At 41.3% G+C, this 57,671-nt stretch carries 46 protein-coding genes and 3 pseudogenes (1 of these 49 running past the window's edge); 21 read left to right on the plus strand and 28 right to left on the minus strand.

What is annotated here, in order from left to right; genetic code table 11:
- Window positions 1-192: 192 nt before the first annotated feature.
- Both ACM0OS_RS09715 and ACM0OS_RS09720 read right to left on the minus strand, forming a co-directional pair.
- A complete protein-coding gene (locus tag ACM0OS_RS09715; protein WP_414542977.1) occupies window positions 193-1,359 on the minus strand; it encodes a pyridoxal phosphate-dependent aminotransferase in 1,167 nt (388 codons plus the stop codon).
- 80 nt (window positions 1,360-1,439) lie between these two features.
- Window positions 1,440-2,522: a class I fructose-bisphosphate aldolase gene (locus ACM0OS_RS09720; protein WP_414542978.1), complete on the minus strand. Its 1,083-nt coding sequence runs from the start codon at window positions 2,520-2,522 to the stop codon at window positions 1,440-1,442.
- A 605-nt stretch (window positions 2,523-3,127) separates the two neighbouring features.
- On the opposite strand from ACM0OS_RS09720, the gene ACM0OS_RS09725 reads away from it, so the two are divergent.
- The gene (locus ACM0OS_RS09725) at window positions 3,128-3,913 is read left to right on the plus strand and encodes an ADP-ribosylglycohydrolase family protein (RefSeq protein ID WP_414542979.1); all 786 of its coding nucleotides are present in this window, start codon (window positions 3,128-3,130) and stop codon (window positions 3,911-3,913) included.
- A gap of 171 nt (window positions 3,914-4,084) precedes the next feature.
- On the opposite strand, the gene ACM0OS_RS09730 is transcribed toward ACM0OS_RS09725, so the two are convergent.
- From ACM0OS_RS09730 to carA, 5 genes are all read right to left on the minus strand, one after another.
- Window positions 4,085-4,387, minus strand: a complete 303-nt coding sequence (locus ACM0OS_RS09730; protein ID WP_414542980.1) for a DUF1816 domain-containing protein — start codon at window positions 4,385-4,387, stop codon at window positions 4,085-4,087.
- 99 nt (window positions 4,388-4,486) lie between these two features.
- On the minus strand, window positions 4,487-5,476 hold the full coding sequence (gene rlmB, locus ACM0OS_RS09735) for a 23S rRNA (guanosine(2251)-2'-O)-methyltransferase RlmB (RefSeq protein WP_414542981.1): 990 nt from the start codon (window positions 5,474-5,476) through the stop codon (window positions 4,487-4,489).
- Between the two features lie 94 nt (window positions 5,477-5,570).
- The gene (locus tag ACM0OS_RS09740) at window positions 5,571-6,053 is read right to left on the minus strand and encodes a Mini-ribonuclease 3 (RefSeq protein ID WP_414542982.1); all 483 of its coding nucleotides are present in this window, start codon (window positions 6,051-6,053) and stop codon (window positions 5,571-5,573) included.
- A gap of 320 nt (window positions 6,054-6,373) precedes the next feature.
- Entirely contained in the window at window positions 6,374-6,739 is a 366-nt protein-coding gene (locus ACM0OS_RS09745; protein WP_414543030.1) for an STAS domain-containing protein, read from the minus strand.
- Between the two features lie 187 nt (window positions 6,740-6,926).
- Window positions 6,927-8,084 carry a glutamine-hydrolyzing carbamoyl-phosphate synthase small subunit gene (gene carA / locus ACM0OS_RS09750; protein ID WP_414543031.1) on the minus strand — a complete coding sequence of 386 codons (1,158 nt, stop codon included), beginning with the start codon at window positions 8,082-8,084 and terminating at the stop codon, window positions 6,927-6,929.
- Between the two features lie 510 nt (window positions 8,085-8,594).
- Here carA and ACM0OS_RS09755 point away from each other — a divergent pair.
- Entirely contained in the window at window positions 8,595-9,638 is a 1,044-nt protein-coding gene (locus tag ACM0OS_RS09755; RefSeq protein ID WP_414542983.1) for a TIGR02281 family clan AA aspartic protease, read from the plus strand.
- On the opposite strand, the gene trpD is transcribed toward ACM0OS_RS09755, so the two are convergent.
- Together trpD and ACM0OS_RS09765 are read right to left on the minus strand one after the other, a co-directional pair.
- Complete coding sequence (gene trpD / locus ACM0OS_RS09760) at window positions 9,568-10,644, minus strand: anthranilate phosphoribosyltransferase (protein ID WP_414542984.1); 1,077 nt, start codon at window positions 10,642-10,644, stop codon at window positions 9,568-9,570. The two genes, ACM0OS_RS09755 and trpD, sit on opposite strands and share 71 nt — an antisense overlap.
- Before the next feature lie 111 nt (window positions 10,645-10,755).
- Window positions 10,756-11,517: a class I SAM-dependent methyltransferase gene (locus ACM0OS_RS09765; RefSeq protein ID WP_414542985.1), complete on the minus strand. Its 762-nt coding sequence runs from the start codon at window positions 11,515-11,517 to the stop codon at window positions 10,756-10,758.
- Between the two features lie 61 nt (window positions 11,518-11,578).
- Between ACM0OS_RS09765 and ACM0OS_RS09770 the strand changes: the two genes are divergently transcribed.
- The 3 genes from ACM0OS_RS09770 to ACM0OS_RS09780 all read left to right on the plus strand — a co-directional run bounded on the left by ACM0OS_RS09770 (window position 11,579) and on the right by ACM0OS_RS09780 (window position 15,008).
- Complete coding sequence (locus tag ACM0OS_RS09770; RefSeq protein ID WP_414542986.1) at window positions 11,579-12,919, plus strand: FAD-binding oxidoreductase; 1,341 nt, start codon at window positions 11,579-11,581, stop codon at window positions 12,917-12,919.
- Window positions 12,920-12,993: 74 nt separating this feature from the next.
- Window positions 12,994-14,349 carry a (Fe-S)-binding protein gene (locus ACM0OS_RS09775; RefSeq protein WP_414542987.1) on the plus strand — a complete coding sequence of 452 codons (1,356 nt, stop codon included), beginning with the start codon at window positions 12,994-12,996 and terminating at the stop codon, window positions 14,347-14,349.
- A gap of 185 nt (window positions 14,350-14,534) precedes the next feature.
- Window positions 14,535-15,008, plus strand: a complete 474-nt coding sequence (locus tag ACM0OS_RS09780; RefSeq protein WP_414542988.1) for a TspO/MBR family protein — start codon at window positions 14,535-14,537, stop codon at window positions 15,006-15,008.
- Here ACM0OS_RS09780 and ACM0OS_RS09785 read toward each other — a convergent pair.
- Both ACM0OS_RS09785 and ACM0OS_RS09790 read right to left on the minus strand, forming a co-directional pair.
- A complete protein-coding gene (locus ACM0OS_RS09785; RefSeq protein ID WP_414542989.1) occupies window positions 14,989-15,651 on the minus strand; it encodes a PAP/fibrillin family protein in 663 nt (220 codons plus the stop codon). The two genes, ACM0OS_RS09780 and ACM0OS_RS09785, sit on opposite strands and share 20 nt — an antisense overlap.
- A 148-nt stretch (window positions 15,652-15,799) precedes the next feature.
- Entirely contained in the window at window positions 15,800-17,245 is a 1,446-nt protein-coding gene (locus tag ACM0OS_RS09790; RefSeq protein WP_414542990.1) for an alkaline phosphatase PhoX, read from the minus strand.
- Window positions 17,246-17,703: 458 nt separating this feature from the next.
- Here ACM0OS_RS09790 and ACM0OS_RS09795 point away from each other — a divergent pair, with 458 nt between their 5' ends.
- A complete protein-coding gene (locus ACM0OS_RS09795) occupies window positions 17,704-20,478 on the plus strand; it encodes a TIGR02921 family PEP-CTERM protein (protein ID WP_414542991.1) in 2,775 nt (924 codons plus the stop codon).
- Window positions 20,479-20,485: 7 nt separating this feature from the next.
- Here the strand turns inward: ACM0OS_RS09795 and ACM0OS_RS09800 are convergent, their stop codons facing one another.
- On the minus strand, window positions 20,486-21,547 hold the full coding sequence (locus tag ACM0OS_RS09800; RefSeq protein ID WP_414542992.1) for a YheT family hydrolase: 1,062 nt from the start codon (window positions 21,545-21,547) through the stop codon (window positions 20,486-20,488).
- Window positions 21,548-21,702: 155 nt separating this feature from the next.
- Here ACM0OS_RS09800 and ACM0OS_RS09805 point away from each other — a divergent pair, with 155 nt between their 5' ends.
- The 3 genes and pseudogenes from ACM0OS_RS09805 to ACM0OS_RS09815 form a co-directional block, all read left to right on the plus strand.
- Window positions 21,703-22,446, plus strand: coding sequence for a response regulator transcription factor (locus ACM0OS_RS09805; protein WP_414542993.1), 744 nt, complete (start codon window positions 21,703-21,705; stop codon window positions 22,444-22,446).
- 490 nt (window positions 22,447-22,936) lie between these two features.
- Window positions 22,937-23,593, plus strand: a pseudogene (locus ACM0OS_RS09810) (IS701 family transposase); the annotation flags it as partial.
- Window positions 23,589-23,792: pseudogene (locus tag ACM0OS_RS09815) on the plus strand (IS630 family transposase); the annotation flags it as partial. The pseudogenes ACM0OS_RS09810 and ACM0OS_RS09815, both read left to right, overlap by 5 nt.
- Window positions 23,793-23,800: 8 nt before the next feature.
- On the opposite strand, the pseudogene ACM0OS_RS09820 reads toward ACM0OS_RS09815, so the two are convergent.
- The 8 genes and pseudogenes from ACM0OS_RS09820 to ACM0OS_RS09855 form a co-directional block, all read right to left on the minus strand.
- Window positions 23,801-24,160, minus strand: a pseudogene (locus ACM0OS_RS09820) (IS4 family transposase); the annotation flags it as partial.
- 133 nt (window positions 24,161-24,293) lie between these two features.
- Window positions 24,294-25,487, minus strand: a complete 1,194-nt coding sequence (locus ACM0OS_RS09825) for a glycosyltransferase family 4 protein (RefSeq protein ID WP_414542995.1) — start codon at window positions 25,485-25,487, stop codon at window positions 24,294-24,296.
- Window positions 25,484-26,575: a glycosyltransferase family 4 protein gene (locus tag ACM0OS_RS09830; RefSeq protein WP_414542996.1), complete on the minus strand. Its 1,092-nt coding sequence runs from the start codon at window positions 26,573-26,575 to the stop codon at window positions 25,484-25,486. The genes ACM0OS_RS09825 and ACM0OS_RS09830 overlap by 4 nt, the downstream gene beginning before the upstream one ends.
- Before the next feature lie 76 nt (window positions 26,576-26,651).
- Window positions 26,652-28,181 carry a methyltransferase domain-containing protein gene (locus ACM0OS_RS09835; RefSeq protein ID WP_414542997.1) on the minus strand — a complete coding sequence of 510 codons (1,530 nt, stop codon included), beginning with the start codon at window positions 28,179-28,181 and terminating at the stop codon, window positions 26,652-26,654.
- A gap of 34 nt (window positions 28,182-28,215) precedes the next feature.
- Window positions 28,216-29,514 (minus strand): ABC transporter ATP-binding protein, encoded by a 1,299-nt coding sequence (locus ACM0OS_RS09840; RefSeq protein ID WP_414542998.1) that lies wholly within the window; start codon window positions 29,512-29,514, stop codon window positions 28,216-28,218.
- Between the two features lie 94 nt (window positions 29,515-29,608).
- The gene (locus tag ACM0OS_RS09845) at window positions 29,609-30,454 is read right to left on the minus strand and encodes an ABC transporter permease (RefSeq protein ID WP_414543000.1); all 846 of its coding nucleotides are present in this window, start codon (window positions 30,452-30,454) and stop codon (window positions 29,609-29,611) included.
- Window positions 30,455-30,654: 200 nt separating this feature from the next.
- On the minus strand, window positions 30,655-31,371 hold the full coding sequence (locus ACM0OS_RS09850) for a Uma2 family endonuclease (protein ID WP_414543001.1): 717 nt from the start codon (window positions 31,369-31,371) through the stop codon (window positions 30,655-30,657).
- 96 nt (window positions 31,372-31,467) lie between these two features.
- Window positions 31,468-32,121: a Uma2 family endonuclease gene (locus ACM0OS_RS09855; protein ID WP_414543002.1), complete on the minus strand. Its 654-nt coding sequence runs from the start codon at window positions 32,119-32,121 to the stop codon at window positions 31,468-31,470.
- 156 nt (window positions 32,122-32,277) lie between these two features.
- On the opposite strand from ACM0OS_RS09855, the gene ACM0OS_RS09860 reads away from it, so the two are divergent.
- From ACM0OS_RS09860 to ACM0OS_RS09880, 5 genes are all read left to right on the plus strand, one after another.
- Entirely contained in the window at window positions 32,278-32,472 is a 195-nt protein-coding gene (locus ACM0OS_RS09860; RefSeq protein ID WP_414543003.1) for a DUF2862 domain-containing protein, read from the plus strand.
- A gap of 84 nt (window positions 32,473-32,556) precedes the next feature.
- Complete coding sequence (locus ACM0OS_RS09865) at window positions 32,557-33,657, plus strand: ArsA family ATPase (protein WP_414543004.1); 1,101 nt, start codon at window positions 32,557-32,559, stop codon at window positions 33,655-33,657.
- 121 nt (window positions 33,658-33,778) lie between these two features.
- Complete coding sequence (chlG, locus tag ACM0OS_RS09870; RefSeq protein WP_414543005.1) at window positions 33,779-34,819, plus strand: chlorophyll synthase ChlG; 1,041 nt, start codon at window positions 33,779-33,781, stop codon at window positions 34,817-34,819.
- Window positions 34,820-35,027: 208 nt separating this feature from the next.
- Entirely contained in the window at window positions 35,028-35,315 is a 288-nt protein-coding gene (locus ACM0OS_RS09875; RefSeq protein WP_414543006.1) for a hypothetical protein, read from the plus strand.
- Between the two features lie 37 nt (window positions 35,316-35,352).
- Window positions 35,353-35,712, plus strand: a complete 360-nt coding sequence (locus ACM0OS_RS09880; RefSeq protein WP_414543007.1) for a cupin domain-containing protein — start codon at window positions 35,353-35,355, stop codon at window positions 35,710-35,712.
- Between the two features lie 92 nt (window positions 35,713-35,804).
- Here ACM0OS_RS09880 and ACM0OS_RS09885 read toward each other — a convergent pair whose 3' ends face one another.
- The 3 genes from ACM0OS_RS09885 to ACM0OS_RS09895 all read right to left on the minus strand — a co-directional run bounded on the left by ACM0OS_RS09885 (window position 35,805) and on the right by ACM0OS_RS09895 (window position 38,888).
- A complete protein-coding gene (locus tag ACM0OS_RS09885; RefSeq protein WP_414543008.1) occupies window positions 35,805-36,350 on the minus strand; it encodes a hypothetical protein in 546 nt (181 codons plus the stop codon).
- An 80-nt stretch (window positions 36,351-36,430) separates the two neighbouring features.
- A complete protein-coding gene (locus ACM0OS_RS09890; protein WP_414543009.1) occupies window positions 36,431-37,237 on the minus strand; it encodes an inositol monophosphatase family protein in 807 nt (268 codons plus the stop codon).
- A 202-nt stretch (window positions 37,238-37,439) separates the two neighbouring features.
- Window positions 37,440-38,888 (minus strand): BCD family MFS transporter, encoded by a 1,449-nt coding sequence (locus ACM0OS_RS09895; protein WP_414543010.1) that lies wholly within the window; start codon window positions 38,886-38,888, stop codon window positions 37,440-37,442.
- A 239-nt stretch (window positions 38,889-39,127) separates the two neighbouring features.
- Here ACM0OS_RS09895 and ACM0OS_RS09900 point away from each other — a divergent pair, with 239 nt between their 5' ends.
- Window positions 39,128-40,078, plus strand: coding sequence for an aldo/keto reductase (locus tag ACM0OS_RS09900; RefSeq protein ID WP_414543011.1), 951 nt, complete (start codon window positions 39,128-39,130; stop codon window positions 40,076-40,078).
- Window positions 40,079-40,285: 207 nt separating this feature from the next.
- On the opposite strand, the gene ACM0OS_RS09905 is transcribed toward ACM0OS_RS09900, so the two are convergent.
- Together ACM0OS_RS09905 and rimO are read right to left on the minus strand one after the other, a co-directional pair.
- The gene (locus tag ACM0OS_RS09905; RefSeq protein WP_414543012.1) at window positions 40,286-41,821 is read right to left on the minus strand and encodes a DEAD/DEAH box helicase; all 1,536 of its coding nucleotides are present in this window, start codon (window positions 41,819-41,821) and stop codon (window positions 40,286-40,288) included.
- Between the two features lie 92 nt (window positions 41,822-41,913).
- Entirely contained in the window at window positions 41,914-43,239 is a 1,326-nt protein-coding gene (gene rimO / locus ACM0OS_RS09910; RefSeq protein WP_414543013.1) for a 30S ribosomal protein S12 methylthiotransferase RimO, read from the minus strand.
- A 723-nt stretch (window positions 43,240-43,962) separates the two neighbouring features.
- Here rimO and btpA point away from each other — a divergent pair.
- The 3 genes from btpA to ACM0OS_RS09925 all read left to right on the plus strand — a co-directional run bounded on the left by btpA (window position 43,963) and on the right by ACM0OS_RS09925 (window position 48,626).
- On the plus strand, window positions 43,963-44,814 hold the full coding sequence (btpA, locus tag ACM0OS_RS09915; protein WP_414543014.1) for a photosystem I biogenesis protein BtpA: 852 nt from the start codon (window positions 43,963-43,965) through the stop codon (window positions 44,812-44,814).
- Window positions 44,815-44,951: 137 nt separating this feature from the next.
- Window positions 44,952-45,941, plus strand: a complete 990-nt coding sequence (locus ACM0OS_RS09920) for a vitamin K epoxide reductase family protein (RefSeq protein ID WP_414543015.1) — start codon at window positions 44,952-44,954, stop codon at window positions 45,939-45,941.
- Between the two features lie 486 nt (window positions 45,942-46,427).
- A complete protein-coding gene (locus ACM0OS_RS09925; protein WP_414543016.1) occupies window positions 46,428-48,626 on the plus strand; it encodes a CHASE2 domain-containing protein in 2,199 nt (732 codons plus the stop codon).
- A gap of 991 nt (window positions 48,627-49,617) precedes the next feature.
- Here the strand turns inward: ACM0OS_RS09925 and nadB are convergent.
- From nadB to ACM0OS_RS09940, 3 genes are all read right to left on the minus strand, one after another.
- Window positions 49,618-51,288, minus strand: a complete 1,671-nt coding sequence (gene nadB, locus ACM0OS_RS09930) for an L-aspartate oxidase (RefSeq protein WP_414543017.1) — start codon at window positions 51,286-51,288, stop codon at window positions 49,618-49,620.
- Window positions 51,289-51,452: 164 nt separating this feature from the next.
- Entirely contained in the window at window positions 51,453-51,881 is a 429-nt protein-coding gene (gene psbU / locus ACM0OS_RS09935; protein ID WP_414543018.1) for a photosystem II complex extrinsic protein PsbU, read from the minus strand.
- Between the two features lie 388 nt (window positions 51,882-52,269).
- The gene (locus ACM0OS_RS09940) at window positions 52,270-53,049 is read right to left on the minus strand and encodes a DUF3120 domain-containing protein (RefSeq protein WP_414543019.1); all 780 of its coding nucleotides are present in this window, start codon (window positions 53,047-53,049) and stop codon (window positions 52,270-52,272) included.
- Window positions 53,050-53,451: 402 nt separating this feature from the next.
- On the opposite strand from ACM0OS_RS09940, the gene ACM0OS_RS09945 reads away from it, so the two are divergent.
- The 3 genes from ACM0OS_RS09945 to ACM0OS_RS09955 all read left to right on the plus strand — a co-directional run.
- A complete protein-coding gene (locus ACM0OS_RS09945) occupies window positions 53,452-54,417 on the plus strand; it encodes an undecaprenyl-diphosphate phosphatase (RefSeq protein WP_414543020.1) in 966 nt (321 codons plus the stop codon).
- Between the two features lie 153 nt (window positions 54,418-54,570).
- A complete protein-coding gene (locus ACM0OS_RS09950) occupies window positions 54,571-55,911 on the plus strand; it encodes a TIGR03279 family radical SAM protein (RefSeq protein ID WP_414543021.1) in 1,341 nt (446 codons plus the stop codon).
- A gap of 94 nt (window positions 55,912-56,005) precedes the next feature.
- Window positions 56,006-57,671: the 5' portion of a glycoside hydrolase family 10 protein gene (locus ACM0OS_RS09955; protein ID WP_414543022.1), read on the plus strand. The gene runs 977 nt beyond the window's last position; 1,666 of the gene's 2,643 nt are visible here — the first part of the coding sequence; it begins with the start codon at window positions 56,006-56,008; the stop codon falls past the right edge of the window.

A 57,671-nucleotide genomic window follows, 5' to 3' on the forward strand; every position in this document is an offset into this window, starting at 1 on the left:
CAGGCTCTATCCCTTATTAAACAAGCTGTTTAGCCTTCTTGTCACCCGTTAAGGCAACCGACAAAATACTGATACTGTTACAGTCGCTATCAAATAAACTTTATTTCTCTTGAAGCTGCTTTTTTGACAGATATAAAAAATCAGGGTCTGAATATCAGCCAGACCCTAAGATTATTGAGGATTGATAAATAGCTAAATCCGTGATTGTACGAATTTCTCTAATCGATCCATGCCTTTTTCAATGGTTGCCATGTCGGTAGCATAAGAAAGGCGAATGTTTTGATCAGCACCAAAGGCAATGCCGGGAATGACTGCCACTTGATGCTTTTCCAACAAGGCGTTACAAAATTCGAGGGATTTCAGACCTGTTTGACTGATATCAGGAAATAGATAAAAAGCCCCATTAGGTTTAGCACAACTCAATCCCGGAATAGCATTGAGTCTATCTAACATTACTTGTCGCCGTTTAGCGAAAGCTTGGCGCATTTCTTCTACACAATCTTGGGAACTTTCCAAAGCAGCGATCGCACCATATTGAGCAAAGGTACACACATTCGATGTACTATGCCCTTGAATGGTACTGGCAGCTTTAATAATTTCCACTGGCCCTGCTAAATAACCCAGTCGCCACCCCGTCATTGAGTAAGCTTTGGCAAACCCATTACTAATTAAGGTACGGTCAAAAATTTCCTTACCTACAGAACCAATGCTGATATGTTCAGCACCGTCGTAGAGAATCTTTTCGTAAATCTCATCAGAAACCACAAAGATATCTGCATCAACTACTACTTGCGCCAGCGCTTTAATTTCTTCTGGCGTGTACACCATTCCCGTAGGATTAGATGGAGAGTTGAGGATAAATAACTTTGTTCTGGGCGTAATTGCTTGACGTAGCTGTTCGGGAGTAATTTTATAATCCGTTGCCGCATCTGTGGTAATAATCACTGGTACGCCCCCTACCAAAGTCACCATTTCGGGATAACTTAACCAATAGGGTGCGGGGATAATCACCTCATCACCGGGATCAATCAGCGCTACCATCAAATTATACAGAGAATGCTTACCACCGTTAGTGACAATGACATTCTCTGACTTGTAATCAAGACCGTTATCAGTTTTCAGCTTGTGGGCGATCGCTTCCCTTAACTTTGGTTCTCCAGCTGCTGGGCCATATTTGGTTTTGCCTTCATCCAAAGCTTTCGCGGCTGCGGCTTTGATGTGGGCTGGAGTATCAAAATCTGGTTCTCCAGCGCTAAAACTACAAACGTCTATACCATCTGCCTTCATGGCCTTAGCTTTAGCTGCGATCGCTAAGGTTAAAGAAGGCGTGACTTTACTTACTCGTGCTGCCAGCTTCATTCTTAATTTATTTGGCAAATCTCTCACTTATCTAAGGATATCTTACATTCCTTAACTGGATTTGCCTTTTTATATTCCTTCTAGGCTATGGTGACATCTGGTGACAGGTAAACATCCTGAATGGCGTGAAATAGTTTCACACCTTCGTCAAAAGGACGTTGAAAGGTCTTGCGTCCCGAAATTAACCCTGTACCGCCAGCGCGTTTGTTAATCACAGCAGTGCGAATAGCTTCAGCAAAGTCATCTTTACCAGATGCACCACCAGAATTAATTAACCCAGCGCGTCCACAATAGCAATTCAGTACTTGATAACGAGTCAAATCAATTGGATGATCACTTGTTAAGTCTGTGTACACCCGTTCATCAGTTTTTCCGTAACTCTTACCAGTGGCTTTGGCTATAGCACCGTAACCATTATTGCATTCGGGTAATTTTTGTTTAATAATGTCAGCTTCAATGCTGACACCCAAATGATTTGCTTGTCCGGTGAGGTCAGCCGCAACGTGATAATCTTGGTCTTGTTTAAAAGCACTGTTACGCAGATAGCACCAAAGAATAGTCACCAAACCCAGTTCGTGGGCGTATTTGAAGGCTTGGCTTACTTCTTGAATTTGCCTTGCAGATTGCTCTGAACCAAAGTAAATTGTTGCACCTACTGCTACTGCACCTAAATTCCAAGCTTGTTCGACATCAGCAAACAAGAGTTGGTCATATTGATTGGGAAAAGTGAGTAGTTCGTTGTGATTGATTTTAGCAATAAAGGGAATTTTGTGGGCATATTTACGGGAAACGCTGCCCAATACACCTAAAGTTGTAGCGACAGCATTACAATCTCCAGCTATTGCCAGTCTGACGATATTTTCGGGATCAAAATAAATAGGATTAGGCGCAAACGAAGCACCAGCCGAATGTTCAATACCTTGGTCTACTGGTAATATGGACAAATAGCCTGTATTCGCCAGACGACCGGTAGAGTAAAGTTGCTGGAGATTACGCAATACTTGAGGATTGCGATCGCTATTTATCCAAACTCGATCTATAAAATCTGATCCTGGTAGATGTAGTAAATCTTGAGAAACTTTAGCCTTGTGGGTAAGTAGATGTTCTGCCTCTTTCCCCAACAATGACTCGATAGAATTAGCCTCTAAGAGTGTTGTAGTCATAGAATTTTCCCCTAACTTCAGCCAATTACCCTGGTTTTAAGATAGCACTTGAATGTTAATAACCTGCTTGTATCTTCAAGTTAGCAATTTGCAGTTCTAGACATTCTCGCAAGAAAACCACAGATAAACTGATGGGTATGTCATGTAGAAATACCTTCAGATACTTTTATCTGTGGTTAACAATAATAATTAGGATTCTTGCCATAGCTCCTATTTTAGATTTTCACCATCACCAGTCATATACCAAAAGGTACAAATTCTGGAACTCAAAGAGAAAGTAATTGAATATTTTTTGCTTTGGTAGTCCCTGATGCTATGTTTGCGCCCCAATAATAAATGCAATGTTCGCCAGCGCTTGTTCGGGTTGAATACTATGACAGATGCTTAATCCTGTATTGCTTAAATATATTTTTTTGTTGTCCAAGCAAATAAAATACAAGTATAGATTACACCTATTGACTCAGGGAATTTACAAGGATAGCAAACAAAAGGTAATCTAATAATAGATACAAGCAAACGATCGCTTGCAGGCGTACCAATTGATTGATCACATATTAGTATGCCTAGAAATTTAAACCTAAATATTACAACTAAAAAAGTTAAGTATGCTAGGAGCGATCGCAGGTGACATTATTGGTTCGGTATATGAGGGAAAAAATTTCAAAACGAAAGATTTTCCACTTTTTAACAGAGAATGCCGCTTTACTGACGATACAGTTTTGACTGTGGCAGTGGCAGATGTAATTCTCAATGCCGACCAATCCCCAGACAACAACCAATATATTGACCAATTAAAGTTATACTACCGTCGCTATCCCTATGCAGGTTACGGACGTAATTTTCGAGAGTGGGCTAACTCGAACAGTCGCCAACCATATAACAGTCTGGGTAACGGTGCAGCCATGCGAGTAAGTCCCATTGGATATGCTTTTAATGACTTAGATACTGTGTTACGGGAAGCCCAGCACAGTGCTGAAGTGACCCATAACCATCCAGAAGGGATCAAAGGCGCTCAAGCAACAGCTACGGCTATTTTTTTAGCACGTACAGGTCATGATAAAGCTCAGATTAAATCTTATATTCAAAATACTTTTGGCTATAACCTAGAGCTAACCCTAGAGCAAATTAGGCCGACTTATCAATACGATTCAACTTGTCCGGGTTCTGTACCCCAAGCAATTATAGCTTTTTTGGAATCCACTAGTTTTGAAGATGCTGTGAGAAATGCTGTATCAATTGGTGGTGACAGTGACACTGTAAGTTGTATTGCAGGTAGCATAGCCCAAGCATTTTATGGTGGCGTACCTCAGGCGATCGCTGAGTCCGCACTATCTCATTTGAATGAACATCTATATACTGTCACCGAAACTTTTATGTTCCAATATTGTTAGGCGGTCAAAATTAACTTTTGGTAAACAGCCAAAAAATTAACTACTAACCGCCGATGAAAGTTGATGCACGGAACTGATGTTAAAAGTAGATGGAAGAAAACCGGAGAATTTCAGATTTTGACCATAGTTCCTCAGCTGACCCTGGGAACTATGGGAGCCTAGTAATTGGGATTATATCTGACCGCCAAAGGCTGGCTTTACTTTGAGGTCAATCCTTTCCCCCAAGTCTTCAGCTATCGTTAAATTACCCGGTTTACAGCGCTTCACATTTACAACTATTCCTTGCGCCCCTTCGACTTCCAAATCTTCTACGTAGCCTTTTATCGCTACTTTGGCATCAGCAGAAGTGAAAAACGGCCCGAAGTAGTAAGTACAACGGGGATTTTGCGTCACGATTTCTACCCACCAAGCTAAACCTAGTTGGTGAAATGTGTTAATCAATGATTCCTTAAAGTTATCCCAAATCGTTTTCATAGTTGTCGCCGATTTATCAATGTGGTACTGAATGTTAAAGGAAAGGATATGGTGATATTTTTTCTTTTACATTTCTTTATACTCTTTTCCTCTTAATTTTTAAAGAGGTTTGTGTAATTTATCTAGATACAACGTGTTTACCGACCGTTGGCGATAAATTTCATAAAGTGCCATACCTGAGGCTACTGATGCATTGAGGCTGGGAGTTTTACCTAACAGGGGTATAGAGACTAAAACATCGCAAGAGCGCTGTGTTAACATACTTAGACCCTCACCTTCAGAGCCGACCACGAGAACGATAGGCCCACTAAAATTGACTGTATGCAGGGGTTCACTACCGCTGGCAGCCGTACCATAAATCCAAAAACCAGCTGCTTTCAATTCTTCTAGAGATCGGCTGAGATTAATCACCCTTGCGACAGGAAAGTTTTCTAAAGCACCTGCTGCCACTTTTACCACAGTAGAAGTAATACCAGATGCTCTGCGTTGAGGAATCACCAATCCTTGAGCGCCGATTGCTTCAGCTGTGCGAATAATTGCTCCTAAGTTGTGGGGATCTGTGATCCCATCAGCTACTACAATTACGGGATCAGCCACAGACTGCGCCTGTTCAATCAGATCTGGTAATTCGATATAGGTGTAGGGGGCAATTTGTGCGGCTATACCTTGATGATTCGCCCCATCAGTAATTTGGTCTAAACGCCTGGGTTCTACTTCATCAATAACTGTGCCATGTTCCTTAGCTTGCAGGATTAAATGGTGAAAGCGATGGTCATAACGCAGACGAGTAGTAATCCAAAGGCGGTTCAGTCCCCGTTGACTTTCCAAAGCACTTAAGACAGGATGACGACCATAGATGAGATCGCTATCTTCTGTTTGTTTAGGAGATGGAGCGGAAGGGGAAAAATTATGATGTGGACGGGAGTTACTGGATATCGGGTTGCTGTTGCTATCCCTGTCTCTGTCTCTGTCCCCATTTCGAGGACTACGAATAGATTTAGTAGTAATTACACGCTTGCCTTTGAGTTTCACAGGCTGCCCACGATTGGGTTCGCTAGGAGTCTGGATTTTCCTGGGTTTACTAGTCATTATGAGTTGTGGATATATTTTATGGGTGAAAATTTTGCTGCTTTGAATTTACCGAAACTAAAGCCCTGATATTCCTATCATGAGATTGAATTGCTTATGAGTTCTCTAGATGGAGTTTTTGCAATAATTCGGTCAAGCGTGGGTAATCAGTAAGATACAAGTAGCCAATTAAAGTCTCTAAACTCGTAGCCTGTTGGTAGATTTCGGGATCAACCCGCTTAGGACGCCCTGAGGCGGCGTTACGACCCCGCCGGACAATTTCTAATTCGGCAGTCCTCAGATGAGGAGTGAGCGATCGCAAATATAGCGCTTGTGTTTCGGCTCTTACCTGTGCCACTACCAAACGATGGTAAATTTTGGTTTGCTGCATTGGCAGCAGATAGAACATCCTAACATACAATTCATAAATTGCGTCGCCTAAATAAGCTAAAGCTGATGGAGAAAGCTGTTGTATTTGTGACGGAGAAATCTTTAAGGCCAATGGCCCTGCGGCTGCCAACAGTAATTGATTCCAAGATGAATCCGACGTATGACTTTCATCTTGCCCATCGAATAGCTCTTCCTCCTTGAATGTCACAAATTCATTATTCCTTAATGGGCTATGGTTGGCAGGCATCTAGTGAGAAATTTATTTTTCCTTGGGCAAGCCACGCTAGTATACCTAGCATAATCAAAATAGTTCAATATTGCTTACTAATTTTAACTTTTTAATTGCTGGTTGATATTGAAGAGTTATTGCTTATATTTGAGATTTTTTATTAATTACGGTTGAGAACTACTCAAATTTGTGAACCTCTCTCACAAGGAGAGAGGTTTTTTGTCAGCGTAACTAAAAATTAAGCTACCCAGATAACAAATCGGACAGCTGAGTGTATCTGTGTAATCAAGCGATCAAGACTACTTGATATTTTCTAGAGCCGCATCAACTGAGGTTTGTAGGGATAGAAACTTCTCTAAGCGAACAAGCTTGACCGTTTGAGTTACTCGAGCATTAGTGACTATTTGCAAGGTGCCGCCGGCAGTTTGCGCTTGTTTGGCTAGCTGCACCAGAGCGCCCAAGCCGGAGCTATCAACAAAGTCAATTTGTGAGAGATCCAGGATAATATGCTTTGGACCTTCATCAATTTTATTGCCAAGTACCTTGCGAAAGGTCGGCTCAGAAAATGCGTCTAACAAACCTGTGAGGCGGAATAGCTGACAGTTATCCCGGGCTTCACGAGTGCCTCTCAGGCTCACGGTTAGATTCAGTGGCTCAGCAATAATTCCCTCCTCATGGTTAAAGTGAACGCTCCAGTATAGATGGTTTTAGCACAATTTGTCTACAATCTACAGGGATGGGGAGACGAGAAGAAAGAGAAATTTTTATCCCCTACTCCCGTACCCTTCGGGAAGCTACACTAACGACTACGCTCACGGCGCAGCCTACTCCCAACTCCCAACTCCCAACTCCCTATTCCCCACTCCCTAACCTTGCCGTTCGCATGGCTTGGACGAATTGCTCAAATAGGTAATCAGCATCATGAGGGCCAGGGCTAGCTTCTGGGTGATACTGGACAGAGAAGATGGGCAACGATTTATGACGTACCCCAGCAACAGTGCGATCGTTGAGGTTGAGGTGGCTAATGTCTACAATTCCGTTAGGTAAGGAATCTGGGTCAATAGCAAAACTATGGTTTTGACTAGTGATTTCTATCCTTTGTTGTAGTCCGGCGGGCTGATTTAAACCACGATGACCAAATTTTAATTTATAGGTTTCTGCTCCCAGGGCGTGACCTAAAATTTGATGCCCCATACAAATACCAAACATGGGTTTTTGACTTGATAACAATGCTTTGGTAGTTTCAATACCTTCAGTAACTGCGGCGGGATCACCGGGCCCGTTAGAAAGAAAAATGCCGTCTGGGTTGTATTTGAGTATCTCTTCTGGTGGAGTATGGGCCGGTACAACCACCACGCGGCAACCGTAACTGGCTAAACGACGCAAGATATTGCGTTTTACACCAAAATCAAGGGCGACAACCGTGAAAGATTCTCCCTGATTTCCTATAGCTTCTGAGTTAAATTCCCAGGCGGGAATTGTCGGATCTGACCATTCATAAGCCTGAGAAGTGGTAACTCCCCGCACCAAATTGGCACCAGCCATGCTGGGAGCGGCTTGTACCTGCTCTAATAATTCTGCTTCATCCAGAATTTCTGTAGAAATGCCACCATTCATGGCTCCAAACATCCGAATTTTACGCGTGAGGGCGCGGGTATCGATGCCGTAAATACCTGGGATTTGGTGCTGGTTGAGGTAATCGGGTAAGGATTGTGTTGATCGCCAGTTACTTGGTCGGTGACAAATATTGCGGGCGATCGCTCCTTGCACTTGTGGTCGATCTGATTCCTCGTCTTCGGCGTTGATCCCAGTATTTCCCAATTCAGGATAAGTAAAAATGATAATTTGACCACGGTAACTAGGGTCAGTCAGAACTTCTTGATATCCAGTCATGCCAGTGTTGAATACCACTTCTCCGATGGTGGTTCCTGTGGCACCAAAAGACCAACCGCGATAAGTGGTTCCATCTGCCAAGACAAGTAAAGCAGGTGTTGTATCAGACAGGGGCATAAGTAATTCAAATAAAGGTTTAGGTACTGGGTACTGGGGATTGGGCATGGGTTAAGTTTCTTTGGCCCTACTCCTAGCCTTTTGCCATCACAATCACTAGTCAAAGGTTAACAGTGAGCAGTCTTTCATCCCCAGTTTAGTGAATACTGCGAGTGTTAAAGCAATTCGCAATTCGCAATTCGCAATTACGTGTTGTAACGTGGATTTAGACACCGCCACAACACTTGCGGCTTGATAGAAGCCGGGGACTTAAACCCCTACATTGTGTTAATTACTCCCAAAGAACGAAGTATCTGCCAACTGGTTAACAACGCAGTGATTGGTTTATTGCCATCGCCAATTTTATCATCTATGAGCAGTTTCCAAATTGTTGCCCATTTCCATAAGGAATTTTGTAGAGAAATTAATTAAAAATTAAAAATTAAAAATACAGCAGATACAATGTTAGAAGGGGAGCCAGTGGCCAAAGTAGCTTTCCAGTCCCTTAGGCAAGTTGAATTGAAGTTAATTATGCTTCAGTCTTTTTTATCTCGTGCAACCCTGATTTTTTTGTCCAGCACTCTTGCAGTTTTGGGTGCTGCTTGTAATGAAGAAAAACAAACGGCTGGGAACATTAGCAGTCAAAATTCTGTAGTAACTGACAACCTGGTAGTGTCGCCGACTATTGAAACAGCAACATCGCCAGCTATTCCAGCCGCCATAAAGCCTGTAGACTCAGAAATCAGTTCTTTTGAAATGGGGCTAGATAAAGCTGTAGGGGCTTGGAGAATCAGCCAATCTGCTCAATCGTCAGATGATTGGAATTTGGTGGCAGGTCAATTGCAAGAGGCGATCGCCTTCATGGAAAAAGTGCCGCAACAAAGTCCAGAGTTTGCTACTGCCCAAACCAAAATTTCCGAATACCGGGGCCAGATGCAAAATGCCCGGCAAAAAGCTACACCGCGCCCTGTATCGACACCCAAAGTAGATAATCAAAGTATCGTAGTTGCCGTTCCTCAACAACCTAAAAACAAGCCTCAGCCTTCCCTGACACCGCCCGCAGCTATCAAACAGCCAGAAGTAAAACCAGTTTTGCCAACATCCGCATTAATTGCCCCAGAAAAAAAAGTATTTATTGCTCCCATTAAACGGCGAATTGGTGGCACGCCCATTGTGGAAGTTACTTTCAACAATCAGCAGCAATTCGAGATGATTGTCGATACAGGAGCTAGTGGCACTGTGATCACCCAAAAAATGGCCAATGCCTTGGGAGTATCGCCAGTAGGGGTAGCCAAGGCCAATACTGCCAGTGCTAGGGCGGTGGAATTTCCCATTGGCTATGTTGATTCAATGGCAGTTGCTGGGGTGATGATTAACAGAGTAGCAGTAGCGATCGCTGGTGCGGAATTAGAAACTGGGCTGTTAGGACACGATTTCTTCGGCAACTACGATGTCACCATCAGACGCGATGTAGTAGAATTTCGTCCACAATCACACTCAGAAATTAATTCTGTAGGAACTGAACTAGCTGTTCCAGTTTTTCCCAGGGAGAACCACTATGAAGAATTTCCTTAGCCACACGGAAACCTTGGGCATGGTCTAATAATGGAATTGCACCTGCTACTTGTAGTGCCAAAGAAGCATTTATGGCTACTGCGTCTTGTTGTGCTTGAGTCCCCTTACCTTGCAGCACTGCTTGCAGAATCACGGCGTTTTCTTGGACATCTCCACCTTTAAGTGTGCCGATGGTAGCTGGTGTTGCACCTACTTCTTGGGGATTCACAGTAGTTAACTGCACTTCACCACCAGATAACACCGCCAAGTCAGTTAAATCTCCCAAACCAACTTCATCAAGTCTTTCTCGTCCATGTAAAACTATGGCTTTTTGTTTGCCTAAGTTGTTTAATGCTTGGGCCACAGTGGTTAAAAGTTGGGGTGTAAATAAACCAACAACTTGTCCAGTGGGATATAACGGGTTGACTAATGGCCCTAGTAAATTAAATACTGTTCGCACTTTCAACGTGCGTCGCAAAGGAGCCACAGCTTTCATCGCTGGATGCCAACCAGGGGCAAACAAGAAGGTAACACCGACTTCGTGTAATGCAGCTTGCACCTTTTCACTAGAAGCACCAAGATTTACTCCCAAGGCTTCCAATACATCGGCACTACCTGTCAGACTTGACGCCGAGCGATTACCATGCTTGGCAACAGGTATACCATAGGCTGCGGCCACAAAGGTAACAGCTGTAGAAATGTTAAAAGTTGATGACCCATCGCCGCCAGTACCACAGGTATCGATCACCACGGGAAGCGAGGTTTTGGTAGGTGCTTGCTCAGTCCCTAGTTTTGATTGGGATTGTAAAACTTCCGCCATCCCAGTCAATTCGTCAGCGGAAATACCTTTCAAGTTCAGCGCCGTCAAAATTGCGCCTGACAATTCTGGTGGAACCGCTTCAGTCAACCACCCTTGCATCAATTCAGCGGCTTGAGAGCGGGACAATGATTGACCATCCATTAATTGTTGCAGCAGGAGATGCCAGCTAACGGAGGATTCGGGAGCAGGAATTGAGGATGTTGTCATGGTCTTAGTTATTTGAGGATTTAGCTCAGTTGAGGCTATGGGAGCTATCCTACCGAAGAATGGGAGTAGGGAGTAGGGAATGGGGAGTGGTAAATAAGTAATCGGTATCAGCTAGGAAGCTGCCTGTTTTTGAACAATATAGAATACATAACTATAATATTCCGAGTATTTTCGATAAAGGTCAATTTCTTGTTGAACCATATTCAACACTTCAATAATTTCTAAATCGGCTTGGTAATGTTTCTGGAAAATCTGCAATTTTGCTTCTAAGGGTTGATAGTAGTGATTCCACCACGCCGACTCTGGGAGGATAAAATAGTCAATTATTTTGTAGCCACTATTTTGAATAATCTGGCAATTACCTGGAATATCTTGCATGGCTGGATAACCTGTATGCCAAAATTCTTGTAATTCTTTTGGTGCATTGGGTTTGAGCCATGTAATTTCGGAAGCAGCTAAGTATCCTCCTTGTTTAAGTAGAGGTTGCCACTGCTTTAGCCCATTTTCAAACCCGATAATATAGATTGAACCTTCCGACCAAATAACATCAAAAGTTGCATCAGGAAAATTCAGGCAAAACATATCAGCTTCTATAACTTCAATTTGTGCTGATAACCCTTGCTGAATAATTTTTTGTTTGAGTTCATTTATATACAAAAGATGATTATCTACAGCAATAATTGTGCCATTAGTCAAGCTGGCTAAATCTAAAGTTTGCAAACCAGGGCCACAACCGATATCGATAATTTTAGGGTGTGGTGGCAAATCAACCATCTTTAAAAAAGCATTTTTTGTGGATTCAAAATCGCCGGGGCCTTCTCTGGGTATTCCTTGATGAATTTGAAAAAATATATCCTTCTGTTTATTATTCATACATGAATTTTTGTCAATTATCCTCGTAAATTAAATATAGCGACTAAAAAAACAGAAACTGATGAACGCGATGTCTAACGACAAGCCGCCGAGCTTTTACACCTCTTGTCTTGCATCTATTATCGACGAAGAAAATGCTATCTATCCTTGGGAAAATCTCGAACTCAGCCAGCGACAACATATCCAACAAGCGATCGCGCAAAGCGCAGCACCGGAGGCGATCGCATCTGTAAATTCTCCCAGTTGTGTTGTCTATCCCCGTACCCAAGCACAACTAGCCGCAGTCATTGCCGAAGCGCATCGTCACAACTGGCGTGTTCTCCCCTGTGGTAAAACCAGTAAAATCAACTGGGGTGGTTTAGTCAAAGGCGTTGATATTGTAGTTAGCACAGAACGCATTAATCAATTAATTGAACACGCCGTTGGTGATTTAACTGTCACAGTCGAAGCCGGGATGCAGTTTTCTCATCTCCAGGCAATTTTGGCAAAATCGCGGCAATTTCTCGCCCTCGACCCTTGCAAGCCAAAATTAGCAACTATTGGCGGTATTGTCGCTACAGGTGATACCAATTCCCTCAGACAACGTTATGGTAGTGTACGTGACCAACTATTAGGTATGACTTTTGTCCGTGCTGATGGACAAATTGCCAAAGCTGGAGGACGCGTAGTTAAAAATGTTGCTGGATATGACTTGATGAAGTTATTTACTGGCTCTTACAGCACATTAGGAGTTATTAGTCAAGTAACTTTTCGCGTATATCCACTACCGGAAGCTTCTGGTACAGTAGTACTGACAGGTAAAGCAGAGGCTATCTCCCAAGTTGCGGCGACTCTGCGAAATTCGGCTTTAACACCAACTCAGGCTGATTTGCTATCCACTCAACTTGTTTCTCAGTTAGGTTTGAATACAGGATTGGGATTAATAGTACGTTTTCAAAGTATTAGTGAAAGTGTTAAGGAACAGTCAAATCGATTATTGGCAGTAGGCGAAAAGTTGGGTTTAGTGGGGACAATTTATCATGAAGAAGATGAAGGCTCTCTATGGCATGAATTGCGAGAATTAATGGATAATTCTGTTACAGAATCGGGAATTACCTGCAAAATAGGAGTATTACCGACTGCGGCTGTGGAGGTTTTGCATCAATCAGAAATGGGATTAATTCACAATGCGAGTGGTTTGGGATGGTTGCAGTGTGGGAGTTTGAGCCAGGTTTTAAAGATACGCGATCGCTTGCAAAATAATAAAGGTTTTTTGAGTGTTTTAACAGCACCAAATTCGGTTAAACAAGAGATTGATGTTTGGGGCTACACTGGTAATGCTTTGCAGGTGATGCGTCAAATTAAGGCGCAGTTTGATAGTAAAAATATTTTGAGTCCTGGTCGTTTTGTGGGTGGGATTTAGGAATTAAGAAAAAACGTAGACCGCAGGCTACCACAAAGGTACGAAGAACGCGAAGGAAGAAGGAAAAAGTTTATATGCAAGTTTCTGATAATTCTGTAAATAATACGGCTAGTATCAAAAATTTAAAGGGGTTTGATGTTAATCATCCGCCTGATCCGAAGTTGATTGATAGTTGTGTGCATTGTGGGTTTTGTCTTTCCACTTGTCCGAGTTATCGGGTAATTGGTAAAGAGATGGATTCGCCTAGAGGACGTATCTATTTGATGGATGCGATTAATGAGGGTGAGATTGCTTTGAATACGGCAACTGTAGAACATTTTGATTCTTGTTTGGGTTGTCTAGCTTGTGTGAGTACTTGCCCTTCTGGTGTGCAATATGACAAGTTAATTTCAGCTACTCGTCACCAAATTGAACGCAATTATCCCCGCAGTTTGCCAGATAAGCTAATTCGCCAACTGATATTTTCTTTGTTTCCTAATCCTGATTTATTACGATTTTTTCTGGTTCCTTTGTTGGTTTATCAAAAGTTAGGTTTACCAAAGTTAGTCCGGGCTACAGGGTTACTTAAAAAAGTATCTCCCCGATTGGCTGCAATGGAATCAATTCTACCCAATATTACTTTCAAATCTTTTCAAGATAATTTACCAGATGTAATTCCCCCCCAAGGTGAGAAGCGCTACCGCGTCGGGGTAATTTTAGGATGTGTGCAACGGTTATTTTTTTCGCCTATTAATGAAGCAACGGTGCGGGTATTAACGGCTAATGGTTGTGAAGTTGTAATTCCTAAATCTCAAGGTTGTTGTGCGGCGCTTCCAGAACACCAAGGACAAACGGAACAAGCCAAGGCTTTAGCTAGGCAAATGATTGATAGTTTTGCCAATACCGATGTTGATTTTGTGATTATCAATGCTGCTGGTTGTGGTCATACTTTAAAAGAATATGGTCACATCTTAGAAGATGACCCAGAATATCGAGAAAAAGCCCAAGCATTTGCCGCTAAAGTTAAAGACGCTCAAGAGTTTTTAGCAACAGTAGGATTAACAGCTAAACTATCACCATTAACAGATAAACCTTTAAATTTAGTTTATCAAGATGCTTGTCATTTATTACATGGACAAAAGATTAGTGTCCAACCACGTCAACTGTTACGGCAAATTCCTGGAGTAAAATTAAGCGAACCCATAGACGCAGCTTTATGTTGTGGTAGTGCGGGTGTTTATAATATGCTGCAACCGGAAGTGTCCGAAGAATTAGGTCGGCAAAAAGTCCAAAATTTATTAAACACTGGTGCAGAGTTAATTGCTTCTGCTAATCCCGGTTGTACATTGCAAATTACCAAACATTTACAATTGCAAGGTAAAACAATTGCCGTCATCCACCCAATGGAGTTGTTAGATTATGCAATTCGGGGTGAAAAATTAAAAAATTAATTTCCTTTTGCGCCTTTGCGCCTTTGGTCCTTTGCGCGAAACAAATCCAACCCACTCCCCCACAAGTAAGAATTAAACTACAGCAAACAGATTAGATTGTCTGATTTAAGATTCTGACTAGTGGATGATTCTAGCCACCGCCATCAATTGCCAAACTGACAGTAGTAATTGATCAAGAATGATTTATGATTTCATCTTGGATGGTGATTGGCGCTGTAACATTTTTAATAGCAATTGGTAGTTTTTTTATCACACCCCGTGATGTCAAATGGTTTGCACAATTAAGTCGTCCCCGATGGTTAATATTTGAACCATTGATTCCCCTTATTTGGACTGTGATTTTCATCTGTGGTGCAGCTTCAGCTTATATCGTCTGGGAAAAAAATCCTGGAAGTACAATTACCTGGTTAATCATGGGTTTGTACCTTTTACTGGAAATTATCACAGTTTCCTACATTCCTCTGATGCTGAGATTTCGCAGTCTCAAAACCGGAGAAATAATTGGGCTAACTGGTTTGATTGGGGGTATTGTCTTGGCAATCTGCGTTTTACCAATTTCCAAACTAGCGACACTTTTACTTCTCCCCTATCTGCTATGGAGTCCCATTGGTTCATACACCACCGATGAGTTAAGACAACTCAACCCAGAGGAGGCGTAACATTGCTACTAACGTCTTGAAAATTATCAGATTTACTCAAAATAAATAGACTGCGATCGCCTCCTCGTCCAATTCTTAAAGTTTCATCTAAATAAGTAATATCAAGAGTGGGGATTCTACCTTGAGGATTATTAGCTGTAACTACCTTAAAGGGATTAAATTGGGGAGTATCAATCCCCATAATTTGCTCAATTGCCAGATAGCGTTTGTCAAAATTGACATTGAGGCGTTTGTTGGGAAGCGGCGATGAATTATCAATAGCTGGTGCAAAGCTAGCTGTCACTTTCACATATCCTGACAGTAGCCCAAAATAATGTTTAACAAAAGCTAAATTAAAAAATCCTTTATTAGCAACATCAATGACTTGATAGACTTGAGCCAACTGTAATCCCAATGGTAGGGAATCTAAAGACCGAATTTCTCTAGCTGTAGAGTATTGCAGTTGCCAAGCGCCATCTAACATCGAAGTAGCGTAGAGCAAAGGCTTAGGGTGAGGATTTAGTTCTTCGAGTTCCGTTGTCAATTGCTCAATTTCTGCTGCTACAGCTTTATCTAGTTGCAAATCAGTCACAGGAGAACCATCGGTTCGTATCTCCTTCACCTTTGCTAGTAATTTTTCCTTTAGTAAAAGTCGATTATTCAAGGGATAGCTTTATAAGTTTGTAGTAAGGACTTTAGTCCTCTCTTTACTTGTAACAAAAAACCTGAGCCAAAAATCAGCTCAAGTTTTTGATAAAATATTTACTTTAAGTTGTCTTACTTCCAGGGTTTTATTTCAAACAACCCAGTTTTTATCTTCGACGATTCCAAGGGCCCCAAATAGCCAGTGTAATACCTGGAGACTGAATATTGACAAACAGTGTTCTACCGTCAGCGGAGAAACAAGCACCAGCAAACTCACTATTGTTATAGTTGTTAAAGGCAAACTGATATACTTCACCCTTTTGGTTAACACCTACAATATATTGTACTCCACCACCATCTTCGCACAGGAAGAGGTCACCCCAAGGAGCAACAGTAATATTATCTGGATCATCCAAAAATTGCCCAGTTGGAGAAGCTTCAACGACAAGGGTTAACTCTTCGGTAGCAGGATTATAAGCCCAAACCTGACCATGACCTCTACCATTGGTTTTATTAATACCTGGAGGGCCTGCTTGAGTCGCAACAAAGTATACCAAATTGTTACCATACCATGCACCTTCACCTCGTAAGAAGGTTGCTGCACCTTTACTTTGGGCTTCATAGCGCACACCAACACCTTCGCTGGCATTTTCTGCTTCTGGATCTGGATTATCAATTTTCACCCACTCTACAGGTAAGGTTTGACCAACTTTAATTGATCCTTCCTGCCCACCAAAATTAGAGTTATTGGTGGTATTCAAAGCAAAATTGTTCATACCTCTAACTTTTAAGGCGTAGAGACTACCACCTTTAGCCAAGTCACCTACTTTAGTAGGTCTAACGTTAGGTACAAACTTGTAGAAACAGCTATCAATACGGTCTTCGGTTTCGTAAACATAACCAGTTTTGGGATCTACAGCTACAGCTTCATGGCTAAAGCGTCCCATCTCAATTAGGGGAACTGGAGTCACCAAACCGCTATTGGGATCAGCTACAACTTCAAAGTTATAACCATGCTTCTTGTCTTCAAGAATACCAGCACTAGTCAAGTTAGTAGTTATGGAGAAGGTTTCCTCACAGGTAATCCATGACCGCCAAGGTGTAGGCCCTCCTGCACAGTTACGAATAGTTCCAGCTATGGAGTTAAAGTGCTTGATGAGTCTGCGGTTATTTCCAACTACTAGTGTGCTGGTTCCACCTTGAGCGCCTGTGGAGTATCTGATGTCGCCACTAACTGGATTTGCGGAAGTAGCTCCATTTTCATGGTTGCGAACCAAGATTGATGTATTATTAGCACCTGGAAAACAAGCCATACCATCATGGAGAGATGGCACAGTAAAGCCGTCATCCATTGGGTCACCAGTAATTGAGAACGCGGTGTAGTTAAAAGCACGAGGCAGTTTCAAAATAAATTGCCCATTTCTGCCACTGATATTAGCTGGAAGTTCACCAGCGTTTAGAGGTAGCTTATCTTCTAGCGGGCCGTAACCAGTACTATTAGGCATTTCACCACGGGCAACCTTGGCATAAAAGGCCTCTAGGGGTGAAACCATAGTCACTGTAGCGGCACTTGTGCCAGCCAGGGTTAAAAATTTACGTCGTGAAAATTGCATAAAGTTGATCTCTCTCTTGCGTAAATATTCGGCATTACGCTGAGAACTTATTAGACCAACATTAACTGTAGATAATGATAAGTTTAATACCTGGTTAGAGAAATCCCACAACTCGCCTATATGACTAATATCCAGCTAATTTGCGAGCAACTCAAAAAAGATACATAACTTCATGTTCTGATTTTCCAGGTGATCAATAATTTATTGTTAATGGTATAAGCACTTAGGTTTATCTATGTAACAACTCAACTTGAGATCATAAAATAATTATCATCTAATCTTCATCTTTCTAAGTGTCTTGTCTTGCCAACTTTAGCCAGTTTTTTGGGAATTATAAATTTATATGAGGGTTTTTAGGAAAATTGTAGTTTTTTGGTAACTTTTCTATGATTCATTGGGAATATACTATCTAAATTTTGTAGCAGCAGTAATGACTACTGGTAAGAGAGGATAAGGCTGTGAAATTTTTCTGGAATACTACTTTTTACGCTATATTTTGGCTGTGGAATTTAACATTTTTAATACTTGTCTATTTTGGAATATTACCTTGGCTAACCGTACCGCTATTCCAAAGCACCTTACAAGGTGATATCCCAGTCGAATTTTCTCTCACTTTAGTTGCTTTAATTGCTATACCAACAGTCTCTACAATTATTGGGGGTAAATTTTTCAGCAAACAACCCCTACAACTCATTCGTTTATTTTATGGCGTAGAAGCCCCACTATTTTTGTTGTGTTTGTTGCGTTTATTTGTAATTCGGGAATTAACACCCGCCAGTACCCAAATTATTGCCACAATGGGTATATGTATTGCGGCATTTTGTGGAGAATTATTTTTTGGCTATGCCTCTAGACAAAAACAAGCTCTGCAATGGGTACAAATGGTATTACACAGTTTAATGCTATTGTTCGGTATCTATGCAAGTGCGGTTTTAGTATTTTATATCTTGCCTTTAGCAGTATTTTTAGTTCAAGAGTTTCTGAAATTTGAGTGGCTAAAAAGTTTATTGTATTTATTGACTGATATTTCTTTAATTAGTAGTTTATGGTTTTTCGTTCTTTCGCTATTTCTATTTGTTTTTAGTGCTACTTTATTTATTTTGATGCCATCGTTATTATCGGCGATGTATATGCATTCGGGCGCTATAATTTTACAAGCTTTTGCTAGAGATCACGGAAGAAAAAAAACTTTAGCTGGCGCTAGTACTGTGTTTATCGCCTTTGCGATTAGCTTTATATCCCTACAACAACAGCCGCAAGTTTTAGCTTTTTCGCTGTTAGCTGATACTCCCAAAACTGAGCAAACCCGCCAAACTCTGCTCAATAAATCAAATATAATTCGTGATGGTTTAGTCAACGCTTATTTATCTTCCTATCGTTACCTTAGTAGCAGAGAAGAAAATAATCATATTAGTGCCATGTATCAGCAAATACTAGGCTTAGATAAATCTGTAGCGAATAACATTCAAAATGGCTACAACTTCTTGATGTCACCATTTTTATATCAAGGTTCAGGAAAAGATGATGACAAAGCCGAAAAACTTTATGCTGAATTTTTTGATACCCCCTTACAAAAAGCTGAAAAAGCAGCAGTAACTCATGCTGTACAATCTACTTTTAACCAGCAAGAAGTAAAAGCTGGTTTATTAAATATCAACGAAAAAAAGGTTTGGTTGGCATCACAACAAGTTACCGTCAAAGAACATGGTGATTGGGCTGATGTGGAATTATACGAAGTTTACAAAAACCAAACTCTCGAAGTTCAAGAAGTTTTTTACTCATTTTCTTTACCTGAAAGCGCTGTAATTACAGGTTTATGGTTAGGAGATAATAACCAACTATCCCAACGCTTTCCCTTTGTGGTTTCCCCTCGCGGTGCTGCCCAGAAAGTTTATAATTCTCAGGTGAGAAGGGAACGTCCTGTAGATCCAGCTTTACTAGAACAAGTAGGGCCAAGACATTATCGCCTACGGGCTTTTCCCATTCCTCCCAATAATGTGCAACAAATCCCAGGAGAAGCACCACGCCCCACAGAAATGCATCTATGGCTAACTTACCAGGTGATGGGTCAAGATACAGGTTGGGCGATGCCCGATTTAGGGGAAAAACGCAATATTTTCTGGACTAATGATACTAAACGTACCCGCAACGGTAAAGTTATCAACTTTAAACCAGATGCTTGGTTAGAAACATTTATCCCCGCCAGTGGTAAGATACAATCTGCATTACATAAAGTGAATTTAGAAAATGACGAAAGCATCGTCATTAAGCCTTTATCCCCAAAAGATTACGCATTACCTAAAAATCAACGTATCGCCTTAGTTTTGGATACTTCTCGCAGTATGAGTAACCATATTAAGGAATTATCGCAAACTGGGAATTGGTTGCAACAGCACGGTTTTGCAGACAAAGATTTAACTAATAATGATGCCGATTTATACATCAGTGTTACTAAAGGTGCAGCACCTCAACGACTAGATGATATCCAACAATTCAAAGCCGAAAAAACTATTTTTTACGGGACAATTCAACCCCAAGAAATGTTGGAACAGTTTAATCAACTGCGTGGTGATACAGCCTATGATGCAGTGTTACTAGTAAGTGATGAGGGAAGTTATGAGTTGTCACGCCGGAATAAAAATGTTGTGGTTTCACCTGCACCTTTATGGATGGTGCATTTAGGTGGTTTACCCGCAGCCTACAACGATGGAATCATCAAATCTATCCAAGATAGTGGCGGTGGAGTTTCAGAAGATATCGCCGAGGTATTACGCAGAATTGCCACAAAAACAGCATTAGGTGACTCTGTAGTGAGTGTGGCAGATGATTATGCTTGGTATCGGCAAAAAACCGCAGAAGTCAATAATCTTCAACAAACAGCCGATTTACAACCAATAGCCGCCCGTCAATTAATTTTAGGCTTGAGTAAACAAATCAGCTTAGACAACCTTAATAGCTTAGATGCAATTCACGCGATCGCCAAAAAATATGAGATCATTAGCCCTTATTCTTCCATGTTGGTCTTAGTCAACGATGAACAAAGACGCTTACTCCAAGAAGCCGAAGTCGCAAGCGATCGCTTTGACCGCAAAATAGAAGATGGTAAAGAAACCCTCACCAAACCCAATAATCCCTTAAAAACCAGCATCCCTGAACCTACCGGCGGCTGGATTTTAGGTGTGAGTGCAGCAGCATTATTCATCCTGATAAAACGTCAACACAGAAGAAACTAGACAGCCGTTATTGATGTCGCTGGTATTCTAACCACTGTAACGTCCGATTCCAAGCCCACCAGATATCAGGATCTTGTGCTTGAAGTTGACCTTCTTTGCTACTTAAATAACCAACATGACCTCCATACTTGGTAAGTAATAAATCTAGTGCTGGATTACTGGCGCAAGCTGCTTGTAACTCCGGGATGATATCTGGGTGAAACAAGGGGTCATCGGCAGCATATAAAATTAAAGTCGGTTTTGATATCTGGGGCAAAATTTGTAAGGCGCTGCTGGCTTCATAATATGCTTCCACAGAGGGAAAACCCAATCTGCTAATTACAAGTTCGTGGTCAAAAGCCCAGATACTGTTGGCTCGTTTAATTGCTTCTGGGTCAATTGTGCCAGGATGAGCATCGTGGATTCGCCATGCTAGTTGTTTTAATTTACGGGCGATCGCCTTTTCTAAGTATCTTCCCACAGGTTGTCTAACTAAATAAGCAAGCGATCGCATGGAATCCAAGCTTGGGCAAATGACTACGCCACCACCAATGTCACTATCTTTTATTCCTAAATTTTCCTGGCTTTTGGGTAAATCCGTAGCAGCTTTCAATCCCCATAACGCTAATTGTCCTCCTAAGGAAAACCCAGTAAACCAAAACTTACTTGGGCATCCCATAGCCGCCGCAGCCGCCGCAATCCGCACAAAATCTTCTCCTTCATACAAGCCATCGGAGGTCAAAGTAGGAGATAATTCAGCTGTTTTACCGTGGGCGCGCCAATCAAATAACACCACAGCGTATCCTTGGGCATAGGCTTTACGCCCTAAGAGTCGCAAAAACCATTCTTCTTCCAGATCACCTGTAATGCCATAAGTCCCGATAATTGTACTATGGGCATTTTCGGGGATGGCGACCCAGCTAAAAAGTGGCACACTCTGAGCGCCCATAAAAACTGTTTTATGGTATTGCGGTTCTGGATGTGGAGTTGTTGTTTGCCAATAACGACTTCCCCATAAAGAGGTGTAGACAGTCATTGCTATGCCATTTTTAAGAAAGCGAGCCGGATTGTAGGCGGAGTCACACAACATTTCTCGAATTTCGGGTAATTTAGTTCTGATTACACCATCCTTCAGTTTTAATGTTTATGTCAGGTTTCAAATCTTTTTTATAATCAAGACAGAAATCTTTGTATCTACCAAAGGTTCTTATTTATCCTTAATCAGTAGTAATATTTTTTTTAAGAATGCCAAGGATTCTTGTCATAGACGATGACCCAGCCATTTCAGAACTTGTTGCCGTCAACTTGGAAATGGCTGGCTACGATGTCAGCCAAGCGGAAGACGGTATCAAAGGTCAAGCGCTAGCTCTCCAGCTACAACCTGACTTGATCATGCTTGATCTGATGTTGCCCAGAGTAGACGGATTTACAGTTTGCCAACGCCTGCGCCGAGATGACCGCACAGCCGAGATTCCCGTGCTGATGCTGACTGCTCTTAGCCAAACACAGGATAAAGTAGAAGGCTTCAACGCTGGAGCCGATGACTATCTCACCAAGCCGTTTGAAGTAGAAGAGTTGCTGGCGCGGGTACGGGCATTATTACGGCGGACTGACCGTATTCCCCAAGCAGCAAAACATAGCGAAATTCTCAACTATGGGTCTTTAACTCTTGTCCCCGAAAGATTTGAGGCTATATGGTTCAATGAAACTGTGAAATTAACTCACTTAGAATTTGAGTTACTCCACTGTTTGCTGCAACGTCATGGTCAGACAGTTTCCCCCAGCGAAATTCTGCGAGAAGTATGGGGATATGATCCAGATGATGACATTGAAACCATTCGCGTGCATATCCGCCACTTAAGAACCAAACTAGAACCAGACCCTCGTCACCCGCGCTATATCAAAACAGTGTATGGTGCTGGATACTGTCTAGAATTGCCTAGCTTACCTCCATCAAATGAGGGGGCCTCAGCATCAGTGGTTGAGTGAAGTCTTAACTATACTGAACGTGAACGGAAATTGTGTAGCAAATCTATCAAATTACACTTTAACCCCACTGACTCTACTCCACGAAAAGCCACCATCAGCTCATCTACGCATCTGTACTTTGTTTCGCTACGTACCCTATGAGAAGGCCCCTACTCTACGAGAAGCCGCCCTCCAGAGGACACTGCGTTAAGAGCTACTGCGTTGCTAAGAGAAGTCGCAAGGAGGAATGAGCCAGCGCTGCTGTCAGACAGTCTTGTCTCCAGATTTGAGATTTGTTTTGTGAACATTCCAAACCCCAAATTGAATGGCCGGCGCTGGTTCGCCTCTAGGCGAACTTCTACAAAATCTACTGTCTCATCTGTGACTGATAAAGGGGTGTTGACACCCACTACTTAAATATGTATCTTCAAAATATAACCCTCTTCTGTCACTTCCCGAGTATTCTGAATAAAAGGATTAAAGGAAAAAACTCTGGAAGGTAAGCAGGACAATGGATGTAGAATTACAAATCCTAAAACATTTGGCAAGAGATGCCCAGCCAACAGTTGCGCTCGTAGATGAATATTGTGCAGAGTATAAAGACTTGTTCAAAGAAGTAAGAAATTATGAATGCTTCAAATATTTACATTTAGGGATAATTTCACCAATAAAAAGAAAATCATTACCAGAAATAGCCAAAGTAGTAAGTATAAACTCGGCACAGTCATTACATCATTTCATGGCCTATTCAGATTGGTCAGCGAATAAATTAAAGAGCCGAAGATTAAATAAATTGAAGAAAGCATTAAATGGTCAGGCGATAACCGTAGTAATAGATGAAACTGGAGATAGGAAAAAAGGTAAAAAGACAGATTATGTTGCCAGACAATATCTAGGGAGCGTAGGAAAAATAGATAATGGAATAGTGTCAGTCAATGCTTATGGAGTTTATGAAAATATAACATTTCCATTAAGTTTCAAAGTGTTTAAACCGAAGGGGAGGCTCAAATCAGGAGATAAATATAAAACGAAAATAGAGTTAGCATCAGAAATTATTACAGAATTAATAAATGAGGGGATTAATATTGAATTAATATTAGCAGATAGTTTATATGGTGAAAGTAGCGAATTTATTAAAAAACTGAATGAATATGAATTAGCTTTGGTTGAACATGGCTGAAATTGAGTTGAGTGTTTTAAACCGACAATGCCTTGACCGACGCATGGCTGAAAAAGAGGTTTTGAAACAGGAAATTGCTGCCTGGGAAAAACGCAGAAATGAACTCTCCTCTACCGTAGATTGGCAATTTACTACCGACGATGCCCGGATTAAACTGAAGCGCCTTTATCCGTCAATCAATTTTTGACAGACTACTAGAACCCATAGCAACTTGCTTGTTAATGTAATTACTGTTGAATCAATTGGACAAATTGCATATTTGTCATGTAATTTTTTCTGGACTTTTTTCTGGATTAATTGATTCAATTGATGATAAATATTTTGGAATATTTCTTGGTTTCTATGTGTGTTAGCCTTGGAAAATGTTGAAATACTTACATCAATTCCCGTATTGTTTAATCTTTTAAATAAGTCCCGCATACTTGTTAAGCTATTATCCAAGGCATATGCCAACCAACACTCAACATAAAGACGGCTGTTCAAAACTGGATAATCATTTTTTGGCAACGGTCTGAGGATGTCTTTGACAATATTGGGAAATGAATTTATAATCATTATCAATCAATTTATTTTAATCCTTCGCCCAGAACTTACCATATTTTGGGCTATTTTTATCACAGATTTCTTAACATTCAACACTTCTGATACAAAATATACAAAAATATTATATTTATTGCAGCAATATTCATTATTCATCAGAACAACAGTTAATCATTTCTATCAAATTATTCTTAATGCTATTAAAAGCATAATTAGAAACTACATACTTTCTGGCTGCATCTCCCATCGCTGTCATTTTATGATGATCTGTCATCATTTCTTGTATTGCTGTAGAGAATTCATCATAGTTATGATAAATCTTGCCCCCACTACTACGCTCTACATGTTCAACCAAAACTTGACAAAAACCATTAACTAATACTGGCGTGCATTGAGCCATAGCTTCCAAAGTTACTATACTGAAACTTTCATATGGTGATGGCATAACAAAAATAGATGCTCCTGCCATAAGTTGAAATTTTTCTTCTAATGAAACAAAACCTTTAAAATCAATATCTGGATGCTTTGGTATTTCTATTTCATTTTTTCCAGTTAAAATTAATTTTAAATTAGAAGACACATTTTTTTTAAACTCAATAAAGAAATCGATTAATTCATTACACCCCTTACTTGAATCAATACGACCACAGTAGAGAATATATAAATAATTAGCTTTAAAAGCACTATAAGGAGTTGTCTCTACACCCATAGATACAACTTTATTAGGCATTTCTCCCCATAATTTTTCTCCCAAAATTTTTTCTGCATTAGTCAACCAGACTAAAAAGCGTGCTTTGCGAGCCATATACTTGTACGCACTTAAATATGCAGTCGGTTCATCATGGAGAGTTGGTACTAGCAAAACTTTAGAAGCAGGAACTTGCAGCATTCCAAAGTAAGTAGTTGGATATAAGTAAGTAGCAAAAATAATACAGCAATAGTCACTCCATCGCTGCTTTAGAAAAGATAGTAAAGGTTGTGAGTAAGGGCCTTGACGGCGGATAAATTCTTCCTGAAGTGCGATACTCCAAGGAATAATTTGACTATTTGCTGTTTGTCTATATTGGGATTTTTGGAACTGTTTTACAAGTCTTTCATGAAGTTTATGCCAGTAGTCACTTCGACCTATAGTAACTGGAAAACGATGAATATTTATACTTTGCTTGGTTTCACAACCAGGAGGTAATTCGTTAGCCCATTTAGTATAATTTAATGCAGTTGTAGTAATTATATCGACCTTAAATTCATCACTGAGCAAGTTAGCATACTGCCATGCTAAAGCTTCTGAGCCTCCTACTATACTTTTATGACTTCTTTGAACAACGATCGCAACCTTTTTCATTCTATGTTCTCAATCGCTTTAATAAATTTAGCTTCAATTTGCTCATTGGTAAAAATTTCTTGATAGCGGCGCCATCCCATTTCACCGAGAGAGGCACTAATGGATTCGTCACTAGCTATACAGTTTATTGATCCAGCCAGTAAATTCGGATCTGGCTGTTCCCAAACCAAACCTGCTTTTCCGACGGTATAAGGAATAGCAGTTGAACCATAGGCGACAATTGGTATTTTCATAGCCATTGATTCAACTAATGGCACACAAAATCCTTCATGCTCACTGGTAATCATAAAAACATTAGCAGTAAGGTAGTAAGCTTTTAGAGTAGCAGCAGAAACTCCTCCTGTAAATAATACGGATTCTTGTAAACCTAAATATTTGACTTTTTCGTAAAGTCTTGTTGTGTAAATATTGAGGCGTTCATCTTGTTTACCAACAATGATAAGACGACTGTTTTTATTGTAATTTTTGTGGTAGACATCAAAAGCATCAATTAGAGCAGAGTGGCCCTTATTAGGAGCAACACGACCAACCATTAAAATATTTACTTTTGTATCTATATATTTATCTAAAATATTGGTGTCAGCATCAACATATTGCAGTTCATCAATATGGTGAAATGGCGGAATCACCAAACTATTTTCTGGAGAAACTCCCATAAAATGCAATTCATTAGCATTATATTGAGAATCAGATAAATAAAAAGTACCATGCAGATCAGCAATTGATTGTAGTTGTTTTCTTCCTGCTCGACACACGCTTGTATAATCGGCGTTAATACCATCGAAAAACTCAGGCGGCGTTACATTATGATATTTTACAATCTTAATGCAATTAATATCATTAATAATCTCAAGAGCCACATCCCAACCAACTGAGTAATGATAAATTAATATATCTTTTTTTTTTCTAATAAAAGATTTAATTTGATTTACATGCTTAATATTATTCTTATTTGAAGCGTGTATATTGTCTGTAAATATCTGTGCAGTATATCCATTTTTTTTCAAACAATTATACATTCCCATAACATCATTGCTGACTGCATCACCCTCGGCAAGACAAGGAGTTAAAATAGCAACATTTAACATTTATTATCTCCTAGTTAAAAACTCCTGTTTTAACAAAAACTAATTATAAAAACTGAAATTCAAAATTTGTCCTTATTCAAGGTTTATATCCTATAATTGCATAATCTTGATAATTCATTCTTTGGTCTTTAAAGATTCTTACTTGCTCTGGCAAAAGTGAAGAATAAACAACTTTAATTTTTTTGAATCCATGCCACTCCAGTAAAAATACTAACATTTCTGGGGGAATTGGTTTTATATGAGTCGGGTCTTGATAAAAATTCGATAAAGCATATAAACTGTGAGGATTTATTGTTTCTAACAAAATAACTCCGTTAGATACTAGTTTCTGAAATACAGCCGATAAAAATTCATTTAGATAATTAAAGTCTAAATGTTCAATAACTTGAAAACTAGAGACACCTGAATACTGTTGTTCATGACTATTTAAATACTGTAATATATCTGAACAAAAAACTGAAAAGTTTTTTTTTGCTAGTAAAGAAATTTCTAAATTATTAATGTCAACTCCAATAGAGTTAATATTGCTTTCTCTTAAGTTTTGCAGAAACTCTCCTCTACCACATCCAGCATCTAAAAAAGAATAAACTTCATTCAGAGTTTTATCTATGTATTGCAGGTAAATTTTTTGTTTTTCTTTTACTATTTCTGCATTATAGAAAACATTTTCAAATAAATAGTAAAATAGAGAATCTATATTATGTTTGTATCCGTCCTTGACAGGGATATTTGACTTTGATATTGCTTCAGAAATATAGCCAATTTGATTCATTTCAAGGCAGCTAGGCAATATTTTATTATTTTGGATATGATCCATAGCATCTAAACGCTGATTGATTTCTAAAATCAGACTATCTACATTACTTAAATGTTCATTGAGTTTCTGTATGCTAGTATCTGCAACACCCAGACGCTCATCCATCCTCAGAAAATTAATGTTGGCAGCATCTAAACTTTCATCCAATCCTTGACAGCGAGTATCTACAGCATTTAATCGTACATCCATTTCTAGAAAATGAATATCAACAGTACTTAAACGATTACTCAATCCTTGAGTATTATTATTGATATCAATTAACCAATTATTTAATTCTTGTTTTTGTTGCTCTAAATTACTTAATCGCTTATTTATATGATTTTCCAAATTGTCATTAATAACTTTTAATTCAGTTTCTAAGTTTTGGAAGCGATTATTTAAAGCATTAACTTGTACACTTACCTGCGTGTGTAAAATTTGATTATGCTGGATTAAAGAACGATTTAGATTAACAGACTCTTTGAGAGCAAGGATTATATTCAAGTTAACTTCCCTTTGATCTTTAAAAAAGAAGTTAATTATTTTTAAAATAAATTTCTGTAATTTTGAATTAATATTAAACGGAAATCGATTTAATTTATCAGGCCACTTTGTCCGGACATTTGCTCTAGATTCTGCATTAAATAGCAAAGACTCTATATAATTAAAATTATTGACCCAATTATTCTGGCTCACATTTTCAGTATTTACTGTGACTATCTGATTTTTTTCTAAACGATTCGCCACATCTTGACAAATCTTTTGCATTAATTCATCTACATCAATTTCTGGGTTATTGAATTCAATCATAATTTAATTAGTATCAATTTTTGAAGAAAAAAATTTATTTATTCAACTTAGAGGGTGTAACTGTTTGTTGTGTCAGATTAAATTTTATCTGAGATTTTAGATCTATCAAACCATCACATAAAATAGTGTTATTAACTTCAAAGACTACTAATTCATCTACCCAATCATAACTTAATCCTTCTTCAGAATGTATGCCTACAGTAATTGTGTAAACTCCCCTATTCATCAAACAAGGCATTTGAAATATAACTTGTAAGTCTTGATTTTTTTCCATTTCTAGTAATTTAACTTTTTGTAGGTGAGTATTAGTTCCGTAAATGACTAATCCCATTAAATTTCTTAAAGATATACCTACTACTAAATCTGAAATTTTTGCTTGCGCTTCTATTAATATAGAAATTTGAAATGCATTTCCTGTTTCTATTTTTGTTGTTTCTTTGCTTTGATGGTCATAAATATTGACTTTTTTAATAATCGCTAGCTTGTTACCATGTCTATGTAAAGATTCGTCATGATTATCTTGAACAAAATCATCTAATTCCTCAATTGACAATACTTTCGGTGAGTTTCTTTCTTCTATTTCGGCTTCATTATTATTATCTGAACTTAACAAAGCAATATAATGGTTTACTACATCTTTAGGATCGCCTATTTCTAACATTCTTCCATAATTCATCAATGCAGCGCTATTACATAACATTTTCACGCTACCAGAATCATGAGAAACAAATAATATAGTTACACCTTGCTCTTTAAGTTGACGAATTCGCTTCATACAGCGAGCTTGAAACTTGGCATCTCCTACAGCCAAGGCTTCATCTACTATTAAAATACTCGGTTCTGTATTAGCAACTACGGCAAAAGCCAGTCTGACTACCATCCCACTAGAATAAGTTTTTACGGGATGATCCATAAAATCCCCGATTTCGGCGAAACCAGCAATTTCATCAAATTTGGCTTCTATCTCTTCTCTGCTTAAGCCTAAAATTTGTCCATTAAAAAATACATTTTGTCGCCCGGTAAATTCAGGGTTAAACCCGCTACCTAGTTCTAATAAAGCTGAAACCCGCCCATTTACAAACACTTCACCTGTTGTTGGGGTCAAAGTTCCAGCAATAATTTGTAGTAGGGTACTTTTACCAGAGCCGTTTTGACCAATAATTCCTAAAGTTTCCCCCTTGGGAACGTCTAGACTAATATCTCTTAATGCCCAAAACTCTTGTGCGTAGTTTTTACCGGGTAGCAAAATTTCCTTGAGACGATCTACCGGACGAGCATAACGCTTGTAGCATTTCGAGATATTTTTCAGCGAAATTGCAATTTCTTCACCCATACCACCGTACACTCACAAACAGCACATTATGATACAGCGAGTATTTCACATTAGCATTGGACTGACTACAGAACCATTGCTCTGTGAAACCTGGCTACAATACATCAGCGAAAGCCGGACGCAAACGTTTATAAACCGTAAATCCAAAACAAAACATAGTTATTGAGATCGCACTAGCTACACCCCATTCACCCCAATGCGTTACCTCTCCCACTAAAATTAAATCACGATATACTTCTGCGATCGCAGTCATCGGATTTAACCAAAATACCCAACCCCGCCATTGTTCAGGAATTGCTGTGGCCGGATAAACAATTGGTGTCAAATATAACCACAGGTTTAAAATTACCACCAATGACTGCGGAATATCGCGCAAAAAAACAGTTAATCCCGCCGCAAGGTAACCCAAACCTGCCGTTAACAGTAATTGTGTTAGCCAGATTAAGGGTAACAGCGCCATCGTGCTATGTAAAGTATGGGTAGTGAGCGCCACAAAAAAAATCAACGCCATTAAGCCAAAAGAACTTTCAATAAACGTTGATAAAATTGGCACTAAGGGTAATAAAGCTAAAGGAAATACCACCTTCTTCACTAAATTTGGCTGTCCTACCACCGAACCAGCAGACTGCATTAGTCCACCTGAAAAAGCAATCCAGGGAAGCAACCCTGCAAATAGCCATAAACCAAAGGTGAAATTATTTTCTGGCAAACCTGTAAGAGTTAGCTTCACTCTTAACACAATGGAAAAGACATAAGTGTAAATCAGTAATTGGGATAGCTGATTAAGCAAAGGCCACAAATTGCCCAAAATAGAACCCTTATACCGCGCCTCTAAATCTCGACGCACTAGAGTTCTCAATAAATCCAATTTAGCCCATAACTGCTCATTTATTGGCAGTATACGCCTCAGTTTTCCCGCCCTACGTACAGCGCGTCTCATTATTCGCACCAATTCTTACTTCCTCACGTCACTACCCACACACTCAATTGCCATCAATGAATTTGACTATTTGATGAAAGTTCCCCGATGCTATTTTTGATATAAATTCTAATTATTTGCGTGATTATACAATGAATCAACAATACCTAAATATATTTTTACTATAAAACTAACTTGAAAGATTAAAAACGAGTTTTTGCTTAACTCACACTATCAGGATCTATTCCTTGCGATCGCAAATACTCAGCTAGTCGTTCAGCGCGTTGGTGTTCTTGTTCAGCTCGTTGGCGTTCCTGTTCAGCTCGTTGGCGTTCCTGTTCAACCCGTTGGCGTTCCTGTTCTAATTGTGCTGCTAACTCCGTAGGTATGAGTAATTTTTCACCAGTATCTAAGCGATAAAAACCTAATAACTCTCCCTCCACTGACACCCTTAATGCCAAAGGTTGACAAATTCCATCTTCAATTAATTGATAAGTTTCCCCATTTAATCTATATCCCCGCAAGTTTTCAGTAATCCATTCTCCTTTGGGGTCAAATAACCAATATTCTAAAATTCCTAATTGTTCATATAATAATTTCTTTTGTTCTTGATCCTGCTTTTGAGTGCCTTGACTGGTCATCTCAAATACAACCTGTGGTACTTGACCTTCTTCCCAGACTTTATAGTTATCCCTACCTCCAGGCGGCACATCAAAAATTACCATGACATCTGGAGCGACTCTCAATCTGGGAAACCCTTGAGCATAGTAGAGAAATTGATTAGCTAATACTGTTGCTTGCCTCCCTGCTAAATATTGTTTTATTACCTCCAGGGTAGTTAACATTGCGTAGAGATGGGTGTAGGTTTCTGCCAAAGGTTCACCGTCTGCACTAGGATATTCAATATGTGGATTGACTAATTTTATGGTGGTAGTCATAGCTACTTTATACTATGGTAAATTGTCTGGATCTATTCCTTGCGATCAGGTTGATACATGATTGCTACCTCAATTAATTAAAAAGAGAGTTTTTCCCTAACTTAAACTGTCTGGGTCAACACCTAATGAACGCAGATGTTTTGCCAATTTATCTGCCCGTTGTCGCTCTTGTTGAGCCAATTCAGCCAATTCTGTGGGTATGAGTAATTTAGCGCCTGTATCTACCCGATAAAATCGCAAAAGTTCTCCTTCGACTGCTACGCGCAACCCCAGAGGTTGACATAAACCATCAGTAATCGGTTGATAAATCTCATCTTGTAACCGATACCCCTCTAATTTTCCGTTAACCCATTCTCCTTTGGGGTCAAATAACCAATATTCTAAAATTCCTAATTGTTCATATAATAATTTCTTTTGTTCTTGATCCTGCTTTTGAGTGCCTTGACTGGTCATCTCAAATACAACCTGTGGTACTTGACCTTCTTCCCAGACTTTATAGTTATCCCTACCTCCAGGCGGCACATCAAAAATTACCATCACATCTGGAGCAACTCTTAATTTGGGAAACCCTTGAGCATAATAGAGAAATTGATTTGCCAATACCGTTGCTTGTTGTCCTGCTAGGTACTGCTTCAGAACTTCCAATGTTGTTAAAATGGCATACAGATGTAAATAAGTTTCTGCCACAGGCTCTCCATCAGAACTCGGATATTCAATGTTTGGATTTGCTAAATTGATGGCTGTAGTCATAGCTTTTCCCTATTCAAGCCAAGTATTGGGGATAACTTTTTAGAGATCGCATCATTTCCCAATCTCCCCCATCTCTTTTATTTTCCCCCAAATCCATGACCGATGCGGCCCCGATTCGGCTAAACTGAGACTTGGTTTATTGCATTGTGACTAGGCATGGAAATCGGACAAAAGGTTAAGGTTTATCGTTTGCGCGATCGCGTATCTGCTTCTATTGTGAAAAAACTCGGACAAGTAGGCATTATCCAAGGCTACAAAGTTACCGATGGTGCTGGAATTGGTGTGGTAGTACTGTTTGACGACAATTCTTCGACTTGGTTTTTTGAAGATGAAATCAAACTTGTGCAATAGAAACCACTTAAGGCGGAAGCTAAGAGTATTTGCCTAGTGCTAAGTTGGAGTTGAACAGAACAGCGGGAAAAAGAGAATCAAGTAATGTCCCTGATATTGACATTTTTGGGCCAAGGCGGTGTAGCTCGTACTAAAATTGCGATCGCCGCCGCCAAGTTATTGGCAAGCCAAGGTAAGCGTGTGCTTCTAGCAGGGTTGGCAGAACCAGTATTACCTATCCTACTGGATCACCCCCTGACTCCCGACCCCCAAGAAATTGCTCCTAATTTACAAGTCGTGCAGTTTCAATCATCTGTACTGCTAGAACGTAACTGGGAAGAAGTGAAAAAACTGGAGGCGCAATACCTCCGCACGCCCATCTTCAAAGATGTTTATGGTCAAGAACTGGTAGTATTACCGGGGATGGACAGCGCCCTGGCCTTAAATGCTATCCGCGAATATGATGCCAGCGGCAAATACGATGCGATTATCTATGATGGCACAGGTGATTCCTTGACTCTGCGGATGTTGGGAATGCCAGAATCTCTCAGTTGGTATGTACGGCGATTTCGGCAATTGTTTGTCAACTCTGATTTAGGGAAGACTATTGCGGAATCGCCCTTGATTCAGCCGCTAATTAGCAGCTTTTTTAATGTCAACTGGACGGCAGATAACTTTGCAGGGCCCACCAATCAAGTCAATAATTTTTTAGAACAAGGGAAAGCTGCCCTTGCAGATCCTAATCGCATTGCTGCTTTCTTGGTTAGTACGGCAGATCCCCTAGAAGTAGCAAGTTCCCGTTATTTGTGGGGAAGCGCCCAGCAAATCGGGTTAACTATTGGTGGTGTGATTTTGGTATCGCCTGAGCCAAACGTCAACCTTGTGGAAGAATTTACACCTCTTCCTGTAAGTGTTGTTCCCGATGCTCCCACAGGCCAATGGCAACCTTTGATAGATGCTTTACCCAATTTCGCAGAACAAGCACTACAAGCCCCTAAACCAATTGAAATCGATATCCACAACCGACAAGTACGCTTATTCTTGCCAGGATTTGATAAAAAACAAGTCAAACTGACCCAGTATGGCCCAGAAGTCACAGTAGAAGCGGGAGATCAACGGCGTAATCTCTTCCTACCCCCGGCACTAACTGGGAGACAGGTCACTGGAGCGAAGTTTCAGAATAATTATTTGATCATTTCTTTTTAAGTATTGAGGTTTGGAGAAGCAGGAGTGCAGGAGAGAAAGACTGTTGGCTAGTCAGAAAATCTGTCTTCCTCATCCTCCCCTACTCCCGACTCCCTATTCCCTACTCCCCACTTATAGTCTTATGCCAGAATCGACTCCTATTAACCCCAATTCCCAGCCTGCGGAGGCTATAGATTCAGTTAAACCCGATGAGGAAATTATTGCAGTTGCCGATCGCAGTGCGAAAACTCGGCAGTTATTAGGCATGAAAGGTGCTGCACCAGGGGAAAAATCCATCTGGAAAATCCGCTTGCAGCTGATGAAGCCTATCACCTGGATTCCTTTAATTTGGGGCGTAGTCTGTGGTGCTGCTTCTTCGGGTAACTATACCTGGACACTGGAAAATGTGTTGATGTCAGCAGCTTGTATGTTACTTTCAGGGCCGCTGCTTGCAGGTTATACCCAAACCCTCAATGAATACTATGACCGGGAAATCGATGCGGTAAATGAACCCTACCGTCCCATTCCCTCAGGAGCAATTCCTTTACCCCAGGTAATTACGCAGATTTGGGTATTATTAATTGCTGGCAATGTCTTAGCTGTCTTATTAGATGTCTGGGCAGGTAATCAATATCCCACAATTACCACCATAGCTATACTAGGTTCTTTTATTGCCTACATTTATTCTGCACCACCATTAAAGCTCAAACAAAACGGTTGGTTAGGCGGTTATGCCCTTGGTGCTAGTTATATGGCTTTTCCTTGGTGTACAGGTCATGCGTTGTTTGGCGAACTCAATTGGAAAATTGTCGTCATCACGGTGGTTTACAGCTTGGCTGGTTTGGGTATTGCCATTGTCAATGATTTTAAGAGTGTCGAAGGCGATCGCCAATTCGGATTAAAATCATTACCCGTGATGTTTGGCGTTAATAGAGCCGCTTGGATTTGTGCAGTGATGATTGATTTATTTCAAGCTGTGATTGCAGTTTATCTCATCACCATTCACGAAAACTTGTATGCAGCCATTTTGCTACTGTTAATCATTCCGCAAATTACCTTCCAGGATATGTATTTCCTCCGTGACCCTCTCAAGAACGATGTGAAATACCAAGCCAGCGCTCAACCATTCTTGGTTATAGGAATGCTCGTGGCTGGTATAGCTCTGGGTCATGCTGGGATTTAAATAGGGACAAGGAAGGGGACAAGGGGACAAGGAGACAAGGGGACAAGAACAAAAATACTTCCTCATATCCCCGATTCTTCATATCCCCGATTCCTCATATCTCCCCACTTCTCCATCTCCCCAAATTTATACTTCTGTAGTCAGAAGTTAGGAATGAGGAGTTAGGAGTTAATATACTTCTAACTGTTAGTTTTTATCAGGACTTACCGTGTTAAAGTTAGCGTCTTTTCTCATTCACGGGATTCAACCTTTATTAGTCCCTATCTGCTTTGTAGCGGCTTGGAGTGTACTGATTCTCTTTGCGTTGAGTCTTTGGTCAGCTGTACGCGACGGTATTACCACAGCCAAACAAATGCATCAAATACCTTGTGCTAACTGTCAATTTTTTACCGACAATTACCGCCTCAAATGTACTGTACACCCATCTACTGCTAATACCGAAGAGGCCATTAATTGCTTAGACTATCAACCAAAGACAAATCCCATGCTTTACTAGAGATGGTAATTTACAATCTCAAATACCAAATTGATTGATGCTAGTTCAAAAACTTAAAGACTGTCAAGAATTTATTGCTGGAGATAACACCATTCTCCGGGAACTGCTACATCCTGATAAGCAACCAATAGCATTACGCTATAGTTTAGCTCACGCAAGTTTACCAGTAGGAAAAACCTCTCAGCCCCACTCTCTTTCTACCTCAGAAGTTTATTATATTCTCAATGGTAAGGGAGAAATGCATATTAATGATGAAACTCAGATGGTTGAACCAGGAGACGCGGTGTATATTCCTCCCAATACAAAGCAATTTATTCGCAACTCTGGTACAGAGCCACTGATATTTATTTGTATTGTTGATCCAGCCTGGCGTCAAGAAGATGAAACAGTCTATTAAATTAGGAAACAGTTATCAAGCATATGCTAAGAGATTTAGCCTAAATATTATTGATAACTGAATACAGCAAAATAAAAAAATTCATAATTCGCTTACTTTGAATCTTCAATTTTATTGAGCCAAATTACCAAATCATCCGAATGAATTGCGATTTCACTACCCAAAGTTTTAATATACAAAAGTCCATCGCTAATAGTTAAATCTCTCACAGGATACCAAGAATCTCGTTTCTGGATTAAAAGGTCTAGGGGAATACCTGGCCTTAAAGCATTTTTGCGGTATTTCCACCAAGCTCTCCAGAGCATGACAGATTTGGTACATTGCACCTTATAACCTTTGGGAACTTGACAATATTGATACTGATAAAAACCACGATTATCTATTTCTCCTTTGAGAAGATAACTGTGGGTTGCCAATACCTCATTTATCAGTTCCCAATGAGAGGAATTTGCATGAACCCAGAATTCAGATCCTTTGTTATTTAGTTTGGATGTAGCAATTACGCCTTCGGTTTTCGCTGTTAATTGATTGCTGCCATACACTGTTTGTGCTGTCAAAGAGGGATTTGACAATAAAACATCTTTTTTTTGGATGGAGCTTTGAACAAATTCTTGAATTAAATCTAGGCTAGACAACATAAAGTTGCTTTATACTCAGTGTCCTAGTTTAAGGGAAGCTTGCAGACACTGCAAATAAGTAACAATACGGTGCTTGACTTTTAAAGTTTTAAATTTTTGAGAAATGGCGTAAATACGCTCACCAAATCTGGACGACTCACAACAAGGGTGGGAAAAGAGCGATCGCTATAATCTTCCCCTGATAATAAAGGAAATGGTTCTGACTTGAGGGATGTCCAAGTGCCACCAGCTGCTTGAACAATCACCCAAGCCCCGGCTATGTCCCAAACTTTTGGTGTGGCCTCAAGACCACCTAGTGTGGCTCCAGTAGCCACTGTCAGGAAATTATAGCTAGCTACACCCAACATCCGAATTTTACAGGGAAAATCTGTCTGGAAAACTGCGGTGCTACGAGAACAAAGGTTAAAAAAGTGACTTTTGCTAGGAGCATCACTACTACTATGGATGGGGTGATGATTGAGGAATGCCCCCGTTGGTGTAGCTAAACCAGAGGAACCTGCCCAGAAACCATGAAAAGCTTGCCCTAGTGTTGGTACGTAAACATAACCAAAAATTGGCGTGCCTTTATACAACAAACCCAGTGAAATCGACCAAATGGGAATGCCCCTAGTAAAGTTAGTGGTGCCATCTAGAGGGTCAATGACCCAGCACCAATCTGTACCCGGAAACACTTGGTCACTTTCTTCGCTCAAAATGCCATAACCAGCAAAATTAGCAGCGATCGCATCCCGAATTTCTTGATCTGCCCATTTATCTGCTTGGGTTACCAAACTACCATCAGCTTTTTGTGAAGCCTGCACCCGCCCAAAATCTTGCATTAGTTGCTTTCCCACCCTGGTGGTGGTGGTTTGGGCAAAATCGAGAATTGTCGTCCAAAAATCATTCATGGATCAATTTTTGCGTAAATGCGTCCCTGAGCCAAGGGATATGGGAGGGATAAAGGAGATGGGGGGATGGGGAGCAGGGGAGCAGGGGAGAATTTTTCTTGCTTGTCACCTTGTCACCTTGTCACCTTGTCACCTTGTCATCTTGTCATCTTGTCACCTTGTCACCTTGTCACCTTGTCACCTTGTCCCCAGTCCCTAGCCCCTAATCTAAATCACTTTCAAGAACAGAAGCGATCGCTTGTTTGGCACTCGTTTGAAATTCTTTGACGTTGACTCGGTTAAGGAACCAAATTGACACTACCATACCCACAGCTTCTAGAAAGAAGACCATGCCGTAAGCTAGCTCCAAATTCGGTAGCACTCGGCGACCAATATCTAACACGCTACCACCTATGACCACAGCCACTCCTCTAGAGACAGACTGAGCTAATCCCCAAGCCCCAATAAAAGTACCTGCGGCTTCAGCTGCTGTGAGATCCAACATTAAACTAATTGCTGCGGTAGTTAAGAAACCAGTAGCTAAACCAAATAAAAACAAACTTGATTTCAAAAAAGCTACATTCGCCGTAAATCCTGAGATACCCAGCAATACTGCACAGATTGCCACTAATACACAACCCAGGCGTGCAGTTCTGCGTTTACCCAAACGTGGCACAATGAAAAAACCGGTGACACCGTAGGCTATCAAGATACCCATACCGTAAAACACGTTTAATCTGGTGCTTTCTGCTAGAGGCATACCAAACACCTGACCTGCATAGGGTTCCAAAATAGGGTCTTGCATAAATAAGCTGATGGTCATTACCAGCAAAAATGTGAAAAACAACCCTGTTTGCCGACTAGCTGTCAAAATTTTCCAAGCCCTACCCAGTCCCACGCTATCGTCTCGACTCTCGGTTGTGGAACGGTTGGTATATTGGGAATATTTTTTTTCTACACCTAATGTGGCGATAATGGACAGCCCAAAAACAATAGCCGGCACAATGAAAAACAATCTGTTGACAGCTGACTGTAAAGTTTCTATGGGTGCTTCTGGTGTTAATTGTCTGAGCAAGCTAGAACTAATTATTGCTCCCACAACAATCCCCACCATCAGCATTGACCAGACAATACCAACGACTTTAGAACGGTTATCTTCTTGGGATATATCTACTAATAAAGCGGCAAAGGTAGTGCCACTAGCACAAATTGCCAAACCATATACGGCAAAAACTAAAGAGAGTAATGCTGTCCAGCCAATGGTTTGAGTTGTCCATACCCAGCCATCTGTACTGCTAGCTGCTAGATTTAATTGCCACAGTATTTGTATTGCTAAAAATGAAGCGATCGCAAATACTGCTGCTCCTACCCACACATAAATCGTCCGGTTATAACCCCACATGGGTTTGAGGTCTGACATTTGACCAAACCAAATACGAGCAGGTGAAACAAATGCAGGTAGCGCTAGCACTAGCGACACCAATGTGGCTGGAATTGCTATTTCTTGAATCATGACTCTGTTGAGTACACCCAGAATCAAGATAGACATCATGCTCAGTCCCATTTGAAACAAGCCCAACCGGAACATGGTGATTAAATTCACTTGTTTCACTGGCTGGGACTTTAGTGACTGACCTGATTCAGGATCGGGAAAAAAATTGCTAGTTGCCATTGCTACTTTAACCAGAAACACTACAGGATTTAGTCTCCCTTTAATTAACCATAAACCCTCCCTTCACTAAATCTGCCAATTTTCATGCGGTTGACGACTACTTTGGGGCTGATTCACTTAATATTCCTGTGGGCAGACGAAATCTCTCCTTAAAACCTTCTCTAGTAACTTTTTGCAGTTTTGTTAGTAGCGATAAACTATAAAGGTAAAGAAATGTAAATAAAATAAATATTGCTGACGTGGAAACCATCACATTAGGAAAAAATGGCCCGGCTGTTACGCCTCTTTGCATTGGTACTTGGGCTTGGGGTGACAAACTTTTTTGGAGTTATGGCGATGGCTATGGCCCAGAACAGTTGCAGGCAGCATTTACAGCTGCATTAGAAGCTGGTGTTACTTTTTTTGACACTGCGGAAGTTTACGGTTTGGGACTTTCCGAAAAATTATTAGGGCAATTCATGCAAAAAGCCCAAAAACCAATACAGTTAGCCACAAAATTCGGCCCTTTACCGTGGCGATTTACAGGTCAATCAGTTTCTGATGCCTTAACAGATAGTCTTAATCGTCTACAAGTAGAAAGCATTGAACTGTATCAAGTACATTGGCCGTTTGCTTTCTTTTTGAGTCAAGAAACATTGCTGAATACCCTAGCCGATGAGGTGAAGCGGGGACGAATTGCCGCAGTAGGCGTGAGTAACTACTCAGCAACACAAATGCGAGAAGCTCATCAAATATTAGCTGCGCGTGGAGTACCTTTAGCTGTGAACCAAGTCCGCTACTCGTTATTAACGCGCCAAATTGAAAGCAATGGTATTTTTGCCACAGCCCGTGAGTTGGGTGTAACTATTTTGGCATATAGTCCCTTAGCTCAGGGATTGCTTACAGGTAAGTACACACCTGATAGTACTGAAACTCCCAGTGGTGCCAGGAAGATAGACCCGAAATTTAGTAAAGAAGGTTTACAGAAAATTTCTCCAGTAATTTCTTTACTCAATAGTCTGGGAGAAAAGTACACGCGCACTCCTGCCCAAGTAGCCCTTAATTGGTTAATTGCCCAGGGAAATGTAATTCCCATTGCTGGGGTGAAGACTGCCCAACATGTACAGCAAAATGCAGGCTCTTTGGGCTGGAGATTAAGCGACGATGAAATAAATCAACTAGAACAAATTACTCGCCCTTGGCTGAAGTAATAGCGATGAGTCAAACAATTTTGGATTTGCGATTTTAGATTGACGTTAGCGAAGCGGATGCCGCTCAGTGATTATTTTAGATTTATTCCGTCAACAAGCGGCCTTGCTCAAACCGAAAAAACCAATCCAAAATCCAAAATCCAAAATAGGCACTTTTACAAGTAGTCACTAGCTGATCATCACTAATGACTCATGACCAATAACTAACTAAGAAGCCGATTCTCGACCTGAATGTGAACCAAGCTTTTGACCTGTGGGGGCGACAGAAGCATCACGACGGCCTGTCCGCAGCTTGGGCTTGGAAGATCCCCGTCTTTCATCGTCTCCATTGTTGCTGTCTGATTTATTCCAGGAAGAACGGCTTCTTTCCCCACCATCACGACGCTTGGCCAATTTTGGTTTGGGTGCAGATACGTTTTCTTCTTGGGGATCTACGCCTGATTGCAACCAAGCGGGACGGGTTTGATCATAAGCAATTTGCAATGCAGCTGCGGCGATCGCATGAGCATCGTATTCTTCGATCAGTTCGCTGACTATGGGCAAGAATGAAGCTAGACGCTCACCTGTTAAGGCTTCTTTAACTTGTTCTTGCAGCTTGTTAATATGTCGTGCTTCGATTTGGGCCCTTGTAGGAATCGATAGCAATTGCCAGCTTTGGCGGTTATGGCGTTCAAATGCCTGCTGTTTGCGCCGCTCAAATGGCTGTACTAACGAAATGGCTGTGCCTTCTTTACCAGCACGACCAGTACGACCAATACGGTGGACGTAGGTTTCAGCGCTATCGGGTAAGTCGTAGTTAATTACGTGGGATAGTTGATCGACATCTAACCCCCGTGCGGCAATGTCAGTGGCTACCACCCAACGAACTTGACGATTGCGGAATCGGGTCAATAACCTTTCCCGTGCTTGTTGGGACAAGTCACCATGATATTCGTCAACACTGTGACCGGCTCCTTGCAGGAGATTAGTCAGTTCTGCCGCTGTCCGTCTGGTACGTACAAAGATTAAAGCGGTTTCTGGATCTTCCATTTCCAGAATTGGCTGCAATGCTTTAGCTTTTGTCCAGTGGCGGGGGATCAAATAAGCTACTTGATTGATTTTGTTGGGCGAGGCCTTGGGCTGCTCAACGGTGACTGTGGCCGGGTTTCGCAAGAATTTGTTAACGATCATGCGAATCGAAGGTGGCATAGTCGCCGAGAATAAAGCTGTTTGGCGATCTTTGGGTGCTTGAGACAAGATTTTGATCACGTCATCAATAAAGCCCATGCTCAACATTTCATCGGCTTCATCTAACACAAACCACTTCACTTGATCGAGTTTTAAACAACCCCGATCTAGTAAATCGATCATCCGCCCTGGTGTACCGACAACCATGTGGACACCACGCTTGAGTTGCATCATTTGCCGCTCAATGGATTGACCACCATAAATTGCTAATATCCGCAATCCTTCGTTACCGACGAATTGGGTGATGGCATCGTGAACTTGAATTGCTAATTCACGGGTTGGTGCTAAAACCATCGCCTGTACAGCTCTTTGATTCACATCCAATTTTTCTAAAATTGGCAGGGAAAATGCTGCTGTTTTGCCTGTACCTGTTTGGGACTGACCCACCACATCCCTACCTGCTAACAATTGGGGAATCGCTTGGGCTTGAATATTTGTAGGTGTGGTAAAGCCAATTTTTTCTAATTGCTCAACGCGTTCTTGTGAAATACCTAATTCTTGGAACGAAAGATTCATTAAATCTCCTCGATGTTGTTTTTTGGTTTTGAATTTGTGAGGCGAACAGCAGTCGCTCAGGAGGAAAACCCCCAAAACTCTTACAGGTTCGCTTAATTTTGACTAGTGACAACTTGACCGTAAAGGTCGTATGTATCAGCGCCGTGGATTGCTACTGGCACGATGGTTCCTAGTTTTGCCTCCCCAACGACATACACCTGGCCATCGACTTCTGGGGAAAACCTGCCTGAGCGACCGATTAGCTTGCCAGTTTGCGGATTTTCCTGCTCAATCAGAACATCAACAATTTTGCCGATTTCCTGTTGATTTTTTTTGCCAGCAATTGGCTCCTGAAGCGCCATTAACTGATGCCAGCGCTCATCCATTACTGCTTGAGGCAACTGATTAGCTAGCGTGTAAGCAGGTGTTTCTGCTTCTGGTGAAAAGGTAAAGACACCAACATGGTCAAATTCGTGCTTCTGGACGAACTCTAGTAGATGCTCAAAATGCTCTTGAGTTTCTCCAGGGAAACCAACTATAAATGTTGTCCTCAGTACCGCATTGGGTAGTGCTGTTTTGATGCGCTCAATAATCCCATCATTTACCCTTCCTTGCCAGGGACGATTCATGGCGCGGAGAATGTCGGGATGAGAATGTTGTAGAGGCAAATCTAAATATGGCAAAACATTAGGAGTTTCTTTGATTGCCGCTATGACATCTGGGGTCAGCCCGGTGGGATAGGCATAATGCATTCTGATCCACGGTACATCTACTTTCCCCAAAGCACGCAGTAATTCGGTTAACTTTGGCTTACCGTAAATATCTAACCCGTAATTGGTGGTGATTTGGGAAATTAAAATAATTTCCTGTACACCTTGACTAGCTAATTGCTCTGCTTCAGCAACTATAGATTCAATAGTACGCGATCGCTGGTTCCCTCGAAGATGAGGAATTATACAAAATGCACAACGATAATCACATCCTTCGGCTACTCTCAGGTAAGCAACGCCTTCGGTTGTCGTGCGATAACGTGGTGTAGTCTCGTCAGCGATGTAGGTTGGTTCTAGACTAACTTGTTTTACCCGTTCTCCTTGTTCTACCCGCTCTATAACATCGACAATTTTGTGATAATCACCTGTACCAACCAAAGCCACTGCTTCCGGCAACTCTTCTAGTAATTGCTCCTGGAAGTGCTGCGCCATACAGCCGGTAATTACAATTTTTTTGTCGGATTCTGCCAGTTCTACTAAAGTTCTGACAGATTCTTGTCTAGCTGCTTCTATAAAACTACAGGTATTGACTATAACGTAATCTGCTAATTCTTCATTTGTATCTACACCATAGCCTGCTTCTACAAGCAGCCCTAGCATATGTTCTGTATCAATTCGATTTTTTTCACAACCTAAGTGCGAAATTGCAATCGTCGGCTTTTCACCCATATTTTGCCAAAATCTTCAGTTTTTTGTAGTCAGATACGCAAGCGATTGTTTCGCTGCTTGTGATCCGCACCCTTATACAGTCAGCATTTAAATAACAGCTTTCCACTGTCAGCAACTGCCTGCGGACTTGTGACCTCGATAATTTCCGGTCATGCTATGATATTTCTACTATTTAGTCTATTTCCCAGGGTAAAATGGAGTGTCTTTGGGTACATTCGACACTTTTAATGTTTTTTAACAAATCAATCGCCTGTTTTGGTATTTTACATTACCGCAGCGTGTGCGTTGTTAATTTACCCGTCGGGAAGCCGCCCAAAGGGCTGGTTGTGAGAAGTCGCTACCCTCAGGGAAATCGCGCTCGCGACTACGCCTAATAAAGCAGTAATGCTACCCTGATGCTGAGGCAAGCCGACGACAATGCGCTGGCGGGGTGCCTAGAACCGCGGGAAGCTGCCTTGCGTCTTGTGAGTGGCAAACTCCTCTTCTAGTCAGGTTTTATCTTAACATATCTTATGAGAGGTTTTACACCAAATTCCATCCCAGGGAAGAGGTAGTAGAACAACCAGCTTACAACAGATTTGACTAGTTAGTTAAAAGTCAAGAGGATTCAGTGCCATAGGCAGGTTCTCAGACTTGAGGTGACTGGCGTTCAATAGTCAATAGTCAAACAAATTCTAGACTCTAGACTGGTGGACTCTAGACCCCGCAAAGCGGATTAAAGAAGTGGACTTATATCAGCTATTTAAAACTCGAACACCAATTATTGGCGTGGTTCACCTGCTGCCACTGCCGACCTCGCCCCGTTGGGGAGGCAATCTCAAAGCAGTGATTAACCGTGCCGAACAAGAAGCAGCCGCCCTAGCTAGTGGCGGGGTAGACGGCATTATTGTGGAGAACTTTTTCGACGCGCCGTTTACCAAAAATCAAGTCGATCCAGCAGTTGTGAGTGCCATGACCGTTGTGGTACAACGAATACAGAATTTGGTGACATTGCCTATAGGCTTAAATGTTTTACGGAATGATGCCAAAAGTGCAATGGCGATCGCCAGCTGTGTGCAAGCGCAATTCATTCGTGTCAACGTGCTGACAGGAGTCATGGCCACCGACCAAGGATTAATTGAAGGAGACGCGCATCAATTACTGCGTTATCGGCGGGAATTAGGCTGTGATGTCAAAATTTTAGCTGATGTCTTGGTGAAGCACGCTCGTCCTTTAAGTTCTCCCAATCTCACAGTTGCCGTCAAAGACACAATTGAAAGAGGTTTGGCAGATGCCGTCATCTTGTCGGGCTGGGCTACTGGTAGTCCTCCTAGCTTAGAAGATTTAGAACTAGCATGTGGTGCAGCCAATGAGACTCCAGTATTTATCGGTAGTGGAGCCAATTGGGAAAATATTGCTACACTGATGCAGGCAGCAAATGGTGTAATTGTTTCCAGTTCCCTCAAACGCCACGGACGCATTGAGCAACCAATTGACCCAATTCGCGTCAGTCAATTTGTAGAAGCTGCTCACCGTAATTGGAATTCTCTAGGTGAGAGTAAGTCTATTTCTCCGCCAGTGAAAATACATTCGTAATTATTAGGGAGTAGGGAGTAGGGAGTAGTGAGTAGGGGGAAGACTGGGAACTAGTACCATTATCTTTACTTCTGATATTTGTGATCTCCCCATTCCCCACTCCCCACTGCCCACTCCCTTTAGACGAATAGCAGTTTATGATTCGCCGCCGTTCTACTCCTTGGATTCATAAATGGTCGCGTCCATTGATTGCCGCGATCGCTGGTCTTGGTGCCTTAACTACGGGTTATCTCACCATTCAAAAGTTAACCGGAGGTTCTGCCGCTTGTGTAGCCCAAGCAGGTGCTAGGGGCTGTAATGATGTGCTTTCCAGTCCTTGGGCTACGGTTTTAGGTCAGCCATTAGCTTTATTTGGGTTTTTGGCATACACGAGTATGGTAATTTTGGCACTCGTCCCTTTGGTGTGGAAACCGGGGGATAACAATAGCAGTAAACAACTGGAAAACTTGACTTGGTGGCTACTTTTGGTAGGAGCGATCGCCATGTCGGTTTTCAGTGGCTATTTAATGTGGGTACTGGCATTTCAAATTTCAGCCATCTGTTATTACTGTATTGCTTCAGCTTTGTTCTCTCTGAGTCTTTTAACGCTGACCCTTCTCGGTCGCTCTTGGGAAGACATCGGACAAATTTTCTTTACTGCAATTATTGTGGGGATGGTAACCCTGATTGGTACATTAGGTGTCTACGCTGGTGTCAATCAATCAGGCGTAACTGGAGACGCCACTCCTGGACAAGCACAAAGAATCACCTTTACTCCCCAAAAACAACCTAATCCAGCCTTTGGTTGGGAAATGACCACCACCTCTGGTGAGGCAGAAATTGAATTAGCACGGCACCTGTCAACGATAGATGCTAAGGAATATGTTGCCTATTGGTGTCCTCATTGTCACGAACAGAAACTACTTTTTGGTCAAGAAGCTTACGAGATTCTCAAAGAAAAAGAAGTGATGATAGAGTGCGCTGCTGATAGCCCCCAAGGGCAACCAGAAGTTTGTAAAGCAGCAAATATTACAGGTTTCCCCACTTGGATTATTAACGGTCAAAGCTACAGCGGAGTCCAAAACCTCGATGAACTGGCAAAAGTTTCCGGTTATACAGGTCCTAGAAACTTTAGGTATTTTAGATAATTTACCTAAAAAGGTTAAGGCTCATACAACATCTACAGGCTGCTTATGCAGCCTTTTTTGTGTAGCCAAAGCTTGTCATAAATTAAAGGTAATGTGGACGGGTTTCCCGACTTGTAGACGCCCTCTGGGCGGCTTCCCGCAGGATGCGGACTGGCGTCAAGTGGCGTGGTTTCTTTCAAGAGTGACTATTCTTGGCAGGGTAGCGAGTACGAGTATTACTCAAGATATACTTCATTTAAATAAGAGCAGTTATATTTATACTGAACTTGTCTTATCCTAATAAGCACAAAAGTTCCCGATAGCTTTTCATTGAGATGTCTAATCATCGTCACTGGTGATCTATTGAAGTTACCTAGACTTTTTTGGAGGAACCTAATTAAATTGAAAAGATTCTTAAAAAATAAATCTAGGTCTTGCATGAGTTATATTTGCTAGCTAGTTGATAGCTAAAAAAATAAAAAATATTTTCCCCACTAGGTAATGGGAATGAGTAAGCAGCTAGGCAAGCGTCTTGTGAAGTTCGTGAGGGGACTGAAACAGATGCTTGGTAGAGGACATAGAGAGTTAATCACTGCTTCTAGCATTGCAGTCTGTATTTTGTTTTTGCGCTCCACCGGATTATTGCAATCTTTGGAGTTAGCTGCATTAGATCAATTTTTCCGTTTACGGCCAAATGAATCACCTGATGCTCGGATCACAATTGTTGCCATTGATGAAGTTTCTTTAAATAAAATAGGTTCCTGGCCAATTCCCGATGGTGTGATTGCTGATTTATTACAAAAATTACAAGTCCATCAACCCCGTGCTATCGGTTTAGATCTCTACCGAAATTTAGCAGTAAATCCTGGTTATGAGCAATTAGTGAATGCTTATAAGTCAATACCAAACTTGATTGGCATTGAATTGTTGGGACATGATAAAACCGCCAATGTTTTACCGCCACCAGACATGAGTCGGGAGCAAGTGGGTTTTAATAATGTATTATATGACCCTGATGGCAAAGTCCGTCGCAGCTTGTTATATTGGCATGTTGATCAACAGCTACACGAAAGTTTTGCCTTAAAGCTGGCTTTATTATATTTAGAGTCAAAAGGCATTACTCCCCAAAAAGCAGATAATAAATCTGAGTATTTACAGTTGGGTAAGGCGGTATTTACTCGTTTTCGGTCAAATGATGGTGCTTATGTGGGAGCTGATGCTAGGGGCTATCAAATTTTATCTAACTTTCCCAAACCAGGTTGTCACAGCACAGATCCCGTATTGTGTGGTTACCATCAAGTAAGTATGAGCGATGTCCTGGATAAAAAAGTTTCAGCAGAATTTATCCGCGATCGCGTCGTACTCATTGGTTCTACTGCTTCTAGTCTCCAGGATTTTGTATTTGTACCACATTCAAGTAGGTTAATGGGTACTGCCAAGCCGATTGCTGGTGTAGAGTTGCAAGCGTATTTTATCAGTGAATTAATCTCCGCCGCGCTAGAAGATCGGCCGTTACTCAAAGTCTGGCCTAAACCCTGGGAATACTTATGGATTTTTACCTGGTCTTATGTGGGATCTGTGACCACTTGGCGAATCCGATTTCCCACTAAAAGCATCATCAGTACTTTTTTATCTTGTTTGGGGCTAATCATATTTACATATCTAGCTTTTTTATTCGGTTGGTGGATACCACTGATTCCAGCATTAATGACATTTGGCGGTTCAGCTATTTGGATTACCTCTCACATTGCCTATATGCAGGAAGAGCTAAAACGCTCCAAAGAATTTTTACAGCAAGTGATTAATACAATTGCTGACCCCATTTTCGTCAAAAATGAACAACATCAATGGATTGTATTAAATGAGGCCTATTGTCAACTAATCGGTTATCCTGATACGATGTTGATTGAAAAGTCAGACTATGACTTTTTTCCGCTGAACGAAGCAAATGTGTTTCGCCAACAAGACAAACTCGTTTTTCAGACTCAGCGACCGAAGGAAAACGAAGAAGAATTTACTGATGCTACGGGTAATACTCATTTAATCTCCACGAAGCGATCGCTCCACAAAGACGCGGCTGGTAATTTCTTTTTAGTGGGCGTTATTCGAGATATTACACAGCGGAAGTTAATGGAAGAACAACTCAAACGTACCGCAGCTGAGTTATTCCGCACCAATAATGAACTCAAGCTCAAAGAAGACCACTTACGTTATCTGGCTTATCATGATCCCCTGACAGGTTTATCTAATCGGAAGTTTTTTGCCGAACAACTTCACGAATCATTACTTTGGGCCCAAAGTAACAATCTGTTATTAGGACTATTATTTATTGACTTAGACGGATTTAAACAAATTAATGATACCTTGGGTCACGATATAGGCGATCGCCTGCTAGTATCTATCGCCCAACGACTCAGCAACTCTTTACGGGGTAGCGATACTGTTTCCCGATTGGGTGGCGATGAATTTACTGTTATTTTACGGGCAATTCCTAACGAACAAGTGGCTGCTAAAGTTGCGGAAAAGATTTTAGCTAGCATTACTGAGCCAATTGTTTTAGAAGGATATACTACGCGGGTTTCTGCCAGTATAGGTATTAGTATTTACCCAATTAATAGCCAAGATACTGAGGCAATGATCAGACAAGCCGATGCTGCTATGTATCGTGCCAAGCACTTGGGTAAAAACCGTTATGAATTTGCTTAGATATCATGAATCATGAATTAGCAAATTTGTCAACCGCCCATTTCTTCATGATGCAGGTCAGATCACTTAAATACTGCAAATTAAATGTACTTAAGTAGATTAGCTTAAAAAAACTCAACAAAAGTTTAAGCCTTATAGATAAATTTTTCAGCAAAAACAGATGTTTTTGCTGTTTTATTGTCTGAAGTTAAGTCATATCAACTAATTTTTTGTAAAAAAATATTATTTCTGTATTTTTGTCAAGTCTTTGAAAGGGTATTTTTACGCAATTGACTTAATATTTTATTAAATTTTTCTGGTTTTTATAATTCTTTTGTGGTAATTTAATAGGTATATCTAACCTCAGACTGATGCTAGCAACCATTTTTTAGCTATTTCTCTGAAGAATCTCTGCCTTAAGACACAAGCTACTACCGTCTATTTTCGGTACAGTAGTTATCAATTCACACAAAAAATTTAATTAAGATTTAATTTTTCCGAAACAATCAATCAATCTGCTGTAGATAACAGAAAACACAGAATGTAACCAAAGTGCATGGAATTCACCAATAATTATGAGAAGCAACTTGAAAATCACGAGCTTTATGGTATTTTGCCTCAGTGCTTATCTGATACTCCCCACAATTGCTGATGCTACGGGAAACAGGAACATTGTGACATTTGATGAGCTAAACTCCAGTGGTAGCAGTCAATTAAGCACTCTTAGAATGTCTTCTGAGGGGATAAAGGATATATATGTTCCACCCAATTACGGTGGGCCTGACAGTCAGCATGGTAGCGGTACTCGTTGATAGATGAATACAAAGTTGTCAGTTAAAGAAGATTTGTGAAAGCGTATTTATTCCTTGTGTTTCCGTCATGAAAGAAGCGGTACCAAGTGCAGTTATTTGCTCGACTAAAATATCAGGCACTAAAGGCTGACTGTGTAACGTATCAGGATGTCAGCTTGTAGCCTTTGCCTAAAACTGGCGAAGATATTGTTTTAATTGTTTTAGTTTACAGACTTTTGCCATTGGCATTTTTGTACCAGGGTGTGTACTTGCCAATTAGGATCTGGGAGAGGGTAATCTATACGGTAATGTCCGCCCCGACTTTCAGTTCTAAAAGCCGCACTTTTGAGAATTAAATAGGCTACATCTAGTAAATTGCGGGTTTCTGCCCAAAGACGCAATTGCCGTTCTACATCTGGGATATTGAACCTAACGGCTTCATTGGGTTGTAAAGTCAGCAAAAATTGACTCAAAGGCAAAGCAGCAAAATCTGCTTGCCAAGATTCTACCGTAGCGATCGCAGCTTCTAAACTTGACTGTTCTCGACAAATTCCGGCACTTTGCCACACCAGACGGGGTAATTTTTTCCTAATTGCTGCTAGTTGTGCTTGTTGGGTGGGCCATTCATCAATATCAACGTTCAGTTGGCGTAATGAGAGCATTGGCTCTGGTTCTGCTATAGGCACATCTGCCAAATCAATATTAGCCATTTGGGCCCCAAACACAATACATTCCAGCAACGAGTTACTAGCCAAGCGATTAGCTCCATGTACACCAGTACTAGCAGTTTCGCCCACGGCGTACAAACCAGGAATATTTGTGCGATTCATCAGATCAGCGACAATTCCACCCATCCAGTAATGAGCCGCAGGGGCCACAGGAATTGGTTCATTGAAAACATCAATCCCCCAATGTTGACAAACTTTAATGATATTGGGAAAGCGATGGCGAATTTTTTCAGGGGGAATAGGGCGCATATCCAGCCAGACATGGGCAGTAGCTGGATCGATGGCGGTATGTTGCAGATGACTAAAAATTGCTCTACTGACTACATCTCTGGGTGCTAGTTCGCCAGATGGATGGTAATCAAAAGCGAAACGCCGCCCTTCGTTATCCACCAGGTGCGCCCCCTCACCACGTACAGCTTCACTAATTAAAAAGTGATCTGCACCCGATTTAGTCAAGGCGGTGGGATGGAATTGCACAAATTCTAAATCCCGGAGAATAGCACCAGCCCGTGCGGCGATCGCTACGCCGTCACCTGTACTCACAGCTGGGTTAGTAGTTTGGGCAAATACTTGGCCACCGCCACCTGTTGCTAAAATTACAGCACCAGCCCTGATCCAGCTAATTTCACCTTGATAAAACAGGCTAATTCCCTGACATCTGCCAGTTTTAGGTTCTAACCACAGATTCAAAGCCAAAGCTTGCTGAATGACTTGAATATTTTGACGGCGTAATACTTGGGCAGTCAGGGTAGTTGTGACTTCCCTCCCTGTGGTATCGGCAGCGTGAAGTACGCGATGGCGGGAATGGGCGGCTTCTAAAGTTAAAGCTAAAACTTGATCGTGACGGTCAAAAGCCACTCCCAAGTTAACCAATGATTGAATACATTTAGGGGCTTCTTGGGCAAGAAATTCCACTGCTGCGCGATCGCATAATCCTGCACCTGCCTGCAAAGTATCCTCAATGTGTAATGCCGGAGAATCTTCCGGGGCGACTGCTGCGGCAATGCCACCTTGGGCCCAATCACTGGCAGACAGAGAAACTGTTTCTTTGGTAATTAAGCCTACTTGCAAGTCTTCTGGTAAACAAAGCGCAGTATACAATCCAGCGGCACCGGCACCGACTACTAAGACATCAAATTTGCGGGGAATATCTGTTTGAGACAAGGTTAGAGAATGGGGAAGGTGGGGAGGTGGGGAGGTGAGGGAGGTGAGGGAGGTGGGGAGATGGGGAGGTGGGGAGATGGTGGGACGAGAAAAATAGATTTTTGTTCTAAGCTAACATCTTGCCCCTTGTCCCCTTGTCCCCTTGTCCCCTTGTGCCTTTTTAGTTATCTGTAGATACCGTTATTAAAGCGATCGTCTCCTTCGTTGAAGACAGATTCAAATTCGGTAACGGCAAAGTTGTCTAAGTTAGCTTGCAGAAGTTGTTTTTGGCGATCGCTCAATCCAGGAAGTTCTAGGATATCCTCAACCTTTTCGTAAGGAGCGTTCTTGATGATTTTCTTCGCTAGGGTGGGATACAGCCCTGGATACTGTTGAAAAGCTCTGACGTTGGTATTATTCAAGTCAAGCTTTTTACCAAATTCTGTACCTAACTTAGCATCTGCTTTATTCTGCCGGGAAATTGCCAGGACTGGAACCTGGGGCAAAGCAACACTGTTGATATTGGCAGCAGTGGCTGTCTGATTTATTCCCAGCCATCCCCAGCAACCAAGCAACACACTAAACACTGTTAATAAACGCACCAATCTTTTCACGATTTTTCTACCTCTTTCCAACAAACAAAAAATAACGGCTTTAAGCCAAAAGCTGTCAACTGTAAGCTGAATCCAGACCTATGAAGTAAAGCACACCGATCAATCTGGGAGCTTATTTCATCCTAGCCTGAGGAAAGATGCTTTAAATGCATCTATATCCTTGATCCTTAAATGCTTGGGTTAATAGCTGATAGCTTTATCAACACACAGTGGTCATCAGAAACTAATATACAGCGTATCAATACCCGTAATATTTGCTGCTACTGGGTTTGACCTTTTTTTTACAAAAAGTTATTTCTTGGGCAAAATTTTTCTCTAAAACTGGGTTAATGTCAAAGACGCCATATTTATACTTTTAGCTGAGATTATGCCTGAAATGAGCAAATCTTTAGGCTGCGATCGCCGCGATCAAAAATAAGCTATCTACCAAAATTGTACTTAGGACTGCTCCACTAAAAGCATACCAGTGTTTTTTTCTAGTCAACAAAGGTAAAGTCCCGGCTGTTAACAGCCCTATGGCAAGAATTACTGCCCAAGCTTGTCCCCAAGGTGTTTGTACTTGGATGACAGCAGTTTGTAAAATAGGTGACACACTAGCAGGTTCAACCTGCATAATTTGCCGCCAATAAGGCATTAAGTCTACTAAATAAAAATACACATCTGTCAGGGCTGTACCTAGTAAAGAACCTAAATAAAAGCAGTTACCAACTTTGCCCCAATTCTTCGCCAGACACCAACAAGCAAACGGTAGTCCGATGGACTCTACAGGTAAATGCCACATAGGTTCCCAACGCAACCAGCCCCAGTAAATTGCTCCTGCTAGCCAACTCCAGCTAAAGCCTAAGAGTAAATCTCCCCACAAATAAGTTACAGGATGTGACATTAACTTAAAACTTAGCCACACCCAAAATCCTGTAATTGCGATACTCAGAACTGGTAGCGATCGCACTAATGGCGCTTCCACAAATACTGGCACCGATACCAAAAATACTGCTGCTGCAAATAATAGCCAAGCTTGTCTTGCAGCCTTAGATACAGGCAGGGAGGGAGTTAACGCGAGTGTGGATTCCCACTCATTGATACTTTTCTGTGGTGTATCAGTTGCATGTAAATCAGTATTTATAGGGGTAGTGACAGTGGTGTAAGAGGACAATGTATTATTAATCAAAGTTTTTAATATTTGTTACTAAACTTTATCTTATTTAAGATATCACACTAAAAAAATCCCCCCCCTGGGTATTTATATTTTACCAGTATTCTGCCTAGATTGTATGTTGCACGAAAGTGCCACTAAGAGGAAAAGGGGCAGGGGGGCAGGGAGCAGGGGGGAAACCGGGACACTCATGTTCCGCTCCTTCCACACAGGAGGAAAGGGCTTGTTTCTCCGGCATCAAGGAACTGGCGCAAAATTGCTACCCTTACCGTCGTAGATGTGCCGTAGGGTAGAAGTATTTTTGTTAGTTGCACCTAAGTCCCTAGTCCCTATGCTTTTTGGGTTATTTTCCTGGAAGGTGGTAAAAAAAACTGTTTGTGTAATTGGTTGTAATAACAGCGATCGCAGGTAAATTCAATGACTCGATTAAAACGTCAATGGTTCATACTTTTAAGTGCAGCATCTGCCTTATTCTCAATTGTCGCATTTCCTCTTAAAGTTTTGAGTAATCAACCCAACCCAGCCTTAGATGAGACACAGCCACAAATGCAGATATTGCAAGCTCTGTTTTTAGGCTTTGTCCAAGGAATGACTGAATTTCTGCCCATTAGCAGTTCAGCACATTTAAAGGTTCTACCCGTGGCTTTGGGTTGGGGCGATCCTGGGGTAGCTTTTACCGCCATTATTCAGCTTGGTAGCATTGTGGCTGTGTTGTGGTTTTTCTGGGATGACATGACACAAATCATCAAAGGAGCAACCAAAGCCATCGCTGTCAAAGATTACCAAAGCCATGATTTCCGCTTATTTCTAGGAATTACCTTAGGAACAGTGCCTATAGTTTTCTTTGGACTTTTAATTAAAAGATTTATTCCAGATTATGATAATTCACCTCTGAGAAGCATGGCAGCCATCGCCATTGCCTCTATAGTTATGTCGATATTATTAGGATTGGCAGAAAAATTCGGTAAACGGCAACGTGACTTTCAACATTTGACCATGAAAGACGGGCTATTAATGGGTTTAGCTCAATCTTTGGCATTAATCCCCGGCGTATCTCGTTCAGGTTCCACAATTACCAGCGGACTATTTATGAGCTTAGAACGGGAAACAGCGGCGAGATTTTCTTTTTTGCTAGGAATCCCCGCCATCACCCTAGCTGGCTTAGTCGAGTTAAAAGATTTTATTCAAGTAGGTGTAGGCAATATAGGTATAGTACCGATGATCGTCGGTACAATTTCCTCTGGGATATTTTCCTATATAGCGATCGCCGGATTGATACAATTCCTCAAAACCCAAAGCACCTTGGTATTTATTTTGTATCGCCTAGTATTTGGTGTAGCCATCTTGGGTGCCATCGGTGCGGGATTAATCAACAATAGTTAATAGTCCTGTCGTCATTGGGAAAAATCACTCCCCCCTTTTACCAAAAGATCAGGTTTAAAGCCGAGTGGAATTGTGGGCCATAGCTCCCCTGCCCCCTCGCCCCCTTGCCTCCCTGCCCCCTGCTTTTTCATCACCCCACCTCTCACACACATCATGTCTACCATCCATCCTGCCCAAATCACCAAAGTATTACCTGATTCCATCGCCGCAGAAATTGGCTTTGAACCGGGGGATGCCATTGTGGCTATTAATGGCACCAATCCCCGTGATTTAATTGATTATCAATTTTTGTGTGCTGATGAGGTTCTAGAACTAGAAGTTTTAGACGCAATGGGCAAAACCCATCACGTGGAAATTGAAAAAGACTACGACGAAGACTTGGGGCTAGAATTTGCCACAGCTTTATTTGATGGGTTAATTCAGTGTAATAACCGCTGTCCGTTTTGCTTTATTGATCAACAGCCGCCAGGGAAGCGTTCTAGCTTGTACTTAAAAGACGATGATTATCGTCTCAGCTTTTTGTATGGTTCCTACTTAACTTTGACTAATTTGCCAGAAAAAGAATGGCGGCGGATTGAACAAATGCGCTTGTCTCCTTTATTTGTCTCCGTTCATGCTACGGAACCTGAAATTAGAATTAGACTTTTGAAAAACCAGCGTGCTGGACAAATCTTGCAACAAATTCAATGGTTCCAAGAGCGAAGACTACAAATTCATGCCCAAGTAGTTGTATGTCCAGGTATCAACGATGGCAAACATCTGGAACAAACACTCAGAGATTTAGCGTCCTTTTATACTGGCGAAGTGCCTGCGGTAGCATCAGTGGCAGTAGTGCCAGTTGGTTTAACGCGGTTTCGCCCTGAAGACGACGAACTCACACCTGTTACCAGGGAAAAAGCTCAAGAAGTGATTTCCCAAGTAAAATTACTCTCTCAAGAATTTCGCCAACAATTCGGTTCCGGGTTTGCTTGGTTAGCCGATGAGTGGTTTTTAATTGCAGGTGAGGAATTACCCAGCGAGTCGGAATATGAAGAATATCCGCAAATTGATAATGGTGTGGGTTCCATTCGTTTATTTATCAAGCAATTTGCATCTACCGCCGCAGAATTATTACCGTCAAAGCTTTATCATCAAAAAAAATTAACTTGGGTAGTAGGTAATGCCGTAGAAACAGCCTTTCAACCAATTGTGCAACGCTTAAATGCTGTTGAGGGTTTAGAAGTAAAAATGCAGGCTTTGTGTAGTGATTACTGGGGACAAAATATTAGTGTCACCGGGTTACTTACTGGGCATGATTTGCTTTTAAATCTCCAAGGGCAAGATTTAGGCGATGGAATTTTGTTGCCAAAAGTTATGTTAAAACATGGTGAATTATTATTTTTAGATGACATGAATGTGGCTGAAGTTGCTCAGAAGTTAAAAACCAAAATCATTCCCGTAGAAGGTGTTGAGGGTTTAATAAACAACTGTATTGCGGAAAATGTTCTGGTTTAATTAGCAAATATCAGTTATTTTTCGGAGGTAATTTATGCAGGGAATGAATGATAAATAAAACAAAGGCATTTTAGATAAAAATGGGGAGTGATTAGTGAAGAATCAAGATAAATGTAATAATAAAATCAGACAAACTGGATTCTTCATCTTCATTTTTAAATTTTTAATTTGTAATTATTTGGGTATTTTGCCAGCAAAAGCAGCAACAACAGAGCCTGTATTGAGTGTGGTGCAAAGCCAAGAAAATAAGCAGCAATGGGCAGAAATCACCAAACGTTTGCAAGCAATAAATATGAATTATTGCGTCATTTCCATAGCTGACGTGAAAAGTGCCGCTGATTGGGGCGATCGCCAGGTCTTGTTTTTGCCCAACGTCGAGACATTAACACCAGCCCAAGCGATCGCCTTAGAAGATTGGATGAGCAAAGGCGGAAACTTAATTGCTAGTGGCCCTGTAGGTAGTTTGTCAGCACCAGGAGTGCGTCAATTATTGCGATCGCTCTTAGGCAGTTATTGGGGATTTAGCCTCAGCCAGACACAGCAGATACAAGCCCCAAAAACCAAAAAACCAGAATGGGTAAACCAAAATGAACTTTTTGGGAGAGTACACGGCGGTGTGTTGATTCCCAATGATGTGGCTACTCCAGCCACCGCTGTCTGGGATTCCCCAGATAATCCCGCCGCAGTCGTCACTACAGAGCGTTCCACCTTCTTAGGTTGGCGCTGGGGAACCAATACAGCCTCAGCCGCAGATTTAGATAGTAACTGGCTCAAAGCTGCCATCACTCACCATCTATCAACCCCAGCCAATGGCCGCCAAAAAATAGCAGGAGCATCCCCAACCTGTGCCACATCAGTAGCTACTACTTCCCCATCCCCTCATCCCCCCATCTCTCCATCCCCCGCAGCCGTAGACGAAATCGACCAACTAGAACAAGCAGTCCGCTTAGATATTACCCCCAACTCCAATGCACCCATTAGTAACGATGAGGCGATCGCACTGCAACAAGAGCTAGAAAATTTAATTGGTCGGGTAGAAAGTGCCTATTTAGCTGCATCTGCCCATGCTACTAGAGTCGGGGATGTGAGTACTAGTAGCTCGTCTCTTAAAGGAGAACAGGCACAATTAGCTTCCACGAGAACCCTAATTCCTGGTAGAGAACAAGCCATAGCACAAGCCAAGGTAGTGGCTCAAAACATACCTCTATTAATTGCCCAAAAAAATTACGCTCTAGCACGTCAACAGTGGCTAGCTACCAAAGCCAATTTGTGGAAACAGTTCCCTGTGAATCGTAGATTAGCTCAAGCGGAAATTCGAGCCGTGTGGTTAGATCGGGGGACAATTGTTAAGGCTGGTGGCGAAAAAGAATTAGCTAAAATTTTTGATCAGCTAGCACAGTCGGGAATTAACACTGTTTTTTTTGAAACAGTCAACGCCGGTTATACGATTTACCCCAGCCAAGTTGCACCCCAGAATAACCCATTAATTCGCGGTTGGGACCCATTAGCGGCTGGAGTAAAATTAGCCCATGAACGAGGGATGGAGTTACACGCTTGGGTTTGGGTATTCGCTGCTGGGAACCAGCGTCATAATGAATTGATCAATGTTAGTCCTAATTACCCAGGCCCAGTGTTGGCCAAGAATCCTGATTGGGCAAATTACGATCATCGTGGGCAAACAATTCCTGTGGGTCAAACTAAACCATTCTACGACCCAGCTAATCCAGAATTACGGCAGTATTTACTCGATTTGTACGCAG

Origin of the sequence: Nostoc sp. CCY0012 (assembly GCF_963920855.1) — a bacterium.
Taxonomy (GTDB): Bacteria; Cyanobacteriota; Cyanobacteriia; order Cyanobacteriales; family Nostocaceae; genus Cyanocohniella.

What these genes read in the sequence shown, in the direction of transcription:
- rlmB (WP_414542981.1), bottom strand. Translation starts at nt 5,476, where the DNA reads ATGACTAGTAAACCCAGGAAAATCCAGACTCCTAGCGAACCCAATCGT.
- rimO (WP_414543013.1), bottom strand. Translation starts at nt 43,239, where the DNA reads ATGGGTGAAAAGCCGACGATTGCAATTTCGCACTTAGGTTGTGAAAAA.
- ACM0OS_RS09890 (WP_414543009.1), bottom strand. Translation starts at nt 37,237, where the DNA reads ATGAATGATTTTTGGACGACAATTCTCGATTTTGCCCAAACCACCACC.
- ACM0OS_RS09805 (WP_414542993.1), top strand. Translation starts at nt 21,703, where the DNA reads ATGCCAAGGATTCTTGTCATAGACGATGACCCAGCCATTTCAGAACTT.
- ACM0OS_RS09770 (WP_414542986.1), top strand. Translation starts at nt 11,579, where the DNA reads ATGAACGCGATGTCTAACGACAAGCCGCCGAGCTTTTACACCTCTTGT.
- ACM0OS_RS09845 (WP_414543000.1), bottom strand. Translation starts at nt 30,454, where the DNA reads ATGAGACGCGCTGTACGTAGGGCGGGAAAACTGAGGCGTATACTGCCA.
- ACM0OS_RS09840 (WP_414542998.1), bottom strand. Translation starts at nt 29,514, where the DNA reads ATGGGTGAAGAAATTGCAATTTCGCTGAAAAATATCTCGAAATGCTAC.
- ACM0OS_RS09800 (WP_414542992.1), bottom strand. Translation starts at nt 21,547, where the DNA reads ATGTTGTGTGACTCCGCCTACAATCCGGCTCGCTTTCTTAAAAATGGC.
- ACM0OS_RS09905 (WP_414543012.1), bottom strand. Translation starts at nt 41,821, where the DNA reads ATGAATCTTTCGTTCCAAGAATTAGGTATTTCACAAGAACGCGTTGAG.
- ACM0OS_RS09925 (WP_414543016.1), top strand. Translation starts at nt 46,428, where the DNA reads ATGAGTAAGCAGCTAGGCAAGCGTCTTGTGAAGTTCGTGAGGGGACTG.
- ACM0OS_RS09950 (WP_414543021.1), top strand. Translation starts at nt 54,571, where the DNA reads ATGTCTACCATCCATCCTGCCCAAATCACCAAAGTATTACCTGATTCC.
- ACM0OS_RS09790 (WP_414542990.1), bottom strand. Translation starts at nt 17,245, where the DNA reads ATGCAATTTTCACGACGTAAATTTTTAACCCTGGCTGGCACAAGTGCC.
- ACM0OS_RS09775 (WP_414542987.1), top strand. Translation starts at nt 12,994, where the DNA reads ATGCAAGTTTCTGATAATTCTGTAAATAATACGGCTAGTATCAAAAAT.
- chlG (WP_414543005.1), top strand. Translation starts at nt 33,779, where the DNA reads ATGCCAGAATCGACTCCTATTAACCCCAATTCCCAGCCTGCGGAGGCT.
- ACM0OS_RS09780 (WP_414542988.1), top strand. Translation starts at nt 14,535, where the DNA reads ATGATTTCATCTTGGATGGTGATTGGCGCTGTAACATTTTTAATAGCA.
- ACM0OS_RS09765 (WP_414542985.1), bottom strand. Translation starts at nt 11,517, where the DNA reads ATGAATAATAAACAGAAGGATATATTTTTTCAAATTCATCAAGGAATA.
- ACM0OS_RS09835 (WP_414542997.1), bottom strand. Translation starts at nt 28,181, where the DNA reads ATGATTGAATTCAATAACCCAGAAATTGATGTAGATGAATTAATGCAA.
- ACM0OS_RS09720 (WP_414542978.1), bottom strand. Translation starts at nt 2,522, where the DNA reads ATGACTACAACACTCTTAGAGGCTAATTCTATCGAGTCATTGTTGGGG.
- ACM0OS_RS09730 (WP_414542980.1), bottom strand. Translation starts at nt 4,387, where the DNA reads ATGAAAACGATTTGGGATAACTTTAAGGAATCATTGATTAACACATTT.
- ACM0OS_RS09725 (WP_414542979.1), top strand. Translation starts at nt 3,128, where the DNA reads ATGCTAGGAGCGATCGCAGGTGACATTATTGGTTCGGTATATGAGGGA.
- trpD (WP_414542984.1), bottom strand. Translation starts at nt 10,644, where the DNA reads ATGACAACATCCTCAATTCCTGCTCCCGAATCCTCCGTTAGCTGGCAT.
- ACM0OS_RS09860 (WP_414543003.1), top strand. Translation starts at nt 32,278, where the DNA reads ATGGAAATCGGACAAAAGGTTAAGGTTTATCGTTTGCGCGATCGCGTA.
- ACM0OS_RS09830 (WP_414542996.1), bottom strand. Translation starts at nt 26,575, where the DNA reads ATGTTAAATGTTGCTATTTTAACTCCTTGTCTTGCCGAGGGTGATGCA.
- ACM0OS_RS09945 (WP_414543020.1), top strand. Translation starts at nt 53,452, where the DNA reads ATGACTCGATTAAAACGTCAATGGTTCATACTTTTAAGTGCAGCATCT.
- ACM0OS_RS09855 (WP_414543002.1), bottom strand. Translation starts at nt 32,121, where the DNA reads ATGACTACAGCCATCAATTTAGCAAATCCAAACATTGAATATCCGAGT.
- ACM0OS_RS09880 (WP_414543007.1), top strand. Translation starts at nt 35,353, where the DNA reads ATGCTAGTTCAAAAACTTAAAGACTGTCAAGAATTTATTGCTGGAGAT.
- ACM0OS_RS09715 (WP_414542977.1), bottom strand. Translation starts at nt 1,359, where the DNA reads ATGAAGCTGGCAGCACGAGTAAGTAAAGTCACGCCTTCTTTAACCTTA.
- ACM0OS_RS09850 (WP_414543001.1), bottom strand. Translation starts at nt 31,371, where the DNA reads ATGACTACCACCATAAAATTAGTCAATCCACATATTGAATATCCTAGT.
- ACM0OS_RS09920 (WP_414543015.1), top strand. Translation starts at nt 44,952, where the DNA reads ATGATTCGCCGCCGTTCTACTCCTTGGATTCATAAATGGTCGCGTCCA.
- ACM0OS_RS09895 (WP_414543010.1), bottom strand. Translation starts at nt 38,888, where the DNA reads ATGGCAACTAGCAATTTTTTTCCCGATCCTGAATCAGGTCAGTCACTA.
- ACM0OS_RS09865 (WP_414543004.1), top strand. Translation starts at nt 32,557, where the DNA reads ATGTCCCTGATATTGACATTTTTGGGCCAAGGCGGTGTAGCTCGTACT.
- ACM0OS_RS09885 (WP_414543008.1), bottom strand. Translation starts at nt 36,350, where the DNA reads ATGTTGTCTAGCCTAGATTTAATTCAAGAATTTGTTCAAAGCTCCATC.
- ACM0OS_RS09825 (WP_414542995.1), bottom strand. Translation starts at nt 25,487, where the DNA reads ATGAAAAAGGTTGCGATCGTTGTTCAAAGAAGTCATAAAAGTATAGTA.
- ACM0OS_RS09755 (WP_414542983.1), top strand. Translation starts at nt 8,595, where the DNA reads ATGCTTCAGTCTTTTTTATCTCGTGCAACCCTGATTTTTTTGTCCAGC.
- carA (WP_414543031.1), bottom strand. Translation starts at nt 8,084, where the DNA reads ATGCCCCTGTCTGATACAACACCTGCTTTACTTGTCTTGGCAGATGGA.